The sequence below is a fragment of the Mesorhizobium sp. LNHC232B00 genome (assembly GCF_000502435.1).
In the GTDB taxonomy this organism is placed as follows: Bacteria; Pseudomonadota; Alphaproteobacteria; order Rhizobiales; family Rhizobiaceae; genus Mesorhizobium; species Mesorhizobium opportunistum.
On sequence record NZ_AYWP01000013.1, the window covers coordinates 54,775 to 112,445 of the forward strand.

Annotated in this window: 49 protein-coding genes (2 of these 49 only partly in view); 26 read left to right on the forward strand and 23 right to left on the reverse strand. The window is 63.3% G+C overall.

Features of this window, described 5'->3' with window-relative positions:
- The 5 genes from X743_RS151820 to X743_RS151805 all read right to left on the reverse strand — a co-directional run.
- A protein-coding gene (locus X743_RS151820) for an AraC family transcriptional regulator (protein ID WP_023766457.1) crosses the window boundary here: on the reverse strand, positions 1-163 show its start. It extends 671 nt beyond the left edge of the window; the window shows 163 of its 834 coding nt (coding positions 1-163); it begins with the start codon at positions 161-163; its stop codon lies off the left edge, out of view.
- Between the two features lie 90 nt (positions 164-253).
- Complete coding sequence (locus tag X743_RS151815; RefSeq protein WP_023766458.1) at positions 254-1,144, reverse strand: glycosyltransferase; 891 nt, start codon at positions 1,142-1,144, stop codon at positions 254-256.
- Complete coding sequence (locus X743_RS1000000169835; protein ID WP_023766459.1) at positions 1,141-1,887, reverse strand: glycosyltransferase; 747 nt, start codon at positions 1,885-1,887, stop codon at positions 1,141-1,143. The genes X743_RS151815 and X743_RS1000000169835 overlap by 4 nt, the downstream gene beginning before the upstream one ends.
- Positions 1,878-2,768 carry a glycosyltransferase gene (locus tag X743_RS151810; protein WP_031257851.1) on the reverse strand — a complete coding sequence of 297 codons (891 nt, stop codon included), beginning with the start codon at positions 2,766-2,768 and terminating at the stop codon, positions 1,878-1,880. The genes X743_RS1000000169835 and X743_RS151810 overlap by 10 nt, the downstream gene beginning before the upstream one ends.
- Positions 2,765-4,459, reverse strand: a complete 1,695-nt coding sequence (locus tag X743_RS151805) for a glycosyltransferase (protein ID WP_084555532.1) — start codon at positions 4,457-4,459, stop codon at positions 2,765-2,767. Before X743_RS151805 ends, X743_RS151810 begins: the two co-directional genes overlap by 4 nt.
- A 271-nt stretch (positions 4,460-4,730) precedes the next feature.
- On the opposite strand from X743_RS151805, the gene X743_RS1000000172100 reads away from it, so the two are divergent.
- From X743_RS1000000172100 to X743_RS151785, 5 genes are all read left to right on the forward strand, one after another.
- Positions 4,731-5,033, forward strand: coding sequence for a hypothetical protein (locus X743_RS1000000172100; RefSeq protein WP_156934440.1), 303 nt, complete (start codon positions 4,731-4,733; stop codon positions 5,031-5,033).
- Positions 5,017-6,060 (forward strand): LacI family DNA-binding transcriptional regulator, encoded by a 1,044-nt coding sequence (locus X743_RS151800; protein ID WP_023766462.1) that lies wholly within the window; start codon positions 5,017-5,019, stop codon positions 6,058-6,060. The genes X743_RS1000000172100 and X743_RS151800 overlap by 17 nt, the downstream gene beginning before the upstream one ends.
- Complete coding sequence (locus X743_RS151795; protein ID WP_023766463.1) at positions 6,057-7,574, forward strand: sugar ABC transporter ATP-binding protein; 1,518 nt, start codon at positions 6,057-6,059, stop codon at positions 7,572-7,574. The genes X743_RS151800 and X743_RS151795 overlap by 4 nt, the downstream gene beginning before the upstream one ends.
- Positions 7,574-8,629, forward strand: coding sequence for an ABC transporter permease (locus tag X743_RS151790; RefSeq protein WP_031257852.1), 1,056 nt, complete (start codon positions 7,574-7,576; stop codon positions 8,627-8,629). The genes X743_RS151795 and X743_RS151790 overlap by 1 nt, the downstream gene beginning before the upstream one ends.
- A gap of 67 nt (positions 8,630-8,696) precedes the next feature.
- The gene (locus X743_RS151785; protein ID WP_023766465.1) at positions 8,697-9,680 is read left to right on the forward strand and encodes a substrate-binding domain-containing protein; all 984 of its coding nucleotides are present in this window, start codon (positions 8,697-8,699) and stop codon (positions 9,678-9,680) included.
- A 102-nt stretch (positions 9,681-9,782) separates the two neighbouring features.
- Here X743_RS151785 and X743_RS151780 read toward each other — a convergent pair whose 3' ends face one another.
- Positions 9,783-12,074, reverse strand: a complete 2,292-nt coding sequence (locus X743_RS151780; protein ID WP_023766466.1) for an endonuclease/exonuclease/phosphatase family protein — start codon at positions 12,072-12,074, stop codon at positions 9,783-9,785.
- Between the two features lie 188 nt (positions 12,075-12,262).
- Positions 12,263-13,285 (reverse strand): aminopeptidase, encoded by a 1,023-nt coding sequence (locus X743_RS151775; protein WP_051508554.1) that lies wholly within the window; start codon positions 13,283-13,285, stop codon positions 12,263-12,265.
- A 655-nt stretch (positions 13,286-13,940) separates the two neighbouring features.
- Between X743_RS151775 and X743_RS151770 the strand changes: the two genes are divergently transcribed.
- Positions 13,941-14,846, forward strand: coding sequence for a hypothetical protein (locus X743_RS151770; protein ID WP_156934441.1), 906 nt, complete (start codon positions 13,941-13,943; stop codon positions 14,844-14,846).
- 206 nt (positions 14,847-15,052) lie between these two features.
- On the opposite strand, the gene X743_RS151765 is transcribed toward X743_RS151770, so the two are convergent.
- Entirely contained in the window at positions 15,053-15,472 is a 420-nt protein-coding gene (locus X743_RS151765; protein ID WP_023766469.1) for an SgcJ/EcaC family oxidoreductase, read from the reverse strand.
- Between the two features lie 206 nt (positions 15,473-15,678).
- The gene (locus X743_RS151760) at positions 15,679-19,938 is read right to left on the reverse strand and encodes an autotransporter outer membrane beta-barrel domain-containing protein (protein WP_198028446.1); all 4,260 of its coding nucleotides are present in this window, start codon (positions 19,936-19,938) and stop codon (positions 15,679-15,681) included.
- A 361-nt stretch (positions 19,939-20,299) separates the two neighbouring features.
- On the opposite strand from X743_RS151760, the gene X743_RS151755 reads away from it, so the two are divergent.
- The 3 genes from X743_RS151755 to X743_RS151745 are packed head-to-tail and all read left to right on the forward strand — an operon-like array spanning position 20,300 to position 22,431.
- Positions 20,300-21,529: a pilus assembly protein TadG-related protein gene (locus X743_RS151755; RefSeq protein WP_023766473.1), complete on the forward strand. Its 1,230-nt coding sequence runs from the start codon at positions 20,300-20,302 to the stop codon at positions 21,527-21,529.
- A gap of 22 nt (positions 21,530-21,551) precedes the next feature.
- A complete protein-coding gene (locus X743_RS151750; protein ID WP_084555534.1) occupies positions 21,552-21,977 on the forward strand; it encodes a TadE/TadG family type IV pilus assembly protein in 426 nt (141 codons plus the stop codon).
- A 13-nt stretch (positions 21,978-21,990) separates the two neighbouring features.
- The gene (locus X743_RS151745) at positions 21,991-22,431 is read left to right on the forward strand and encodes a TadE/TadG family type IV pilus assembly protein (RefSeq protein WP_023766475.1); all 441 of its coding nucleotides are present in this window, start codon (positions 21,991-21,993) and stop codon (positions 22,429-22,431) included.
- A gap of 72 nt (positions 22,432-22,503) precedes the next feature.
- On the opposite strand, the gene X743_RS151740 is transcribed toward X743_RS151745, so the two are convergent.
- Genes X743_RS151740 through X743_RS151715 form a run of 6 tightly spaced genes read right to left on the reverse strand, consistent with a single transcriptional unit; the run spans position 22,504 to position 28,320 of the window.
- A complete protein-coding gene (locus X743_RS151740; protein ID WP_023766476.1) occupies positions 22,504-23,439 on the reverse strand; it encodes a phosphatidate cytidylyltransferase in 936 nt (311 codons plus the stop codon).
- A complete protein-coding gene (locus X743_RS151735; protein WP_031257855.1) occupies positions 23,439-24,101 on the reverse strand; it encodes a lysophospholipid acyltransferase family protein in 663 nt (220 codons plus the stop codon). The genes X743_RS151740 and X743_RS151735 overlap by 1 nt, the downstream gene beginning before the upstream one ends.
- On the reverse strand, positions 24,098-24,541 hold the full coding sequence (locus X743_RS151730; RefSeq protein ID WP_023766478.1) for a hypothetical protein: 444 nt from the start codon (positions 24,539-24,541) through the stop codon (positions 24,098-24,100). Before X743_RS151730 ends, X743_RS151735 begins: the two co-directional genes overlap by 4 nt.
- A complete protein-coding gene (locus X743_RS151725; protein ID WP_084555535.1) occupies positions 24,538-25,878 on the reverse strand; it encodes a phosphatase PAP2/dual specificity phosphatase family protein in 1,341 nt (446 codons plus the stop codon). The genes X743_RS151730 and X743_RS151725 overlap by 4 nt, the downstream gene beginning before the upstream one ends.
- Positions 25,879-25,891: 13 nt before the next feature.
- Positions 25,892-27,673 (reverse strand): bifunctional alpha/beta hydrolase/class I SAM-dependent methyltransferase, encoded by a 1,782-nt coding sequence (locus X743_RS151720; protein WP_198028447.1) that lies wholly within the window; start codon positions 27,671-27,673, stop codon positions 25,892-25,894.
- 38 nt (positions 27,674-27,711) lie between these two features.
- Positions 27,712-28,320, reverse strand: coding sequence for a CDP-alcohol phosphatidyltransferase family protein (locus X743_RS151715; protein ID WP_023766481.1), 609 nt, complete (start codon positions 28,318-28,320; stop codon positions 27,712-27,714).
- 257 nt (positions 28,321-28,577) lie between these two features.
- Here X743_RS151715 and X743_RS151710 point away from each other — a divergent pair, with 257 nt between their 5' ends.
- The 4 genes from X743_RS151710 to X743_RS151695 all read left to right on the forward strand — a co-directional run bounded on the left by X743_RS151710 (position 28,578) and on the right by X743_RS151695 (position 33,087).
- Positions 28,578-29,057 carry a MarR family winged helix-turn-helix transcriptional regulator gene (locus X743_RS151710; RefSeq protein WP_023766482.1) on the forward strand — a complete coding sequence of 160 codons (480 nt, stop codon included), beginning with the start codon at positions 28,578-28,580 and terminating at the stop codon, positions 29,055-29,057.
- The gene (locus X743_RS151705) at positions 29,054-30,235 is read left to right on the forward strand and encodes an HlyD family secretion protein (RefSeq protein WP_023766483.1); all 1,182 of its coding nucleotides are present in this window, start codon (positions 29,054-29,056) and stop codon (positions 30,233-30,235) included. Before X743_RS151710 ends, X743_RS151705 begins: the two co-directional genes overlap by 4 nt.
- Positions 30,236-30,540: 305 nt before the next feature.
- Positions 30,541-32,076, forward strand: a complete 1,536-nt coding sequence (locus X743_RS151700; RefSeq protein ID WP_023766484.1) for a DHA2 family efflux MFS transporter permease subunit — start codon at positions 30,541-30,543, stop codon at positions 32,074-32,076.
- Between the two features lie 573 nt (positions 32,077-32,649).
- Complete coding sequence (locus X743_RS151695) at positions 32,650-33,087, forward strand: hypothetical protein (RefSeq protein WP_023766485.1); 438 nt, start codon at positions 32,650-32,652, stop codon at positions 33,085-33,087.
- Positions 33,088-33,350: 263 nt separating this feature from the next.
- On the opposite strand, the gene X743_RS151690 is transcribed toward X743_RS151695, so the two are convergent.
- The 3 genes from X743_RS151690 to X743_RS151680 form a co-directional block, all read right to left on the reverse strand.
- The gene (locus X743_RS151690) at positions 33,351-33,863 is read right to left on the reverse strand and encodes a CAP domain-containing protein (protein WP_023766486.1); all 513 of its coding nucleotides are present in this window, start codon (positions 33,861-33,863) and stop codon (positions 33,351-33,353) included.
- 126 nt (positions 33,864-33,989) lie between these two features.
- Positions 33,990-34,565, reverse strand: coding sequence for a DUF308 domain-containing protein (locus X743_RS151685; RefSeq protein ID WP_023766487.1), 576 nt, complete (start codon positions 34,563-34,565; stop codon positions 33,990-33,992).
- A gap of 76 nt (positions 34,566-34,641) precedes the next feature.
- On the reverse strand, positions 34,642-35,235 hold the full coding sequence (locus X743_RS151680) for a TetR/AcrR family transcriptional regulator (RefSeq protein ID WP_023766488.1): 594 nt from the start codon (positions 35,233-35,235) through the stop codon (positions 34,642-34,644).
- A gap of 198 nt (positions 35,236-35,433) precedes the next feature.
- On the opposite strand from X743_RS151680, the gene X743_RS151675 reads away from it, so the two are divergent.
- Together X743_RS151675 and X743_RS151670 are read left to right on the forward strand one after the other, a co-directional pair.
- Positions 35,434-36,258 carry a DUF2189 domain-containing protein gene (locus tag X743_RS151675; RefSeq protein WP_023766489.1) on the forward strand — a complete coding sequence of 275 codons (825 nt, stop codon included), beginning with the start codon at positions 35,434-35,436 and terminating at the stop codon, positions 36,256-36,258.
- Between the two features lie 70 nt (positions 36,259-36,328).
- Complete coding sequence (locus X743_RS151670; protein ID WP_245264239.1) at positions 36,329-37,138, forward strand: dienelactone hydrolase family protein; 810 nt, start codon at positions 36,329-36,331, stop codon at positions 37,136-37,138.
- A gap of 119 nt (positions 37,139-37,257) precedes the next feature.
- Here the strand turns inward: X743_RS151670 and X743_RS151665 are convergent, their stop codons facing one another.
- The 3 genes from X743_RS151665 to X743_RS151655 all read right to left on the reverse strand — a co-directional run bounded on the left by X743_RS151665 (position 37,258) and on the right by X743_RS151655 (position 42,171).
- Positions 37,258-37,890, reverse strand: a complete 633-nt coding sequence (locus X743_RS151665) for a LysE family translocator (protein ID WP_023766491.1) — start codon at positions 37,888-37,890, stop codon at positions 37,258-37,260.
- Positions 37,891-38,019: 129 nt separating this feature from the next.
- Positions 38,020-40,005 carry a TadE/TadG family type IV pilus assembly protein gene (locus tag X743_RS151660; protein ID WP_023766492.1) on the reverse strand — a complete coding sequence of 662 codons (1,986 nt, stop codon included), beginning with the start codon at positions 40,003-40,005 and terminating at the stop codon, positions 38,020-38,022.
- Between the two features lie 201 nt (positions 40,006-40,206).
- A complete protein-coding gene (locus X743_RS151655) occupies positions 40,207-42,171 on the reverse strand; it encodes a TadE/TadG family type IV pilus assembly protein (RefSeq protein ID WP_023766493.1) in 1,965 nt (654 codons plus the stop codon).
- 297 nt (positions 42,172-42,468) lie between these two features.
- Between X743_RS151655 and X743_RS151650 the strand changes: the two genes are divergently transcribed.
- From X743_RS151650 to X743_RS151640, 3 genes are all read left to right on the forward strand, one after another.
- Positions 42,469-43,329, forward strand: coding sequence for a TIGR01459 family HAD-type hydrolase (locus X743_RS151650; protein ID WP_023766494.1), 861 nt, complete (start codon positions 42,469-42,471; stop codon positions 43,327-43,329).
- A gap of 6 nt (positions 43,330-43,335) precedes the next feature.
- Positions 43,336-44,316 (forward strand): bifunctional riboflavin kinase/FAD synthetase, encoded by a 981-nt coding sequence (locus X743_RS151645; protein WP_023766495.1) that lies wholly within the window; start codon positions 43,336-43,338, stop codon positions 44,314-44,316.
- An 86-nt stretch (positions 44,317-44,402) separates the two neighbouring features.
- A complete protein-coding gene (locus tag X743_RS151640) occupies positions 44,403-44,729 on the forward strand; it encodes a hypothetical protein (RefSeq protein ID WP_051508555.1) in 327 nt (108 codons plus the stop codon).
- Between the two features lie 80 nt (positions 44,730-44,809).
- Here X743_RS151640 and X743_RS151635 read toward each other — a convergent pair whose 3' ends face one another.
- On the reverse strand, positions 44,810-45,364 hold the full coding sequence (locus X743_RS151635) for an HdeD family acid-resistance protein (protein ID WP_023766497.1): 555 nt from the start codon (positions 45,362-45,364) through the stop codon (positions 44,810-44,812).
- A 230-nt stretch (positions 45,365-45,594) separates the two neighbouring features.
- Between X743_RS151635 and X743_RS151630 the strand changes: the two genes are divergently transcribed.
- The 3 genes from X743_RS151630 (at position 45,595) to X743_RS151620 (ending at position 50,557) form a co-directional block, all read left to right on the forward strand.
- Positions 45,595-46,365 (forward strand): MipA/OmpV family protein, encoded by a 771-nt coding sequence (locus X743_RS151630; RefSeq protein WP_245264240.1) that lies wholly within the window; start codon positions 45,595-45,597, stop codon positions 46,363-46,365.
- A 287-nt stretch (positions 46,366-46,652) separates the two neighbouring features.
- Complete coding sequence (gene ileS / locus X743_RS151625) at positions 46,653-49,622, forward strand: isoleucine--tRNA ligase (protein ID WP_023766499.1); 2,970 nt, start codon at positions 46,653-46,655, stop codon at positions 49,620-49,622.
- 257 nt (positions 49,623-49,879) lie between these two features.
- Complete coding sequence (locus X743_RS151620) at positions 49,880-50,557, forward strand: hypothetical protein (protein ID WP_023766500.1); 678 nt, start codon at positions 49,880-49,882, stop codon at positions 50,555-50,557.
- A gap of 40 nt (positions 50,558-50,597) precedes the next feature.
- Here the strand turns inward: X743_RS151620 and X743_RS151615 are convergent, their stop codons facing one another.
- Positions 50,598-51,047: a nucleoside deaminase gene (locus tag X743_RS151615; RefSeq protein WP_023766501.1), complete on the reverse strand. Its 450-nt coding sequence runs from the start codon at positions 51,045-51,047 to the stop codon at positions 50,598-50,600.
- Positions 51,048-51,289: 242 nt separating this feature from the next.
- On the opposite strand from X743_RS151615, the gene X743_RS151610 reads away from it, so the two are divergent.
- The 5 genes from X743_RS151610 to X743_RS151590 all read left to right on the forward strand — a co-directional run.
- Complete coding sequence (locus tag X743_RS151610) at positions 51,290-53,323, forward strand: pseudouridine synthase (RefSeq protein WP_023766502.1); 2,034 nt, start codon at positions 51,290-51,292, stop codon at positions 53,321-53,323.
- A 13-nt stretch (positions 53,324-53,336) separates the two neighbouring features.
- Positions 53,337-53,891, forward strand: a complete 555-nt coding sequence (gene rsmD / locus X743_RS151605) for a 16S rRNA (guanine(966)-N(2))-methyltransferase RsmD (RefSeq protein ID WP_023766503.1) — start codon at positions 53,337-53,339, stop codon at positions 53,889-53,891.
- 168 nt (positions 53,892-54,059) lie between these two features.
- Positions 54,060-55,448, forward strand: coding sequence for a pitrilysin family protein (locus tag X743_RS151600; RefSeq protein WP_023766504.1), 1,389 nt, complete (start codon positions 54,060-54,062; stop codon positions 55,446-55,448).
- 203 nt (positions 55,449-55,651) lie between these two features.
- The gene (locus X743_RS151595; protein ID WP_031257858.1) at positions 55,652-56,974 is read left to right on the forward strand and encodes a pitrilysin family protein; all 1,323 of its coding nucleotides are present in this window, start codon (positions 55,652-55,654) and stop codon (positions 56,972-56,974) included.
- On the forward strand, positions 56,971-57,671 hold the 5' portion of the coding sequence (locus tag X743_RS151590) for a patatin-like phospholipase family protein (protein ID WP_023766506.1). Its footprint extends 169 nt past the window's final position; only the first 701 of its 870 coding nucleotides appear in the window; its start codon is at positions 56,971-56,973; the stop codon falls past the right edge of the window. The genes X743_RS151595 and X743_RS151590 overlap by 4 nt, the downstream gene beginning before the upstream one ends.

The following is a 57,671-nucleotide window of genomic DNA, read 5'->3' on the forward strand; positions in this document are numbered from 1 at the left end:
GGCGCGAGCGCATGTAGCCCATCACCGAGCGGCCGGTGGCGGCGCCGAAAGCCCGAGTCACATGAAAGCGCGACACGCCGCTGCTTTGGGCGACATCGTCGAGTGTAACAGCCTCCGGCAGATGGCTCTCGACGAACCACAGTGCTTTTTCGGTCGGGTTCATCGCTCTCCTTCCCGCATTGGCCAGATCATACTGCCGCCTTTCCGCGCGGCCGGTTTGATCGAAATTGCGCAGCGCGCAAAGTGATGCCAACTAGCGCCGACGCTGGAAGAACCGGCGAAGCCGGCGCCCGATCTCGCGCGGCTGATGGCGCAATCTGCCTTGATGTTTTTGGGCGGTTGGCACGATCGGCAGGGAGAAGGCCGGGTTGAGTGGCTGTTGGCGCCCTAGCCGTTCCCAGTGGATCAGTCCGCGCATGATCCGGTCCCAGGCAAGCACGGTTGCCACTGCGGTGGAAAGTTCACCATCATTGGCGGGCTCATGGCGCCGCTCGAACTCGGCATAGGCCTCGGCGACATAGGTCCCGAAATCGAAATTGTCGGGATTGGGATCGTACGAATCGCTTAGCGCATAGCGCGCCTGCCGGGCAATGAACGAAGCGATGTCGACATAGTTTTCGTGGTGAATGTGGAGGCAGTTCGGTGCCTCCAGCCGACGAAGGCGCTTGGCACCGGTCAGAACCTGCGGCACGCGATGATGGCCTGGTTGCCAGGCGACGGTCCCCTTGCGGAAAAACCGTATCTGGTGATCCGGATAGAAGCCGGAGCCGCGCATGACCTGGCCGGCGACGGAGTTGAATCTTGGCAGCGCAAAGGCGTCAGTGTTGTCACCGTAGTCGCGCACAAGCCCTTGCAGCGCCTCGTATGCGTCGTCAGCGAGGTACTCGTCGGAATCCAGCACAAGCACCCAGTCGTTTTGCGCCTGCGGCAGGTATTGGTTGCGGATTGCGTCGACGGCATCGACGATTGCACAACTCAGCACCCGGCAGCCGGCCGCACGTGCGATCTCGATGGTCGCATCGCCGCTTTGCATATCGATGACGATGCGCTCCGATGCCCAGGCGGTGGTTGCCAGCAGCCGGGGCAAGGTCAGTGCCGAATCCCGCGTATGGACGATCAGCGATATCTCGTTTGCCTGCGTCACCCGCTCTCGTCTCCGTCTATGGTGTAGCGCCCACGCCACCGTTCGAAGAACAGTTTGCGCGAGGCCTTGTGGCGGTCAGGCCGCCGGTCCGAGGTCGATTCCAGATGCAATGAATCCCGGCGCTGGCCACATGCGATGCGGATTCCCAATTGCCGTGCCCGAAGACAGAGATCGACATCCTCATAGCCGAAAGGGAATGTCTCGTCGAAACCGTTCAAGGCGTTGAAGGCCGCATGGTCGATCATCATGGCAGCCGCCGTCACGGCCTGCGGGAAAGTCGTCGCCCGGCTGACGATCGCGCTTCGCCTGCCATGATCCTGGTGATAGGGGCCACGTTCTCCAGCGTCGAACCGCACACCGCAATGCTGGATCGTGTCGTCGGGCAAGACCAGCCTTGTGCCGCAGATGCCAACCTTGTGGTCACGGAAGATCCCAAGCATCTCCACCAGCGCGTCTGGATGCAGAAGCACGTCATTGTTGAGGAAGAGGTACCGTGTGGCGGCAAGCTCGCGAGCGCCGCGATTGCAGGCTGCCGAGAAGGAATGCCTTAGATCCAGCCTGACGATCCGCACTTGCGCCGGTGCGAGATCATCGGCGAGATAGGGTATGGCGGAGCCATTGTCGACGACGACGACACAGGTCTTGCCTAGCTGTGTCCTCGCCAAGGCATGCTCAAGCTGCAGCAAGCAACTTCGCAGCAGCGCCGTCAGGCCCCATGAAGGAACGATGACGCTTAGCTCCATGACAAGGCGTCCTTCAAGCCCGCCTCCATGGCAGATCGCAGTTTCTTTCTCTGAACCGCGATGCGGTAACGGGACGCCATCGCCGCGCCGCCGTCGCGCAGGGCGGCACGCCGGGAGCCCGCGCCTTGCTTGCTGATTTCGGCGAGCGCGGCTGGCAGTTCTGTCGGCTCAGCGATGTACGCGGTGTGCCCATGTTTGAGGTACTCCATCCCGCCGACGACTGGAACCGATACTACAACGCAGCCCGCCGCCATCGCCTCGAGCGCCGGCAGTCCGAAGCCTTCAGAGACTGCCGTGCCCAGGAAGAACCCGGAGCGCTTAAGACTGTTCGCGCAGATATCTTCACCAACGCCGTCAATCGGCAGGAAGCGGAGGGAGAGCACATGCTTCTTCGCCGATTGGGCTATCGCGGCGCCCCTGCGCGGCATGAAGGCTGCGCACCGCTCGTCCTTGGGGGATCCGTCATGGAAGAAAGCGTCGGAGATCGATATGCCGACATCGATCGAAACGCGCCGGGCGACGAACATTGCATAAGTCGTCGCTTGTTCCCAACACGTCAGCACGGTGACATCCCTGTCGTGCAGAATGGGGTTGATGAGGGGATCGGTACCTTGGCAGTGGAAGATCAGCCGCGCCCCAGTTGCCTTCAACTCGGGATAGTCGTGCGGCAATGAGAAGATGAGCGTATCGCTCTTCCCGGCATTCGCGACGACCTGCTGCCTGTCCACCACAGGCTGACTGCATCGGAACCATGAAGGCGCAAGGTTGCCAGGGGTCGCGACCGCCATCGGCACGTCGGCGTCCGTCAGCAACTGCGCGAACTGGAAGCCAACCTTGATGCCGCCATATATACCGACCCCAGGCAGAACATAGTAGTTCATCGGCCTTCCAGCGCACGCCACCATTTTCGGCGTAGCGCGTCCCTGATACCGAGGCGGCGATGGAGAACCCATCGCAGACCGCGCAGCGTAGCCGCAAAGGCACGGCCGAAATGCAGCTCCGCGAACTTGAGCCGAGCATTGTCGATCAACGAGATCCTGACGGAGGTCGGGATATCCGCGCCTCGCTGACCGAGATGCGGCAGCACATGGTCCAGTTCGACGATTTCGAGCCCACGCCGTGCCATTTCAAATCCGACCGCGACATCTTCCATGTAGCAAAAGTAGCTCTCGTCGAAACCGCCGATAGCATGAAAAGTCTCTCGTCGAACGAACAGGGCGGCCGCGAGCGGCCAGCTCCACTTGTGGTCGTGATAGAATGGGAGACGTCTCAGGCGCCGCGCCCATTTCGCCATGCCGTTATTGTCGAGAAGGTCGGCTGTCAGCTTGAGTCGGGAATAGCCGGGCTGGCGACCGGCTGTGACTCCGCCATGCCAGTCGACATAGTCGGGAACGATCATAGCATCGGGTTTTCGACGAAGCGTCGAGAGTGCCGCCTCGACCGCGGCCGATGTCACAAGGCAGTCCGGGTTGAGGAAGCATAGATATTTGGCGCTGGCGGCGGCGGCGCCTTGGTTGGCAGCGGCGGCGAAACCCTCATTGTTTTTGTTCCGGATAGTGGTCACGCCCTCATGCGTCACGTGATCGAGTGTCTCGTCGGTCGAGGCATTGTCGACGACAATGATCTCATGCTGGTCCGGCAGGGCGTCGAGGCAGTAGCCGATTATCTTTGACGAGTTGTAGGTAATGATGATGAACGCCAGGTCGGCAGGTTGCCCTGTCGCTGCGTTGTCTAGCAAGGGGCCGGCGGGACCTTCGGCAAGAAAGTCGGGACCTTCGGCAAGAAGGTTATGCATCGCGAGAACGGTTTCAAATTCGGGGCCGTTGCAGAAGTTGCTGAAGTGGGCGATCAGCGCGTCGCGTCGGGGAAAGCCCGTATCCCAGTGGCCGCAATGGTTCCATTGCCAGGAGAGGGAGGCGCAGCGATCCGGCACCACTGAGTTTGCCCACACCTGGAAATAGTCCTGGTCGGCGATCATATGCGCGCCAACCGAGTGATCGGCAGGCAGAAGCAACCGTCGGGCCGCTACCCACTCCAGCAGAAGCTGCAGTTCGTCCCTGAAGGCCAGCACCACCCCACTGTTGAAGTAGCGAAACGATATCGCGGGTGGCGCCGCCGCTGATCCGTCGATGAACGCTAGCGAGCGCTTGCTGTAATGTTCCTGGAAGTCCCCCGGCGTCATGCCCGAACCAGCGATGCCGGTCTGTTCGACCATTGCCATCCGCTGTTCGCCCAGCGCCGTCGACACCTCTGCCGCCGAAAGGGAGCGCAACAGGATGGTATCGGCATCGACCTGAACAATGATCTCGGCGCTGGACTGCCCGAGACACCAGGCCAATGCGTCGAATTTGGCCAGAAACCCGTCGGCCCGGTATTCCTGCCGTGCGGCGTCGAGCAAGTTGACATGGAGGCGCGGCGAGGACGGCAGCATTGGGGCGGAGAACCGATCCGTGACTATATAGATTTCGAAATCCGTGTTCCGGAGAAAGGACGTAACGGCTTCGCGCGCCGCCAGCGCATAGCCTGGCTTGCCGATCGCGAGCATGCAGATTGCTACCGTCGGCTCGTTCATTCGGCTGGGTCACCACGCATCATGCCGGGCACCTCCGCTGTGCGGACCCGTCGCGCCAGATAACGTCGCCGGCGTCGCGCCGTGCTTGGCATGGAGATAACCGAGGTTTGCCCGGTTTCGTGAATCTCAGGCCGGGAATGCCGGCCAACGACGACCTTGCGTCGATCCGGCGCCCGATGCGGAAAACCAGCCCCTCGCTCGCCCGACGCCTCAACGACCAGCCGGGCTCCGGAAATAGAAAATACCAGCCATTTCAAGCGAGCCTTTCTTCGTGAAGCTGGACCCAGATGCTTCTGCGATCCCGAACGATACCGCAATGTGTTCTCACGAGTATCGGCAGGTCAATCGTGCGCGCACGCTCTATTTTCCGCCAAAGATAAGATTGCGCGATTGCCACGGCACCACAACGAACGGTCTCGGCGAAAAAACGCATCGAAGCGATTGCGCAAACGTTTCGATGACATTATGGTTTCCCAAAATCCGCCGAAATCAATTAGAGCGGGCCAGGAAACGCATCATCAGGGAGGAGCGCTTGCCAGCACTCCGATTGAGCCATCATGCCGACAATGGCTGAGGTCGCGCGCCGCGCCGGCGTGTCGGTTTCGACCGTCTCGCATGTCATCAACCACACCCGCTTCGTCTCGCCTGAGAAGGCGCGGCTCATCAATGATGCGATTGCCGCGATGGGCTATCAGCCCAACGAGCTGGCGCGGTCGTTGAAGGTGGCCTCGACCAATAGTGTCGGCCTGGCGATCTCGGCGATTTCCAATCCCTATTTCACCGACATCATCTGCGCGGTTGAGGCCGAATGCGCGCGGCTCGGCCTCATGGTGTTCCTCTCCGACACGCAGGAAGATCCCGACCGAGAGCTGTCGGTGGTCCGCGCCTTCCACCAGCGCCGGGTCGACGGCGTCATCCTGGCACCGTCGGGTTCGCCGCAGCGCGCCATCGACTACCTGGCCGAGAAGAAACTGCCTTGCGTGCTCATCGACCGCTTCGCCGACCAGCGCTTCGATCAGATCGGCGTCGAGAACGAAACTGCGATGCGGGCGCTCATCGACCACGTCGCTTCCTTCGGCCACAAGCGCATCGGCTATATCGCCGGCCAGCCGGGCCTGGCGACGACGCGCGAACGCATCGAGGCTTTTCGCGCCTCGCTCGTCGCCAATGGACTTGAGTGCCTGCCGCACTATGTCTCGCCCGAGAACGTCGACACGGCGAGCGCCACGGCATCGACCCACGCCATCCTGTCCCTGCCATCGTCGCCCACGGCATTGGTCACCGGCAACAACATGACGACCATCGGAGCGGTGCGGGCAATCCGCGAAAGGGGCCTCTCGATACCGGGGGATCTCTCGCTTGCCGGTTTCGACGATTTCGAATGGGCCGATTGCTTCGAGCCGCGGCTGACGCTCGTCGCGCAGCCCTGCACCGAGATCGGCCGGCAGGCGGCGACCTTGCTGTGCGCCCGCATCGCGTCGAGCGGCCTGGAGCCGCAGGCGGTCCGGCTGCAGGCGACGCTGCAGGTCCGGCAATCCTGTGCGGGGCCGGCTCCCATAATGTCGGCTCCCGTGAGGTCAGCCCCGGTGATGTCAATATGAGCGCGCCGTTGCTTTCCGTTACCGGTGCGGTCAAGCGCTTTGGCGGCGTCCAGGCGCTGCGTGGCGTCGACTTCGATCTCAAGGCCGGCGAGATCCACGCCTTGCTCGGCGAGAACGGCGCCGGCAAGTCGACGCTGATGAACCTGTTGTCGGGCGTCTACACGCCGGACGAGGGCACCATCCTCATCGACGGCAAGCAGGTAACCTTCAACAATCCGCGCGAGGCGCAAGCCGCCGGCATCGCCACCATCTTCCAGGAACTCGACCTGGTGCCGACGCTCGACGTCGCCGCCAACCTGTTCCTTGGCCGCGAGCTGATGCGGCCGGGCGGCTTCCTCGACGTGCCGGCGATGCGCGGCGAGGCCCGCAAGCGGCTGGAAGCCATCGAGCTTGCCATAGATCCGGCGGCTATGGTCGCCGATCTGTCGATCGGCCAGCGCCAGGTCGTGGCGATCGTCAAGGCGCTTTCCTACGCCTCGCGCGTGCTGATCATGGACGAGCCGACGGCGGCGCTGACGGTCGGTGAGGTCGAAAGGCTGTTCGACATCATGCGCAAGCTTGCCGCCACCGGCGTCGGCATCGTCTATATCTCGCATCGCCTGGAAGAGGTGCCGCAGATCGCCGACCGGGTGACGGTGATGCGTGACGGCAGCATTGCCGGCGTCACCGAGCCGCACGCGCCGCAGGCGGAGCTGGTTCGCCTCCTGGTCGGGCGGCCGCTGGACGAGCTTTATCCCGAACGCTCGAGGACCGCCGGCAAGACGCTGCTCAGCCTGCGCGATGCGAGTTTCAGGCTTGCCCATGAAAGTGCCGGATGGCAGCCCCCGACCGGCATCTCGCTCGACGTCAACGCGGGTGAGATCGTCGGGCTGGCCGGCATCATGGGGGCGGGGCGTACGGAATTGCTCAGCGCGCTCTATGGCGCCGGCCTGTCCGGCCGCTGGGAAGGCGAGGTCGCCATCGACGGGCGGCCGGTGAAACTGGATTCGATCAAGGCGGCGCGCGCGGCCGGCATTGCCTTTGTCACCGACGACCGCCGCGGCAGCGGCTTGATGCTCAGGATGGCGGTTGGCCTCAACCTCGTCATGTCGGTGATCCGCCGCATCTCGCCGGCCGGGCTGATGTCGCCGCGCCGCCAGGCCGATGCGGTGCGGCAATCCTTCGGCCAGTTCGACATCCGGCCGAAGAACCCCGACATCGCCGTCGGCGCTTTGTCCGGCGGCAACCAGCAGAAGGTGGTGCTGGCGAAGGAAATCCTCGGCAATCCCCGGCTGCTGCTGCTCGACGAGCCGACGCGCGGCGTCGATGTCGGCGCCAAGGGCGAGATTTACGCGCGGTTGCGGGCGCTCGCCGCACAGGGCCTCGGCATCCTGGTCGCCTCCAGCGAGATGCCGGAACTGATCGGGCTCTGCGATCGCATCGTGGTGCTGCGCCAGGGGCGCAATGTGGCGGAATTCATCGGCGGCGTCGACGAGCACACGGTGCTGGCCGCGGCAAATGGCAGGGAGGCCTGATGACGGACGAAAAGATCTCGGTGGCAGTAGCTCCGGCGGTGCCGGCGACAGCGCCAAAGCATCGCGACCCGCTGGCCCTCATCGTGCGCTTCCAGAGCCTGATCGGCCTGGTGCTGGTGGCGATCGGCGGCATCATCTTCTCGCCGCGCCGGCATGGCGAGATCCTGTTCCTCAACCCCGACAACATCGCCAACATCGTGCGCGCCGTGTCGGAGACCGGCATCATCGCCATCGGCATGACCTTCGTCATCATCACCGCCGGCATCGACCTGTCGGTCGGCGCCGTGCTCGGCCTGTCCAGCGTGGTCACCGCATCGATGATGATTTCCGGCGGTTTCGGCCTCATCCCCACCATCCTTGCCGTGCTGGTCATGGGCATCGTCTTCGGCACCATCCAGGGCACCATCTCAACCCGTTTCCGGCTCGAACCCTTCATCGTCACGCTCGCCGGCCTGCAGGCCGCGCGCGGTCTGGCACTCGTCGTCTCCGGCAACCAGTACATCAACATCTCCTACGGCGACGGACCGGGCCTGGCGCCGCCGGTATTTGCCGTGCTGGGCGAGCGTCTGTTCAACAACACCGTGCCGGTGGCGACGCTGGTCTTCATCGTCTTTGCCGCGATCGCCACGGTGGTGCTCAACACCACGCGCTTCGGCCGCTACGTCTTTGCCGTCGGCGGCAATGAGCGCGCGGCGCGCATTTCCGGCGTGCCCGTATCCATGGTGAAGATCTCGGTCTATGCCATCACCGGCTTTGCCGCGGCGCTTGCCGGCATCGTGCATGCCGGCCAGTTCAATTTCGGCAGCGCCAATGACGGCATGGGCTACGAGCTGACCGCCATCGCCGCCGTGGTCATCGGCGGCACCAGCCTGTTCGGTGGTGCCGGCTCGATGGTCGGCACCGTTGCCGGCACCATCATGCTCGGCGCGTTGGCCAACATTCTTCAGCTCAACAACATCACGCCTGCCATGCAGCTGCTCGCGACCGCCGCGATCATCGTGTTGGCGGCAGTGCTTCAATCCCTCGTTCGCCGTCGCGAGGGTTTGGGTCGTTAGGAGGAAGGCGGCAGCAAGTGGACGTCAACCAAGGTCTGGCCCCCGGCCCGACGAGGAGGAGAGAGTTATGAAAACCACAACACAAAGGCGCGTGCTCAAGGCCGCGCTTCTGGCAGGCGCTGGCCTGTGTATTGCTGGAGCGGCGCAGGCCGCCGACCCGATGGTGAAAGCCTGCGCCAAGGACGGCCAGTTCATCATCGGCTTTTCGCAGGCGAACAATGCCGAACCCTACCGCCAGCACGTCAATGACGAGCTGACCGCGGCGGCCAAGGAAGTGCCGGGCTTCACCCTGCAGATCGCCGACGGCGCCGGCAACGTCAACACGCAGACCTCGCAGGTCGACAACTTCATCACCCAGAAGGTCGACATTCTGCTGATCTCGCCCTTCGAGGCGGCCCCGCTGACGCCGGCGGTCAAGCGCGCCATGGATGCCGGCATCCCGGTCATCGAACTCGACCGCAAGACGGTCGGCGACCCCGGCAAGGACTACACAGCCTTCATCGGCGGCGACAATTACAAGATCGCCATGGAAGCCGGCAAATACACCGCCAAGACCCTGCTGCCGGATGGCGGCGAGGCGGCGGTGCTGGAAGGCCTGCCGAGCTCGACGCCGGCTGTCGAACGGCTGAACGGCTTCAAGGACGGCGTCAAGGAAAACGCCAAGATCCAGGTGGTCGCCGAGCAGGCCGCCGACTGGGTGCCGGACAAAGCCCAGACCGCGTTCGCCGCCATGCTGCAGGCGCACCCCGACATCAAGGTGCTCTATGCCTCCAACGACATGATGGCGGCCGGCGCGCTGCTCGCCGCCAAGGGTGCCGGCAAGGACGTCAAGATCATCGGCACCGATGGCCTGCCGGGACCGGCCGGCGGCATCGAGGCCGTCGCCAAGGGTGACTGGGCGGCGACCTTCACCTATCCGACGGGCGCCAAGGAAGCGATCGAGATGTCGAAGAAGATCCTGCTCGACTGCGCCACTTCTGTGGAGCCGACAGTGACGGTGGAGACGACGGCGATCACGGCTGAGAACGCCAAGGCGCTGGCCGGGAAGTAGGGCAGGGCCCTACAATCGAAGGTGTCGCGACAAGGCCCCGCAAGGGGCCTTGTTTTTTGGGAATCGATCAATCGACAGGGACGCGGCTCGATCTCGGATTTGCTACGGCGCGGCCGCCACGGGTTCGTTCCTGCGCATCGTCAGCTCGTAGTTGAGTCGGTAGCGGCCGCCCTCGAAATTCCAGATCAGCGGGGTGCGCACGCCGTCGATCGAGCTGGCGCCGGCCGGCAGGTCGGGAAAATCCCTGACGTGGCTGGGGTCGTCCCGGATGGTGTCCTGCTCGAACACCTTAAGTCCGGCATGGTCGACGAAGGTAAGGGTCGGGCTGCCGAACCGCGTCGCCCAATCCTTCTGGTCGGCGGAGTCGTCGCAGTCGAACTCCACCTCGCCTGAAGCCGGAAAACGGATGGTGCGGCTGTCGATCGACAGTTGCGTGAAGATGTCGTCGGAGCCGAATTCTGGGTTGGTCTCGTCCTCGCAGATCAGCGCCTTGATCTCGAGATTGCGCACCGTGGTCTGCATGGAGGCGCGCACCCGCACCGGCTGGCTTCCGGCCGCGGCCTGGTGGATGACCAGATACCCATGCGTGCCGTCGCCCATGGCGTCGCTGACGATGCGGCTGCTGCCGGAGATAGCGATTGGGGGTTCGCCGCCATGCGGGTTGTCGAACTCCTCCAGCGTCGCCTTGTAGCCGTTCGGGTCGGGCAAGCCGTCGGCGGTCAGCGTGACGGTCTGGTCGGCGCCGCTGTCGGCCTGGCCGACGACGTCGAAACGGAACCAGGCTTCGTCCTGGCTGCCGAGCAGGCTGCCGGCTTCCGTGAGCGAGGCGAACTGCGGCGGCTCGCCAGGCTGCAGCGGGCAGGCCTCTTCCTTGGTCGCACAGGTATGGCGGCGCACCAGCAGCGCATAATTGCCTCGCCAGTCGCGGTCCTTGCCGGTGACGCGGATGAAGAACTCCTTGGGCAGCGCATAGGTGTGCACGGTGAAGGTCTGCTCGCCGTCATGGACCGTCCTGGTGTCGCCGTAATAGCTGGAGATCGGCGTCGTCATGTTGGACGGCTGGTATATGTCGATGTTGACGCCCGGATTGTCGGCGCCGATCGAATAGCTGCCCGCATCCTGACGCACGACGTGGAACCACTGCATCGAACCCGGAAAGCGGATCTGGGTGACGTCCTGGCCGTTCCTGAAATCGATTACCTCCTCGGCCTGCGGCTTGCCGTCCGGCCCCTTCTTCGGCTTCAGGTCGACCTGGTAGGCGATGCCCGGATGACAGAAATTGTTGCCGAGATTGAGTTCGGCGGTCAAAAGATTGTGGTCGCTCTCGAGGTTGACGAAATCGACCGGGATGGTGACATGCTGGACGCAGATCGGCCCTTCGATGCCGCCGCTCAGATAAGGCTGCGGCGCGGCGAGGATATAATCGTAGCGCTCGCCGTCGATGTAGTTGGAGATGCCGGGGTCGGCGCGGTTGGTCGCTGCCCAGCTGTCATAATGCCTGGATGTCCAGTATTTGCCGGGACTGGCGAAGCGGCGCGCCCATTCGCCCATCGGCTGGTGGAACACCGGCACGTTCAGGTCGCCCATCACCAGCACCCGTTCGCGCTTGCGCTGCGCGGCCGTCAGCGGCGACAGCGTCGTCTCGATCAGCTTCTGGACCTGGTCGAACTGCGCATCGCGGGCGTCGGCGTGAAGCTCGGGCGGGCTCTTGTCGAAATAGTCGGCCTGGGCATGGGTGAAGACGACCGTGTAATTGCTTTGCGAGGGCTGGTGGAGCAGTCGCACGATCGCCGCGCCCTTGCCGGACAGGCAGTCGACGCCGCCGCAATGATCGTAGAGCGTGAAGCCGACCTCGTCGGTCGCGGCATCCAGCGTCTCGCCGTCGTTCTTGCCCCATTTGAAGCTGCCGTCGGGCAGCGGCAGGAACTTGAACTCCTTCTTGGCGAAGAACATCAGGCCGCTGTCCTCGCCGTCGATCTTCTCGATCGGCTCGCCATAGATGGCTATGGCCGCCGCCGGATCGAGGCTGGTGATGGCATCGACGATGGCCTGCGGCCGCACCTTCAAGAGCGCGGCGTCGATCTTGCGCACGAAGTTCGGATAGACCGGCGTCAGCCTATCGATGAGGATCTGCTTGGCGTCCTCGTCCCAGGCCTCGTTGATGGCGATGATGTCGAAGCGGTCGGTGTCCTTGAGAATGGTCTCGGCAAGATGCTTGGCCTGTTTTTCAGTCTGGCCGTGGATCTGGATGAGGCAATCGGCGAAGTTCGGATTGGCGCATTTGAAGATCGGCGACAGCAGATAGGCGTTGAAGGTGGCAACGCGCACCGTTTCCACTTCCTGGCCGCTCGCGCCGATCGGCTCGGCAAGAAGCGTGACAGCAAAGATCGCCAACCCGGCCAGGACTCTGCCCAGCCAGGACCCGCAAGAAACCGCCAGCAACCGACCGCCCATCTTTGCCCCCGCGCTCACGTGACGTAACCCTGCTCACCTAATGAAACTATGACAAAGACAACCGTCCAGACCATGAAGCGCTTCACATTGCCCTGCGGGCCAGGCTTGCGCGGCCTTGCTCGCCAATATCAGTTACAGGCAGCGGCGGACTTCAGAGCCTGGGCTCGGGAAGGTGCGGGCAGATCTCCGATCCGGCGAACGGCGGCATAAAACCTTGGATAGTCGCCGGAACACAAATCGTACAGGCGAAGAAACGCCGGAACCTGTTCGCCGTAGACAGCGGTCGCGGCGAGCTTGGCGTTGTTGATCGGGGCGGCGAACCAGGCATCGTATCCCCGATATCCAGCCCATTGCTTGTCGCGCATCCGCCGGTAGCGCACCCGCAGCCTGTCGATCGTGGCTGCCTTGGCAGCCGCCATCTTTTCCGGGGTACGTGGGCTACCATAGACTTGGCCCAACTCGTCCCGCGTTTTCGCGATCAGCCCAAGAAAATCGGAACTGCGCTTGCGATTCGTTTCATAACGGCGCAACCCGGCGCGATTGCCGGTGGCGCGAAGCCATTTCCGCACGCCGCTGGTTTCGACGGAGACCGCGAAAGCCTCGTTGAACGCGGAGTCGCCGTCGACATAGATTTTCTGATGCGCCAGCTCGTGAAAGACAAGGCTGGCGAGATAGGTGTCGTCCTGGCGCAGCATGGTGCTGAGCAGCGGGTCGCTGAACCAGCCCAGCGTGGAATATGCGGTGACGCCCGAGACGTAGACGTCGAGCCCCCGTCGCTGCAGTTCGACAGCACTTTCAGCCGCGGATTTCCGCGAAAAATAGCCCCGGTACGGAACGCAGCCGAAGACCGGAAAACACCATGTAATTGGCGTGAGCGAGAATTGCGGCGCGGCAAAAACCGCATACGTCACATCGTCCCGGCCGATGTCGACATAACTGCGGTAGCTGCCGTTTTCGGGCAGCGCCAGTTCATCCGTGGCAAAGCGACGTATGGCGCTCGCCGACGTCAGCTTGGCGCGCAACGTCTCCGGCGTCGAAGGGTCGCGGATCAGCCTCCCGACACTTTTCCGCGCCGCCATGATCCGTACATGGCCCTCCACCGACTGCGCGTAATAGGAAATGCTGGTGCACCCGGTGATGGCGGACGCCATGATCACAGCGGCAAGCCATCGAAAAACCCGCTTCCTGCCCACCGCTTGCTTGTCTCCCCATGGAGCAAATGCCCCATTTGCCCCTGTGTCTCACAGGCGTGCCGATTTTCGTCAAGAGGTGGTGGGGCAGGGGCGGGTTTTGGCGGGATTGGCGAGGCGGCCGTTCGCGTATGAAGCGATGGATGGCGACTGTCTGACAAAATCGGCGAAACGCGGACTCTCCGCTGCCCCTAACTCGAGCATCGGCTTCGCCCCCAATGTCAGCCACACGGCCACCCTACAGCCTCCTGAAAGCGGACGCCGGTCTGCGGGCTCGATCTGGGGCATGCCAAGACCGCGCCTCCCGAAGACATATTGGATGGTTGCCGGCTAAAGCACCGGGAGTGCCGGCAACTGTAAATCGAAACTATCCTCGAATTACACAAAATGGTCATAAAAAGAGAGAGATACCCTCAATCGCCTAGGTCTTAAGCTGTTAGATATCGTCATTGCTAGTTGCTCAAGGCGGAGACTGTATTAGAGCTATCTAAACCTTGGGAAATATTTTTGCCTTTACTTACGACAATGTCTTAACTTAATCGCAGCTATGCTACCGAGTCTATTGAGGGATAGCGAAGCGAAGAACGCGTCAAATCTTAAAGCGGCGGAGAGTTGCATGATGTCAAACGCCACGCTTGGCCTTGTCGATTTTGTGCGCGCTGATCTGAAGCAGTCAGCGGTCTGCCATTGGCGATCGATTTTGTTGCGGTCCGCCGTTCGCGCCGACGCGGTTGTTGGTTCTTGGATCGCCAACAACGACTGTCAGCGCGATTTCCGCCGACGCATTCGAGGCAGAGCTTTCCAGATTTCAGTCTTAAGCGTGGTGACCTGGCTTGCCCCCCTCGGCGTCGCAATGTCCGCATCCCTGAACTATCTGCGGGGGTGCGAATTCGTCAAAGGCAGTGCTGACACGAGGCAAGTCGTCATCGCGAGCTCTGACAAGTCCGTCGCCCCGGTACAAATTACCTACCCGGGATCGTATCTGGCGTTTCCTTTTCCCGCCGGACCTAAAGCTCAAACAGTCCAGAGCGGTGAGAACTTCTTGATGCTAATGGACGGACGGCCTCTACCTTGGGTGGATCGCCACACAGCGAAAGGGGCGCCAATCGCACCGTGGAAGTTGCCTCCGAGGGTGAGATTCCTCCTCTATCACCGCTACAGCGTCAAAGATGTCCTGGCGATACGGGTACGAACCGCGATGGGCCTCGGGTGGTCGCGCGAGATGCCGCCGCTACAAACGCAACCCAGCAACATTGACGGCCTAGTCGAGGTCACGAACGAGAAGATTCCAGCGTATCAGAATATGACTCTCTTTACGAACGCTGCGGAAGGCGATCGCCCCGACGAAATCGAATGCATCAGGGGTGGCAGCGTACGATTCCCTCAATGTATTCATGAGTTTGACTACAATAATATAAATATTAAAGCATCTTACTCGTATGATCTGCTTGGTGAGTGGCGCTCAATACGACAAATACTAACTACATTTCTTAGCTGCACTTACTCAGAATATAACCCTTGAAAAAGCTGCAGGCGCGTTAGACGGGACTTTCTCAAAATCAGATTGATGCCTTAGCCCTTTATGCAAATGGTGCATGCCGCCCATCTTCTCGAAATTGCAGACCGTCATACCCTTAATACGCAAGGCCCTGGCAGGGGCCTTGTTTGTTTTGGGGTGGCCTGCTGGAGAATGGCAGCTTCGCGCGCCGTTCTGGTCGGTGCGCGGGCTCAAGCTGCAGGGGCGACGATGGCAGGAACAATATCCGTGTTCTGAGCCACCTTGATGCGCCATCCCGACCGTCCTTCTTGGACGATCAGAAGCAATATGCCCTTCCTGATCCCGATCGGGGTTCCGTCCGGAGCAGATGCTCCCGTTAGGGTCCAACTGTGGTGAATGGAAGCAAGCCCCTGAGCCAATTCCACAACCGACGAGACATCGCCTTCCAGGCGGCTATCCCGAAACATGGTGTCATGAGTGGCTCGGTGCGCTGCTTCGATTCCGGACCGGTTCTTCCACCAAACACCTACGACGTTGACGAAATTAGCATCGGAAGCGAACAGAGATGCGAACTCATCCATGTCGTGCCGGTTCCAAGCGTTCGCTAAAGCGGCAGCGACATGCTCGGGCTTGCTGTTCGTCACGCTCATGACCACGCCTCCTGCATACTTACGCCAGCCATACAGGAGCCGGAAGCCGGATGCGACCACGGCAAAAGTCAAATTTCAACTGAACACGGCATCGGATGCGGGATGGATATCGGCTTTCTCCGTGGTAGCAACGGTCGGGGCGATCATGGCCGCCACGCAGCATGCTGAGCGGCAGGTTCCGCAACGGACTAACGGCCGTGGGCTTTCTACCACTTGACCCGCAAACCGAGCGAACCCGTCAGTGCATGACTGTCACCGAAGTTCTCCAACCCCGTGCGGGCGACAGCTTCGCCAAAGACGGAGAACTTATCGTCGGCCCAGTTGATCGTGCCGCCGATGCCGAGACCGCCCCAGAGCTTGTCGTTCCTGCTCGAGAGGCTGCTGCCGGCCAGGTCGACCGACGAGCCGTCCTCGAAGTCGTAATAGAGGTTGGCGATCGTGTAGACATTCGTGTGCCCGGTCCGGCCGCTGCGGTCCTGCCACTGCGACTGGTGGTCGAGCGACAGGCCGAGACGGCCAAGCAGGCTGTCATTGCTGCCGGGCGTAACCCTTGCGCCAAAGGCGTCGGTGAACGCGTCGAGGTCGACGGACGACCAGGCAAGCTGCGCTTGCGGCGTCAGCGACCAGCTCGGGTCGAGCATGATGCGCTTGCCCGCTTCGACGCCGAGCGCGTAGCCGACGCCATTGCTGCCGTCGACCAGCCGCTGTCCGGCGGTCGCCGAGTCGAGATCGCTGTCATACCAGATCACCTGCGCCTGGCTGTCGAGGTAGAAGCCTTCCGCGCCATACCAGGTCAGCGAGCCGGAAACGCCGGTGCCGGTGCTGTCGATCGACCCGCTGCCGAATAGCGACGAGACGTCGGCTGATACGGTGCCGTACTGGAAAGCGACACCGCCGATGAGCTGACCGGCGGCGCTGTCGGAAAGGAGCATGTCGGCGCCAGTCTGAAGCTTCCAGGTCGAAGTGTCGTAACTCGCTGTGGTCGTCGAATTCCGAGGATCGTAGGAGCCACTGGTGCCCTCGATCCTGCCCCACAGGCCGATGCCTGCCTCGGCCCTCACTTCGTCGGAAACCCCGTCGGCGCCTTGCGCTTCCACGGTCCACGACCGGTTGCCGAGCCGCTGCTGGAGCGTGCCTAGCTGGTTGAATGTCTGCAAAACACCCGCATAGGCCTCGTACAGCGGTGCGCCGGCCTGGTAGAGCGGAGTTCCGGGTCCACTGCCATCGATCAGGGCGGAACGCAGATACCAGTCGCCGTCGCCGGGCGTGCTCGTGCCGCCCTGGTAGAGCCGGTAGGCATAGGCGCCGCCGACCACCGCCTGATCGCCTTCGAAGGAGTAGTTGCCCTTGAGCGAGAAGCTGCCATTCGAGACGCCGCCGACATCGACGATCTTGATGCCTTCGACAGTCTGCGCCCCGCCGCCGCCGAGATTGACGACCTGGAGCGTGCCCACGCCTGACGTGCCCCCGGCGATAACCAGCATGTTGGTCTGTGAGTTGTCGGCACCCAGGGCAGCGCCGATGAGAATATTGCCGCCATTGCCGACATAGTCGCCGCTGACGGTCAGCTTGCTTCCGAGGCTCCCGGCGATGCCTACCGTTCCCGCGTTGGTCAGCCCTGCGATCGTCTGCGAGGTGCCGGCGAGATCGAGCGTCGCGCCCGAGGCGACCGAGAACTGCGAAGCGGAACTGAACGCGTTGGCCGCGCCCGCGGCGAGCGTGCCGCCATTGACCAAAGTGGCGCCGGCGAAAGCCGAGTTGTCCGAGGCCAGAACCACTGTCCCCAAGCCGTCCTTGACGAAATTTCCGGCGCCCGAGAGCACGCCGGCATAGCTCGCATTGGCGGTCTGGTCGAAGGTGAACGAGGCGCCGGCGCCGATCGAGACATCGCCGCCGAAGCGCTCGGCCGCCGCGACGAGGCCGCCTTGGTCGACAGTCCAGTCCAGCAGCGACGTGCCTGAAAGGGTCAGCGTGCCGGCGCCATCCTTCACCATTGCGCCGGTGCCGGAGATATCGCCGGCAAAGCTGGCGTCCGCCGCTTGGTTGAAGACGACGATGCCGGAATTGCCGATGTTGCCTCGGATCGAAGCGGCATTGCCGACCAAGGTGCCAGCCCCCACCAACGTGTTGCCGCCATAGCTGTTGGTTCCGGTCAGCGTCAGCGTGCCGGCGCCGGTCTTGGCAAGGCTGCCGGCGCCCGAGATCGCGCCGGACAAGGTGAGGTCGGCCGCGGTGCCGACGGTGCCGCCGGCCGCCGAAAGTATGACACCGCGCGCGGACTCGAAGGCCGCCGTATTGCGCAGCGTGCCGCCTGACAGGGTGAGGGCGCCAGCGGCGGCGCCGAGATTGTTGTCGGCCGCAACCGAAAGCACGCCGCCCAAGACCGTCGTGCCGCCGGTGTAGGTGTTGGCGCCCGACAGCACCAGCGTACCCGCATCGGTCTTGGTCAGGCTGCTGGCCCCGGTGAGCACCGAGGCGATGGTGGCTGTATAGCCCGCGCCAGCCACCGTCCCGTCGCCGACCCGGATGACGCTCTCGCCGCCGGCGCCGGCCAGTGTGACGGGGTCGCCTTCGATGCGGTAGCCATCGGCGGCGAACTGCATTCCGGTGACCTCCAGCGCGCCGGCACTGTCGTCGGCGACGACGGTGCCGCCGAGCGTCTGGAAGACGGCAAAGCCGGGTTGCGGTTTCATGGCTCCGTTGACCAGGCCGGTGCTGGTCGTCCAATTTGGGCTGGTCGCCGTCCAGGTGCCGTTGCCGCCATCGACCAGATTGTTGTTGGCGTTGCCGGCTGCATCGCCGTCCCAAAACCACAAATCGGTGCCGACGCTGCTGATCAGATTGACCTGCTTGTTGACCGAGGTCTGCACCGTCAGGTCGGCGGCCGTGACGCCGGCCGGCAAATTGCCGAGCTCGAGACCGTGGTCGGTGAGCGCGCCGCCATAATTGATCAGCCGGTACACGCCGGGCCCGAAGCCGCCGACATCGGTGATGTTGAGGCTGCCGTCCAGCGTCAGCGCGCCGGTCACCTCGATCAGGTCGTTGACACCGCCACCGACAATGCCGGCCTGGCCAAGCTCGTAGTCGAGGATCGAGCCGGAGCTCAGGCTGAGCGATCCGACCGTAAGCGTGCCCGGGCTGGAGCCTGGCGCCAGCACGCCGCCATCGGCGACGATCACCGCGCCACCGATCGAGCCGGAACCGCCCAGCGTGCCGCCGCTGTTGACCGTCGTTTCGGTATTGCCGAGCGAGCCCTCGACGACGAGCTTGCCGGCGTTGACCGCCGTGCCGCCGGTGTAGGTATTGGCGCCGGTGAGGATCGTCGTTCCGCTGCCGATCTGGCTGACCGAGCCCGTGCCGCTGATCGTGCCGCCATATGTCGGCGCGTCGCTGCGGTCGAAGGCAAGTGTGCCAGCGTTGGCGACGTCGCCGATGATCGAGCCGCTGGTGCCGTCATTTCCCAGTTGCAGGGTGCCTTGCTGGATATCCCAGTTGGTGGTCGCCGTGTTGTCGGCCGTCAGTGCCCAGGTGCCGCTGCCGGTCTTCTCGAAAATGTCGAAGTTGCGATACTGCCCGGCGGCGCCAATCGAACCATCCAGGATCGAGAAGCCGGTTCCGTTGAGCCGGAGGCGGTCGGTGGTCGCCGTGGCGTTCGCCACCACATTGCCGAAGATCTGCGAGCCGTCCTGGAGCTCGAGGCTGATTACGCCGGTTGTCGGCGTGACACTCGAAATCCAGCCGATCGCGTTGGCGCCGGTTCCAGCGCGGATCGTGCCGCTGTTGACAATATCGATCGAGGCACCAGCGGCATTGGCAGCGATGGCGCCCACACCCGGGCCACCGCTTTCGATGGTGCCGGTGTTGATGATCTGACCGGTGCCACTTCGAACGTAGACGCCAATACCGCCGCTGCCGCTCACTGCGGGACCACCGCGGATGGTTCCGTGGTTGGTCAAGGTCGTGGCAGCACCCGGACCGCCGAAATCGACGCCCGCGCCCCCGGATCCCGAAGCGCCGGTTCCGCCCTGGACCAAGCCCATATTGATCACCGCGGCTCCATTCCGGATTAACAGCCCCGCTGATGAAGTGCCGCCATCCGAGCCCCTGAACGTACCTATCAGCGTCCTCGCGGCGCCCGCGCCGGAGATTGGGACGCCGCTGCCCAGGCCGCCAAACAGGATGAACCCTTGCGTGTCGATCGTCAGCGGCTTAGTGGGCGTCGGCAGGCTCGTGGACGATACGGCGAAGCTGGCGGTCAGCGTGACAGTCGCGTTGGGATCAAGATCGGCATTCGCGGCGGTGATCGCGGCGCGAAGCGTGCCTTCGCTGTTGGCGACGTAGTTACCCGCCACCGCCTGGCGCGGCGCCATCCCGGCGGCGACCAGCGCTGCCAGGGAAGCCCCCGCCCAAAACCGCCCGCGCGCTACGGCCAAAACCCCGCCGCGCACGTGTATCCGTCCCGCCATGCCTTCGTCCCCTGATTCCAGATGCACCGAACGCAGCATGAATGCTACCGCCCGGCAATCCACCTATAGTCCAGAGGACTACCAAAACGCTAAGAATGTTGTGCGACTGCAACTATGTACGGAAGAAGATAAAAGTTATATTTGTGAAGGCTAAATTAGCCAGTAAACTATACCGAGAAGCGCTCGTGCCGTTAACAGCCGGTAAACCATCCGCGGCGCCCGCGCCGAGAATTTATTGTTCACGAGAAATTTACGGGCACGATCAGCCAAGGCCGGCTTTTGAATCAAATCGAAGCCGCGACCAAAATGAACCGAACTTTTTAGCCATTCGTTTACATATGCGTGCTTTCTAATTTACGCTATGGCCTGCGATTGCTTCACCCGAACTTGGCTCATGGCGACCGCTCTATGCCGGAGCAAAAGTGCAAATGTCGCCACGATCTTCGCGCTTACCCTGCCGATCGTCGTCGGTGCGGCGGGTTTTGGCGTGGAAACCTCCTACTGGTATTATAACAGCCTAAGATTGCAGGCCACGGCGGATGCCGCGGCCTATGCCGGCGCGCTGGAGCAAATTTCGGGTTCCGACAAGCCGACAGTCGTCGCGGCGGCGACCCAGTCGGCCGCGACGAACGGGCTCGGCTCGGGCACGATCGTCGTCAATACGCCGCCCGTGTCCGGGCCGAACACGGCCAAGAAAGCGGTAGAGGTCATCGTCGGGCAGAACCTCGACCGCATTTTCACGTCGATTTTCACGCAAGACAAGGTTCCCGAGCACGCGAGGGCCGTGGCGCTCATCACCGATGCCTCGAGCGCCTGCATGCTCGCGCTCGATCCGTCTGCTTCGCAGGCGGTGCTGTTTTCAGGCAATACGACCGTCAAGGTCGTCGGCTGCTCGGTTATGTCGAATTCGATCGCTTCCGACGCCATCAAGCTTCAGGGCTCGGCCGGCCTCCAGGCGGATTGCCTGATAACGGCGGGCGGTGTTTCTCTCAGCAACCCCGTCACCACGGTCTGCGCCGCGCCGATCACCCAGGCGCTGCCCGCCGCCGACCCATATGCCGGCTTGCCGGCACCGGCGGCCTCGAACCCCTGCCAGAACGCCAACAAAACGACGCTAGGGCCGGGTACGTACTGTAATGGACTCAGTCTTAGCGGCAATGTCACGCTTCAGCCCGGCGTCTATGTCATCCAGGGCGGCGATTTCAAAGTGAATGCGAACGCCAATATCTCCGGCGACGGCGTTACCATTTACCTTGCCGGTGCATCGCGTGTTTCGATGAACGGCAACGCCACCGTCACGTTGAGCGCACCGACATCCGGCACCTATTCGGGCGTGCTGATGTATGGTGACAGGACGGGCACCGGTGGACAGAGCACCTTCAACGGCACGGCGTCGTCGCTGCTGACGGGCTCGCTTTATTTCCCCAAGCAACAGGTCAACTACCTCGGCAATTTCTCGGGCAAGAACGGTTGCACCCGGGTTGTTGCGGATCTGATCCAGTGGTCCGGCAACTCAACCATCAATCAGAATTGCAAAAGCCTGGGAATAGACAACATTCCAGCAGCGCCGTCCGTGGCGCTGGTCGAGTAGCCCAGCCATGGAACGACCACCAGTGCCGATCCTGAGTGACGATACGGGTGTTGCCGCGGTCGAGTTCGCGTTGGTGCTCCCCTTGCTGTGCGTAGCGCTGCTTGGGATCCTGGACGGCTGGTCCTATATGACCAGCTCGCTGTCGATGCGCGCCGGCGTGAAGACGGCCGCCAACTTGATCATGGAAGGATCGGCCAGCGATACAGTGACCCAAGCGGTTGCCATTGCGAGCTGGGAGAATCGGCCGGCGGATGGCCAGGTCACGCTAAGCCGGATTTACATGTGCGGAACCACCGTGGTCGACGCCTCCGCCCTCTGCAGCGGGCCGAAGGTGCCGTCGATCTACGTTCAGATCCAGGCATCCGCGACCTGGGTGCCGCCCGTCACCTTCGGCGTCTTTTCCACTTCCAGCACCATTGGCCACCTCGAGGTGATCCGTGTTCGCTAGGGCAATACAGGGAATGCGTGGCGGTTTTCCGTTTGGGGCCGCTTCAAAACAAGGCGCCGAGGCGAACGCATTCAGCCGGGATCGGTCGGGCGGGGCTGGGTTGGAATTCGCGCTCATCGCGCCTTTTCTCATCATGTTGCTGTTCGGCATCTTCGCCTTCGGCTGGTCGATGAACTCCGTCTCCAGTGTTCGATATACGCTCGAGACATCGTCACGCTCGCTACAACTTCAGAACAGTTTGACGCAGGCCGACATCCAATCGATCGCGACGCAGAAGCTACAGGCCCTGGGTTTGAAGGATGTGAACGTCACGATCCTCATCGACCCGGCGAGCGGCGGCTTTCGCATGGCGCATCTGACCGCCACCTATGCCTTCGTCATCGATTTTCCATACTTCAGCGCCTTTCCCATCAATTACGCGACAACCGTTACCGTGCCGCTGGTCGGCAGTTAGCCAGCGATCCAGCCGGTATGCGCTTTTGGCTGGGACGTCCGGAACCAGCTCTGAGGGCCGGCGTTTGTCGGCTCAGAGTGTCCAGAAATAGCGCACGATGTGAAAGAAGATCGGGGCCGCGAAGATCAGGCTGTCGGTGCGGTCCATCATGCCGCCATGGCCTTCGATGAGATGGCCCCAGTCCTTGACGCCCTGGTCGCGCTTGATGGCCGAGGCGACCAGCCCGCCCAGAAACCCCATTGAACAGGCGACGAAGGCCACACACGCCGCCTGCAGCGGCGAGAACGGCGTCACGAAGGACAAGAGCGCGCCGAGCAGGCTCGCCGACACCACTCCGCCGATCAGGCCTTCCCAGGTTTTCGACGGCGAGACGGTCGGCGAGAAACGGTGTTTTCCGAACAGCTTGCCGAAGATGTATTGCAGCACGTCGCTGCCTTGCACGACGATGATGAGAAAGGCGATCAGCAGCAGATTGCGGCCTTCGAAGCCGGGCACATCGAGTGTCAGCAGCGCTGGAACATGGCTGACGCAATAGACCGAGATCATGACAGCCCATTGCTGCGCGGCGATCCGCTCGAGAAAGCGTTCGGTGTCGCCGTGCAGCGCGGTAATGGCCGGCATCAGCAGGAAGCAATAAACCGGAATGAAGATGACGAAGAGCCCGTACCAGGCGGTCCACACCAGCCAGTATTGAACCGGTATGATGATGCCGAACATGCCAAGCAGCACCCAATGGTCGCTGCGGCTTGTGTGCGTCAGCGTGACGAATTCGCGCAGCGACGCGAAGGAAATCAGCGCGAACAGGATGGTCATGCCGTAGCGGCCGAAGAAGAAGGCGACCGTCATCAGCGCCACCATCACCCACCACGCGTTGATGCGTTGGGTCAGATTGATCAGCGTCGAACTGAGCGGCTTCGGCGCTCGCGCCGACAGCATGGCGGCGACGATGCTGGCGGTCGTCAGCACCACCAGCAGGCCGATGATCAAAATCGAGATGTCGTGGCGCATCATTTGTCTCGCTCGGGGCGCGGGTTGAGCGCCAGGAGCGTGGCGTGGGCTCGGTCGAGAAAGGCACGGCGCTCTTCGCCCGGAGCCACCGTCACCGGCGCGCCGAAGACGACGCGGCACAGAAGCGGAACCGGTAGGAACTGGCCCTTGGGCAGCACGCGCGACATGTTCTCGATCCAGCACGGGATCAGCTCGACATCAGGCCGCGCCATCGACAAATTGTAGAGCCCGGAGCGGAAGGCCAGCAGCGGCTCCTCTGTCATGTTGCGGGTGCCTTCGGGAAACAGGATCAGCGAGTGGCCCTGGTCGAGGACCGACAGCATGATCTCGATCGGGTTTTCCTCGGGCTTCGTCCATTGCCGGTTGATGAGCACGGACGACAGCATGTCTTCGGCGATGAAGCGGCGCAGCCGCGATTTTCCCCAATACTCGCCCGCCGCCACGGCATGGGTGATCGCGCGCTCTTTTTCGCTCAGGCACGCGGACAAGAGGATGAAGTCGCCATGGCTGGTGTGATTGGCGAAATAGATGCGCTGCCGGTCCGACGGCAGGCTGCCGCTCCATATCGGGCGCACCCCGGTCACCGCCCAGGCCAGCGCCGAGAGGCCGACGGAGGTTACCGTCTGCAGCAGGGTAAAAGTCTTCAGCGCAAGCCTGCTCATCGCGGCGCCCAGAATCCCGCCGCCAAAAGCATCGCCACGAACAGGCCAAGGGCTGCGCGCTGCCTGGTCAGCAACCGGCGCGTACCGGCCATGCGCTCGTCGAGCGAACGTGTAGAGGGCGGCAGCCGCTTCAGGCGCATGCCTGCAAGGATGTCGTCCACAGCAGCGCCGCCGGAAGTCTCATCGTCATGGCTGGCCATCAGCCGGAACAGCAGCGCGTCGAATGCCAGCAGCGCCGACAGCGCCAGCACGGCAACCGCGCTCGCGGCGGCGAGCGACAGCGCGACGGCCGCGGGCCAGGTCTCGAAGGCGCCGCGCGCTAAAGCGGCCAGGGGCGCCAGCACGTTTGCGGCCACAACGAGTGCGGCCGGCCACGCGGCCTGCCGCATCAGCATGCCGGCGAGGCGGTCGGTGCTTTCCCGATAGGCACTGCCGGTCATGATGCCGCCCGCTGCACGGCCTCGGCAAGATGAACCGGCCGGCCGGCGGCCGTCAGCATCTCGCGAGCCAGGGCCGGCGTCTTGGCCCTGCCGGTCGCGACCAGCCATTCGGCGACAACGCCGGCGCTGCGCTGGAAGCCAAGCGCACAGCAGACAAGCACCGTACCGTTGCGGCGCGCTTTCTCCAGCGCGCCGGCTGCCTGTTGGCGCATCATTGCGTGCGGCTGCAACAGGTCGACCATCGGAAAGCTGATCCAGCGGCAAATCGCTCCCACCGGTTTTTCAAGTTCGGCGGCGAGGTCGATGACCGTGCCGAAGCCGTTGGCCTCGCTTGCGGTGGGAAAGCGTCCGAGAAAGACGCCGTCGGCGACCTCCGCCTGCGCAGCAAGATCACGTGTCCAGGCCCATATGTTTACCCTGGCGCCAAGGCGGTAGGGCAGGAGCAGGATGCGGCTTGCGAGGGCGACGCTGCCATCCGTGGATTTCTGGAACACTTTTGAGCCGGCCCCGGCATAGGCGAGGGCGACGATGACCAGTGCCAAAGCCGGCCAAAGCACGAAGAGCGCGACGGCTGAAACGGACGCACCGAACACGGCGCCCGCCAGCGCAAGGACGGCGCCCAGCGCATAGAACCGCGCCAGCCGGCGGGCTTTCGCATCGCGGGTCAACCGGAAGTCTGAAATCGGCAATTCCCCGCTGCGCGGAAACAGCCAGAGCGCGAAAAATCCGAGCAGCGCGCCGGTCGGGATGTCGATGAAATGATGCTGCCATGTCGTCAGCACCGAGGCGCCGATCAGGAAGCACCAGCCATGCCAGAGCGGCAGGAGAAGGCCGCCGAGCCGGTGGCGCCAATGGTCCCAGATGATCACCAGCAGGGCGATGTGCAACGAGGGCGCCTGGTTGAACGGTTTGTCGAAACCGCCAAGCACGGCAAACATGAAGCCCGGCAGGCCGGTTGTTTGCGGCCGCACGAATGTCGCCGACAGCGGGAACAGGATGAAGCAGGCGACAGCCACGATTTGCGCGGTGAGTAAGCGGCCAGCCAGGCGGTCGACCCCTTGCCTGCTATCGTTGAGCAGCAGCGACAGGCCATAGAACAGGTTGATCGACCAGTAGGGCACTATGGTCCAGGCGACGAACGGGATGTTGTGTTCCCAGGAGAACACGATGCTACCGACATCGTCGCGCCGCGACGCCAGCCAGTTGGCGAAGCCATAGGTCAGGTAGAAGAACGGCGCCAGGAACGCCAGCCACAACGCGGCCCTGACCACCACCCGGCCATAGGGTTCAGCGATTGCATTGGCTACGGATTGCGAAGCTTCGGGGTCAGTGGGCATGCCGCGGCGGGTCCTACAGGCGCCGCGCGACCGAGACGGTGAAGATGCCCCATTGGTCGATGCGCTGGTCGAGCTTCTCGAAACCGGCCGCCTCGACGAGCTGGTCCATTTCGCCTTGCGTGCGCCGGCGCATGACCCAGGCCTGGCCACCGCGATGCGAGGTCAGGCTGCGTGCGATCATCTCAAGCTGCGGATGCCAGGGCTGGTTGGTGTAGAGGAGCAGGCTGCCCGGCTGCATGGCGCCGGCCAGTCCACCGAGCGAGCGGGCGATCATCGCATTGTCGCAGAACAGTTCGTAGAGGCCTGAAACGATGGCGAGGTCCGGCGCCGGATCGGTCGCGGCGAGCATGTCCGCATCGAAAGCGTCGGCGCGCCTGAACGAGACGCTGGCCGGCAAGTGCCGCTCGGCAATAAGCTTGCGGCCGAGCTCGACATTGAGGTCGGAATAATCCTGCAGGCGAACGCTTGCCGGCTGGTCGGGGCTCTTCACGATCGCATCGAGAACATAGCGGCCGTGGCCGGCGGCGATGTCGAGAATATGGGCCGGCCGGCCGGCGGCCTTCAGCGTCGCCAGGCAAGAGCCGATCTGTTCTTCCAGATGCAGCTTGCGCTGGCGGATGCCGCGCCAGCCGATGGCCTCCAGGAAGATGCGGTCGACGAAGCGGCCAAGCGGTGTCAGCCCGCGCGCGTCGTTCTCGTAGACATAGTCCAGCGTCGAGCCGGAATCGAAGCCGGTGGTAACACCGGCCTTCATGCCCGACGAGACCCAGGCGCCCATGCGAATGGAGGCGCGGCTGAACGCCCAATAGAGCCCTTTTGGCGACAGCAGATCGAGCGGCGAGGCAAGCCGGTCGGCTTCGTCGCGCGTGTAGCCGGCAATATCGGCCTGCTTCAGGTCGGCCGCCGCGTCCGGCGCCGTGAACTGCTTGGCCAGGAACGGCCGGATCAGATCGAGGGCCTGCGCCCGGTCGCGCTCGCCCAGCGTGTCGTGGAAGAAACCCGGCAACACATGGCGTTCCTTGGTCCTGCTGCCGAGATTGACGAAGAATTCGTGCTGGGGGCCATGGCGTACCACCCAGTCGCTTCCCGAAAGCAGAAGCTGCGTCGGCACGGTGATGGCGCGGGCGTCTGCAACGATACGGGCGGCGTGCTGGTAGAGTTCGACCAGGATGTTGGAGGCGATCGGCCGCGTGATCAGTGGATCGCTCTCGAAAGAGGCGATGCGCACGGGATCATGGGTCAGGAATTTCGCCTTGACGTAGGAGTTGACGAAGAAACGGCCCTTGAGCCTTTGCCAGAGCGCAATGCCTTCCTTGGCGAAGGGCACGTAGAGCTTGACCGAAAAGGCCGGCGAGGCCAGCACCATGGCGCGCAGTTTCGGCGCATAGTCGTGCACCCAGGCGGCGGCAAGCACAGCGCCGAAGGACTGCGCAATCAGCGCGATATCCTGCGTCGCGAAGCCATCCCTGGCGGCGATCTCGCGCATGAAGCAGTCTATGTCGCGCACCAGCGCCGCGAAGGACGGAGCATAGCCGCGTTCGCCGGACGAACGGCCGTTGCCGCGGGCATCCCAGGCGTAGAAGGCGTGATCCGGCATCTGCAATTCGTCGACGAGATGGGCCATGCGGCCGCCATGTTCATGACCGCGATGGAAGAGCACCACCGCGCCCTTGGCATCCGCGGAAACCGCCGGCCAGAACCGGTAGAAGATTTCGGTTCCGTCGTGGCTAAGGAAGACACGCTCTTGTGCTTGCCGGCCAAGGCTTTCGGCAGCCGCTGCGATCGATCCGTGCATCATGGTCTTCCCCTCTGGCGGCATGGCGAGCCCGGTGCTCAGCTGGCGCTGCCAATAAGGCCGGCGCGTATCCGGTTAATGGCGGTCAGCAGCGAAAGCGTTGCCATGGCCGGAAACACAAGCGGCGCGATGGATGGAGACCACAGATCGGCGGCGCACAGAACGGCCACCACGCCCAGCGCCAGCGCCCTGTCGCTCTTGCCGAACGGCCCGGCATAATTGCGCCCGATGCCGGCCGCGATGCCGAGCACACCGGCGAACTCGGTCAGCACCGCAGTGATGGCAAAGGCGATGACACCCCAGGTATTGAACAGCGCAAAGGCTGCAAAAGGCAGGATCAGCGCCAGGTCTGAAACGACGTCGCAGATCTCGTTCAGATACATGCCGAGCGTCGAAGCCTGGCCATGTTCGCGCGCCAGCATGCCGTCCACCGCATTGAGCGCCATGCGCACGAACAGCACCACGGGAATGAGCAGCAGTGGCCAGCGCCATTCAGGCAGGGTCGCGATGACCGCTCCGGCCGCGATCGACATCAGGGCAGCCAGGATGGTTACGCTGTTGGCGGTGACACCGATGGCCGCCAGCCGGTTGACCAGCGGCCGCAGTCTCCCCTGGAAAGCCGGCTTGAGCGCGTAAAGCGTCGGCATTGCGTTGATCCCCCGATCCTGACTGCGGCTGTACATGAATATGTCGTACGCGACCAGCGGCTGCAGCGCCCAAACGGGTGCTGGCATCTGATATGGCGGATTGGACGCTGCCCGGAGATCGGCAGTCGCTAGCTCGGGCCGCGAGTGTCACCAGTCGCTAACCACGATGACGTTGGGCGGCCGCCATGCGCATTTGCCGGCTTTCAACCGCGATATAGCGGCTTGAATAGTGAGCACGCTTATCATATATACCGCTCATGGTTTCAGATGGCTTGGACAGATTGGGATTTTTGATCCACGACGTGCAGCGCTTGATGCGCAAGCGTTTCGAGACGCGCGCCAGCGGCCTTGGCCTGTCCTCGGCGCAATGGCGGCTGATGGTGCGCGTCGCCAAGGAAGCAGGCATCACACAGGCGCGGCTCGCCGAACTGCTCGAGATCGAACCGATCAGCGTCTCGCGCCTTGTCGACCGGATGGAGGAGGGCGGCTGGATCGAACGCCGCGCCGACGCCGCCGATCGCCGTGTGCGCATGATTTTCCCGACCGCCAAGGCGAGTGCCGCCTATGCGGAGGTCAAGAGCCTGGCTGGCGAAGTCTATGAAGAATCGCTCGTCGGCGTTTCGCCGGAGGATCGTCGCGTCCTGATCAGGGCGCTCGACGCGATGGCACACAATCTCGGCGACGGCGATCCGCCGTCCGACGAAAAGATCAAGAGTACAGAAGGCGCAGCAGCATGAACGCCGTAGCGAAGATAGACGAGAACACCCCGAAGGTTGAGATGGAATCGCCGGCCAAGCCGGCCGACACGCCCGTCGCGGCGGCCCCGGTGGTGCCGGAGCCGGCCCCGACGCCAAAGAAGAAGCGCCGCATCGGCCGCTCGCTTTTGATGTTTGCCTTGCCGGCGGCGCTGGCCATCGGCGGCGGCTATGTCTGGGTCACCGGCGGGCGCTACCAGGAGACGGAGAACGCCAACCTGCAGCAGGCCAAGGTGTCGATCGCCTCGGATACGGCTGGCCGCATCGTCAAGGTCGCCATATCCGACAACCAGCTGGTCAAGCAGGGCGATGTGCTGTTTGCCATCGACCCCGAGCCCTACCGCATCGCATTGGCCCAGGCCGACGCGGCGGTCGCGGTCGCACGCGTCGGCATCGAGCAGTTGCGCGCGGCCTACAGCCAGGCGACGGCGCAGCAAAAGTCGGATGCCAGCGAGGTCGCCTTCGCCCAGTCGCAATACGACCGCGCCGCAGACCTTGCCCAGAAGGGCATCAACGCCAAATCGTCGCTCGACCAAGCCAAGAACGATCTCGACAAGGCCAGGCAGCAACTGGCGGTTGCCGAGCAGGGCATCATCAGCGCCAAGGCGGCACTTGCCGGCAATCCCGACATCGAGACCGACAAGCATCCGACCGTGATGGCGGCGCTCGCCGCGCGCGACAAGGCCGCCTACGACCTGGCGCAGACCACGGTCAGGGCGCCAGCCGATGGCGTGATCAGCCAGGCCTCGTCGTTCAAGGTCGGCCAGTATGTCGGTTCCGGCACGCCCTTGTTTGCGCTGGTAGAGACCGGCGACACCTGGATCGACGCCAATTTCAAGGAAACGCAGCTGACCCACATGAAGCCCGGCCAGAAGGCCGAGATCGTGGTCGACACCTATCCCGGCCGCACCTTCGAGGCGACGGTCAAGGCGATCGGCGCCGGCACCGGGGCGGAGTTTTCGCTGCTCCCGGCGCAGAACGCCACCGGCAATTGGGTCAAGGTCACGCAGCGCATTCCGGTGCGCCTGGAACTGACGGACCCCGACGCCAAGATGGCGCTGCGCACCGGCATGAGCGCCGCCGTCACCGTCGACACCGGTGTGGCGCGTGGCTGGCCGTCGATCTTCGGTCACGCCACGGCCGGCGAGACCGCGCAGTAGAGAGCGAAGCCCGCCGGGACCAGGCGGGTGGAAGCGAACAGCAGGATTGGTCTGATGGGAGGGGTTGGAAGGATCAGCGTTTGGCCGAACCGCGTCGCGGCTTGCCCGAATTTTGAAACCTTCGACACGGACCCGTCGGTCCTCATGTTTCCGGGCGGCAGACATCCGCTCATCAGAGACTTCGGTCGATGTAACCCCCACATCGACAAATCGCGTCCCACCGCGATGAGGATCTCTCAACGGAAGGCATTGCCGCCCGGAAACCCATTGTACACGTTTTTGTTACCGGCTGGAAGTTCAACGCCATGAGCACGCCCGAACCTTTCAAGGAAGTGCCGCATCGCGGCCTGATCACGGTCGCGCTGATGCTGGCGACGATCATGCAGGCGCTCGACACCACGATCGCCAACGTCGCGCTGCCGACCATGACCGGCGATCTCGGTGCCTCGCCCGACAATATCAACTGGGTGCTGACCTCCTACATCGTTGCCGCCGCCATCATGACGCCGGTGACCGGCTGGCTCGCCGACCGCTTCGGCCGCAAGGAACTGTTCCTGGGGGCGGTTGTCGGCTTCACCGTGTTCTCGATGCTGTGCGGTATCGCCTGGAGCCTGGAGAGCATAGTGTTCTTCCGTCTGATGCAGGGCGTGTTCGGCGCGGCCATCGTGCCGCTGTCGCAGACCTTCCTGCTCGACATCAACCCCAGGGAACGCCACGGCCAGGCAATGGCCATCTGGGGCGCCGGCATCATGCTGGGGCCGATCCTGGGCCCGACGCTGGGTGGCTGGCTGACCGAGAATTTCAACTGGCGCTGGGTGTTCTTCATCAATTTGCCGGTCGGCATCATCGCCTTCCTCGGCATGGCGGCCTATCTGCCGGCAGTTGCCCGGCGGGTGCGCAGCTTCGATTTCTTCGGCTTCGCCATGTTGTCGCTGGGCGTCGGTGCGCTGCAGCTGCTGCTCGATCGCGGCGGCGAGGTCGACTGGTTTTCGTCGGTCGAAATCTGGATCGAGCTTGCTCTTTCGATCACCGGCTTCTGGGTGTTCATCATTCACACGGTGACGGCGGAACGTCCTTTCATCGATCCCAAGATCTTCCTCGACCGCAATTTCGTGACCGGGCTCGCCTTCATCTTCGTGATGGGCGTGCTGATTCTCGCCTCGATGTCGTTGCTGCCGCCGATGCTGTCGACCATCTTCGGCTATCCGACCGTCACCATCGGCATCGTCCTGGGGCCGCGCGGTGTCGGCACGATGATTTCGATGCTCGTCGTAGGGCGGCTGATGAACAGGATCGACGCCAGGATCCTGGTCGTCATCGGCTTTCTGTTGACCGCGCAGTCGCTCTACACCATGTCCTCCTTCACGCCCCAGATGGACAACTGGCTGATCCTCAGCTCCGGCGTCATCCAGGGCCTGGGCATGGGGATGGTGTTCGTGCCGTTGTCGACGGTAGCCTTCGCCACGCTCGACGTGCGCTTCCGCACCGATGCCACCGCTTTGTTCAGCCTGGTGCGCAACCTCGGTTCGTCCATCGGCGTGTCGGTGGTGACGGTCTTGATGGTGCGCAACACGCAGGTCAATCACACCGAGCTTTCGGCCTTCATCAACCCGTTCAACCCCAATCTCTGGGCGGTTTCGCCGGCGGCCGCGGGCGGCGATCCGATGGCGCTGTCGGAGGTCGATCGCATGGTCAACATCCAGGCCATGATGATCTCCTACGTCGACGACTTCAAAATACTGATGATGATGACGCTGCTGGCCATCCCGTTCGTCGTCCTGCTGCGCAAGCCGAAGGCCAGTCCGGCCGCCGGCGGCGCGCCTGCCGCGCATATGGATTAGCGAGCCTTGATGTCGAAACCTGAGGGGTTGCGATGACACAGGGCAAAAGTAACGAGATCATCGATTGCGACAATGCAGGCCGTATTGTCATCACGCAACGTTCAAAGACTGTATGGGTCCCAGTCGGAGTCAATCGAGGTCGCGAGTACGAGGTGAAGGGGCGCTCCCCAAAGGCCGCGCTTGCGCTATGGATCGAAGCTGCCAGATACTTGGGGCGCGGTTCACTCGATCCATTCGATAACGCTCAAAAACGGTATGGATTACGGCAGGAAGCTATCGAGGCCGCAATTTTGAAGTTAAGGGCCGTTCGGCAACAATCGCGCTCGCACTGTGGATAGAGGGCTCTCGGTACAAAGGGCCACGGACTTGAGGCCGTTCTTCGCAGCGATGCGGTGGATCCCATGTTCCATATGTTGTTAACGATCGACATTTGGCTCGCCGCCGAGCCGGCAATCCAGTCAACCTGGAGCTGACGGTTGCTCAGCTTCGGAGACAACAGTTGACAGTTTTCGAACTTGAGCGCCGAGTCTCCCGCGCGAATTATCGCACGACTGCTCAAAGGGAGGACCGTACATGGAACACCTTAATCGCAGATCAGCCCTTAAATTTGGTCTCGCTGCGACCGCCGCGACCCCCGTATTTTCATTAGCAGCGCCGGCGGAGGCGGCAGCTCCCAGCTATAGCGCCACTGATGGTATGGACATGGGACACGGACGACGGATGGTGGAAGTCGGGGAGCAGGAGTCACAGATCAGTGCTTACAAGAGCATCAAGATAATCGATGTGATCTATCAACCCGGAGCTTCCGATCCGGACGACCAGCCTATGATGGACATGGACATGATCTGCCACATCATTGCCGGTGAGTTCAAAATCGAGAAGAAAGGTATTCCGGCCTATACCGTCAAAGACGGCGGCCTCTACAGCTGCGGCAAGGGAAAGTCGGATAAAGCCACCAACATCAGCAACGTGGTTGGCATCCATCGAATTGCACTCTTGATCCCAGCTTAAGGTCTGCGACGCATTCGCCACGGTGGCGACTTTGTCGCCGAGCCGTCCGTGTGGCGGTGGCAAGCTGCCACACGGCAGGCGTTATGGGTGTGCAAGATGAGGAAGCGGCTGCTGGAACCTAACGCAGTCGGGATTAAGCGGGATAGAGATCGATGAGGAAGCTGACAGCTTCTACCGCGCCGCGCCATCCTGGATGCCAGTGATGTCGTTCCGGCATGGAGCGCGCTAACACGACGTAAGGAAAGTAGGATAGCCGGGAAGCTCTACCTGCCCAGAACCAGCGCCCAATAGCGCAGGTTAGGGTCACGCCCGTCGCGGACATAGGCGAGCCCGAAGCGGCTGAAATCCGGATCGAGTATGTTACGCCGGTGGCCCTGCGAATGCATCCAGATGTCGAACAGTTTTTGCTGGTCGAAGCGGCCTTCGGCGATGTTCTCGGCCGCGGCCCCCCGTACTCCGTTGTCCTTCATGCGCGAGGCGAAATCCTTGCCCCAGCCCGTGGTGTGGCTCATGCGCTCACGCGACGCCATATAGCCTGCCTGCTGCAGCGCTGACTGCTCCAACTGAGCATCGGGGACGAGCGGCCCGAGCCCCGCGGTGGCGCGCAGGCTTGCCAGCGTGCCGGTCGCGGAGGACGAGACTCCGGCGCCTTGCCCGGTCGGCAGCGAAACGGTGCCGCAGGCGGCAAGGCCGGCCAGGGCCGCGAGACCGATCAGAAGGGCACGCCTGCTTAGGCGCGGTTCGACGGCGGAATGGGAACGAGCAGCAGTGATCATTCCTGCCTGAATAGTCGCGATCGTGGCTTTTGACGGGCAAGCGGCGAAATTTTTGCGCCGCCGCCCTTTGCGCCAATCGGTTTCCTGCCAGTCCTTAAGGACAACGAGGCGGCCTGGGACGGCGGCTTATGCAGCCTTCCGCCGCGATTGGCTCACGCTCAGCCACACCGCCGAAACCAGGAAGTAGAAGGCGCCTACCGCGGCATAGCCGGCCACGTTGGTGATGGAGGGCGGCATCGGCATCCGCGCCTGGATGATGAAAAAGCTGCCCGCCAGCGCTGATTGCCCGCCGCTCAGGATCATCGCCCACTGCGCGCCAAAACGCTTCCAACGGCGGACGGCGGTGCCGAGCTGAAGCAGGCCGGACAGGATCGCCCATACGCCGAACACGCCGAGCACCCAATTCATGCTCATCGTCAGCGCGAGAACCACCGCGAGCGCTGTCGCCAGGCTGGCCAGGACGTTGATGGCCTGCGTGCGATTGCGTCCCAATCCTCCGCTGCGCGATGCGTCGACAAAATTGGCCAGCGCATCCCATGCGGGATAAGCCACGAGTAGAACCGCGGCGACCGCCAAGGAATGCTGTCCCACCGTGAAGGCAGCCGCCACCCAGGCCGCCGAGAATGCCGTCCGGGCGAAGTAGTAGAGTTTGAGCCATTGTTCCTCGCTGGCCCTGGGAAGATCGCCACTGTGAACCGTCATCGGATTGTCCTTTCGACTAGTAGGTAGGGATTTGCGACGAGCGTCGCGGAGCAATTTGCGTTGTGACGTTTGAGACCTAGGACCGTATCTGGAGCGAAGCGAGCCGCTCCAGGAGCGGGCCCGTCACGGCGCCGAATATCTTCGGATCGCCATAAGCCCGCGCCGAAAGCATCGCGCCGTGAACCGTCGCCATGAACGCTTCGGCCTCTGCGCGAGGGGCGGTCATCAGGTGCAGCTGGCCATGCCGCGCCCCGCGCTCCAGCACGGATGTCAGCCACGCTGAGAGGGAGCGGAAATGGGCGCGGACCTCCAGGCCAACTTCCTCGGGCAGGACCGGGAGTTGGCCCGCCAGCAGCGCGCAGACGCAGAACGGAGCGCTGGCGTCCACGATACAGGCTTCCCAGTACCCAACATAGAGCCGAAGCTGTTCGAGCGGGTCGGAGACCTGCAGTTCGAGATTAGCCATCCCCGCTTCGGCTTCTTCCCGATACCGCGCAACCAGCGTGCGGACCAGGTCGACCTTGCTTGGGAAATGGTGATGGATGCTCGCCTTGCGAATCCCGACGACGTCGGCGATGTCGGCATAACTGAAACCGTTGTAGCCGCCAGCGACGATCAGCGAACGCGCGCAAGCCAGGATCTCGTCGGAGGTCGTAGACAGATTGCTCATGGCTCTTACCTACCTTCTGGTAGGATGGTCGTCAAGTGGACTAGCCTGGGTGACGGAGAGCACAATCTTGTGATGGCGTATCCAAGACAATCGATTTGGCGACAAGCCCTGGCAAATCGGCTATGCTGCCACATCTACTACTGGCAGCTGCGGGCGGCCTCACGGCGGTGACCGCCCCCGATTAACGGAGGGAAGGTTATGGCCAGCTTTCATGTCATGGCGGACGCGCGTGGAATGCATGTGCAACCCACGGTGCGCCACATCACCACGTCTGATCTCTGGGACGCGTTGCGGCTCGGCGCCGAGGATTTCTGGGCAAAGCCGTCCCACTATGTGTTCCTGTGCCTGATCTACCCGATCGTCGGCCTGATCCTCACCCAATGGTCGTCGGGCTCCAATGCCATCCAGCTCATCTATCCCTTGATGTCGGGCTTTGCATTGGTCGGCCCATTCGCCGCCATCGGCCTTTACGAGATCAGCCGCCGGCGCGAACTCGGCATGAACACCAACTGGCGGCATGCCCTCGATGTCCGCCACTCCTCGGCACTGCCATCGATTGCGGTCATCGGCATCATGCTGTTCGCGCTGTTCCTGCTGTGGCTGTTCACGGCGCAGTCGATCTACACCAGCCAGTTCGGCGACCAGCCGCCGGCTTCCGTCGGCGCCTTCCTGCGCGACGTGCTGACGACCAGCAGGGGTTGGACGTTGATCCTCGCCGGCAATGCCGCCGGCTTTGTCTTCGCAGTGGTCGTGCTGGCCACCACGGTGATCGCCTTCCCGCTGTTGCTCGACCGCGATGTCGGCGCCGTTTCGGCAATCGAGACCTCGGCGCGCGCGGTCATGGCAAATCCGCTGCAAATGGCGCTGTGGGGCCTGATGGTCGCCGTGCTTCTGGTGATCGGCTCGATCCCGCTCTTTGCCGGCCTGGCCGTGGTCATGCCGATCCTTGGCCATGCCACCTGGCACCTCTACCGCAAGGTGATAGAGCCGGAGCGGACGCAGCAGACAAGGCGGCCGATGTAGGCAAGCCGGCGCCAATCGCGTGCAACGGCCGGGACCGCTTGGGAAGCTTTTCCGGCCGATCTGCCTTGGCATGGCCGGCCACCTCGCTTGCGCGCCCGCAAACGCCGACGAGGCGGTGCGATTTGAAAGCGCGGCGGTCGCACCGACGCCATTTCGGCAGCGCAATGCGCAACAAAACGGGCAAGCGCTCAAAGCTGTTCCCGGCACGCCATTGAACGGCTATCTGACGCGGCCGCCGGGCGAGGGGCCGTTCCCGGCTGTCGTGGTTCTTCACGGATGCACGGGTCTATCCCCGGACGTAGAGAAAACCTGGTCAGCGCGGCTGTCTTCCTGGGGTTACGTCGCCCTCTTTGTCGACAGCTTCAGCACGCGCGGCATTGACGAGACGTGTGATGGCAAGCCGCTTGCCGATCGCGTCTATGACGCCTACGGCGCCCTGGAGTTCCTGTCGAAATACAGTTTTGTCGATCCGCGGCGCATAGCGTTGGCGGGATCCTCCGCTGGCGGAACCACAACGCTCGAGGCCGTGCAATCCGGCGGCGCCGAGCATCTTATGGAGCGCAAGTTCAAGGTGGCGATTGCCTACTATCCGAATTGTTCGGCAACGAATGGCGACATGGCGGTCCCGACCTTGATCCTGATCGGCGAACTCGACGACTGGACACCCGCCAAAAAATGCCAGGACATGATGGCCCATCGCAGCGGCAAGGGAAGCGCGGTGCAGCTCGACGTCTTCAAGGGCGCCCGTCACGCATTTGCCTCGCCAGGATTGAAGACCGGCAGCGAGGACTATGGTCACCGAGTGGAGTACAATGCGGCTGCCGCCGAGCAATCGATAACCGACGTACGCGTCTTTCTGAAAGAAGCGTTCGGCGGCTAGAGCAATTCCAGGAAAAACGTGAAACGGTTTTCCCGGGAAATGCGCGTAGTGCTTTCCCTTGGAAATTGCGTCAAAACAAAGAGTTAGAGCAGTTAACCCTATCCGTTAGGTGAACTGCTCTAGCGCTGCGCGTCGGTCGCCATCTTCAGGGCCAGCGCCGTCAGCACCGTACCCATCATCCAACGCTGGATGACCAGCCACAATGGCCGGCCGGCAAGGAAGGCGGCAATCGAGCCGGCCGTCACGGCGATGATGGCATTGACGCTGAGGCTGATCGATATCTGCGTCGCGCCGAGCACCAGAAGCTGCGACAGCACATGGCCCTTGCCGGGACTGATGAATTGCGGCAGCAGCGACAGATAGAGCACGGCCACCTTGGGGTTGAGGAGATTGGTCATCAGCCCCATGGCGAACAGCTTGCGCGGCCTGTCCTTCGGCAGGTCGCGCACCTGGAACGGCGAGTGTCCGCCAGGCTTGACCGCCTGCCAGGCCAGCCACAAGAGATAGAGCACGCCGGCAAAGCGCAGCGCATCATAGGCGAAAGGTACGGCGAGCAGCAGCGCGGTGATGCCGAACGCAGCCGACAGCACATAGAACAGGAAGCCGACCGCAACCCCGCCAAGCGAGATCAGTCCGGCCTTCGGCCCTTGCGACAGCGAGCGCGAGATCAGGTAGATCATGTTCGGGCCTGGCGTCAGCACCATGCCGAGGCAGACCAGCGCGAAAGCGATATGATTGGCGGTGTCGGGCATTGTTCGTCCCCAAGGCTCGTCGCAGCGTGTCGCGATGGATGCGGGCGATCTCGCGAGCGCGCAATATGTGCCCGTCACGGCAGGCGCCCGCAAGGGCTTGGCGGCGCCACGCGTTGCGCCAGGGAAGCCTTAGCCGACCACCCGCAGGTTCGACAGTTCGTTGCCGATTTCCTTGAAATCGTTCGACAGGCTGGCCCCGGTCGCGTTCCAGAACAGCTTCGCCGGCTTGCTCGGATCGGTGGGGTCCTTTCGGAAGCGCGACTCCGACGAGCAGGATTTCAGCGCATCGATCGCCAGCTTGTCGCTGGCCTTGGTCGTCGACAGGTCGAGCGCCACCGTCATCACCATGATGTTGGCCGCCTTGGCGTTGTTGCAAAGCGTTGCCATCTGCTCGTTGAGAGCGTTCGTGTAGTTTCCGTTCGAATAGTCGAACTGACCGATGGCGGTCGATGTGCCCATGAACATCCGCCCGACCGAGGTGCCGTTGTAACCGGGGTTGAGATAGCCGTAGGACGCATAGGTCGATTTCGAGTCGGCGGGATCTGAATAACTCAGCGAGGACGGCGTATAGTAGGTGTTGGCGCCGTCGGTCAAAACGATCACCACCTTGTCGTTGCCCTTTTCCGTCTCCAGGCGCCCTTGCGTGAACGGCTCTCCGCTCGAAACCACCCGCCAGCCCCACGCCATGCCCTCGGGAACATTGGTGCCGCCATTCGGCTGCATCAGGTCGATCGCGGCCTTGATCGCGGTGGCTCCATCGGTGACGCTGACATCGGTCAAAGGCGTGATCGCGTTGGTGGTGCAGCTGTAGTTCGGGCCGTTGCCGGTGGGCAATGCCGGTGCATTGATCGGCCGCGGCTGGAAATACTTGGCCATGTTGCGCAACCGCGATTGGCCGCTGGTGCTTGAAGGATCGTCATTCCACCAGCTGTTCACCGCGCCGTAGGTCACCGGGGCGGCCTCGTCGGGATCCTGGGTGAGCTTCCAGTGATTGCCGGGTTCGTCCGGCGCGAACATCGGCACGAACATCGTTGCCGGATCGCCGACGCCTATGCCGGTGTTGGCCGAGCCGCCGGACGGCGGGGCGTCGTTGACATTATAGGGGTAGGGCCGGGCTTCGACGCAGCCCTGCCAGCTGGCGAACGGGCCATAGGTATCGACGTAGTCGTACTCGTTGTGGCTGCGTTTGCAGGTGTTGTTCGAATAGTATTCGTCGCACACTACGCGCTTGCTGTTGACGACACGCTCGTGGTTGGTGACCACCTGCATGTCGCGGTAGAGCGAAAACCGGGTCAGCATCTGGCCTTCCTCGCTGCCCCAGCCGGTGCCGCGCTTGTACCAGATGCCGTTGGTCTTCTGGGCGTATTTGTCGGCGGCGTTCAGCGTCGACCAGTCGAAATTCTCGTTCGACAGAGGAGACAGGCCTTCGGTGTCCATCCACGATGCGTTGCCGTTGCCAGGGCCGACATTCACCGAGGCGGCGAATGGCACGAGACCGAATTGCACCGGCTTGTCGACCTGCTTGATCATGACCGCCTGCTGGGCAAGCGTGTCGACCAGCTGCTTGGACGCAGTCTTGAGGAGGTCGATGCGTTTTTGGCCCGAGCCCGTGCCGAGCGTTGTCATCGACCCGGAGTTGTCGAGCACCAGGGCAACTTCCAGAGTGTTCTTCAGCCGCACCTGAGAGGTGACGTCGAAGCTGATGCTCTGGTTCGCATCGGTTGCGGATTTGCCCACCAGCTGGGCGAAGGCAGGATAGAAATAGGGCTTGTAGTTCAGCCGGGCGGTCATCTTGAGCAAGCCGCCGCCGGCGGTGTTGCTGGGCAAGGTGACATTGAGCGTCGCGTTGGCGGGATTGAGATCGTTCAGGTTGGCGTTGAAGAAATCGAGCGCATAGGCTCTCAACTGATCGTCGGTCGCGCCTTCCGTCAGCCGGCGCGCCGTGGCGAAATTGGCGGCGTCGAGCGCGTTCGTCACCATCTGCTTTTCGCGGTTCATTTCCGTGAAGTCGATCGCGAGCGCAAGGCCGCCCATCAGCGGTATCATCGCCACGGCTGTCATGAGAGCATAGTTGCCGCGCCTGTCGCGGCGGAACTGACGCCAGATTTCATGCATGTCTTGCAGCGGCCCCCGCCGGCGGATTCTCGATTGGCGCCAGCTTTTCACAAAACGCTGAAGGACGGGTTTGGGAAACCGCTCTATTGCTTGGTTGGCACTTCACCAACCGCTAACCAATCCAGAGCCTGCGGGTCCCGGATACCCTCCAAAAGCAAAACGCCCTGCCGGGGCAGGGCGTTCATAGGGGAGACCTGCCGGTCAGCTGACGATGCGCAGATTGGAGAGCTCGTTGCCGATCGCCTTGAAATCGTTGGACAGCGTTGCCCCGGTCGAATTCCAGAACAGTTTCATCGGCTTGCTGGGGTCCGTCGGGTCCTTGCTGAAGCGCGAATCCGAAGAGCAGGCCTTCAGCGCATCCATCTGCGTTTTTTCCGCGGTATTGGTCGCATCCAGGTCGAGCGCGATGGTCATGACCATGATGTTGGCGGCCTTGGCGTTGTTGCAGAGCGTGGTGAAATGCTCATTCATCGCCTTGGTGTAGTTGGCGTTGGAGTAGTCGGTCTTGGTGACGTTGCTGCTGGTCCCCAGGAACATGCGCCCATAGCTGTAAGTGACGTTGCTGAACGGCACGATGTAGCCAAGGGCCGAATAGATGGCCTTGCTGCCGGCCATGTCGTTGCCGCCATAGTTCCAGTTGGTCCCGGAGTAGGTCTGGGCCGTCACCGATGTTGGTGTGTAATAGGTGTTCGCTCCATCGGTCAGGACGATCAGCACCTTGTCGTTGCCTCTTTCCGTCTCGGCCCGGCCCTCGGTAAAGGGAGCGGTGCTGGAGAGCGTCCTCCAACCCCAGGCCATTCCTTCGGGCACATTGGTCGCACCGCTGGCCGCCATGGCGTCGATCGCCGCCTTTACCGCGGTTGCCCCCGCTGCAACGGAAACATCGGTGAGCGGCGTGATCGCCGTCGTGGTGCAGCTCGTATTGGGTCCGGCGTTCATGCCGTAGCCCGGCGTCACCGTGGTGCCCGGATCGGCAAAGTATTTGGGCATAAAGCTCTGACGTTGCGCGCTCGTGCTTGCGGCAGGTGTCCCGTCGGCCATCCAATTGTTGTTGGCGGGGCGAGGCGGGTAGTTGCTGTCGGTCAGATCGGTTTCATCAGGTGCGAACATCGGCACGAACAGGGTTGCCGGTGTCGAGCTTGAAGGTGCCGTGTCCAGGATGTTGTCGGGATACGGACGGGATTCCACGCAGCCGCCCCATGCGGCAACGCCTGCATAGGTGTAGTTGTAACCGCTCTGCCACGTCTTGCACGAGCCGTTGGAATAGGTGGCCGTGCACTTGAACTGACTGACATAGGTGGCCGTCGCCACGCGCTTCATCTGGTTGTAGATCGAGAACCGGGTCAGCGGCAGGTCTTTCTGGGTCACATCCCAGCCAGTGCCCTTGGCGTACCAGACGCCGGCGATGTATTGCGCGTATTTGGTTGGATAGGAGGTAGAGTTCATGCCCGCCCAATTGAAATTCTCATGATGGATTGGCGAGATGCCGGTGGTGTCCATCCATGCCGCCGAGGCATTGCCCGAACCGACATTCACCGAGGCGGCGAAGGGGACGAGGCTGAATTGGACCGGCTTGCTGACCTGCTTCATCAACTGGGCCTGGCCGGCCAATTGGTCGACCAGCTGCTTGGCGGCGTCCTTGAGCAGGTCGAACCGCACCTTGTTGGAACCTTTGCCGAGTTCCGTCATCGAGCCGGAATTGTCGAGCACCAGCGACACTTCCAGCGTGTTCTTCAGGCGCACTTCCGAGCATGTGTTGAAGGCCATGGTGGTGGGGTCGCCGCTGCTGCCGCCCACCAATATCTTCGCCGTCGGCAGGAAGTAGGGCTTGTAGGTCAGCGTGCCGCATAGCTTCAGTGTTCCGCCGCCGGCGTTGTTGTTGGGCAGCGTCACGGATAGCGTGGTGTTGGCCGGATCGATATGCGCGAGATTGGCCTCGAAGAAATTCTTGGCATAGGCTTTCGCGTCGGCATCGGTGGCGCCGGCAACGATCTGCTGGGCGGTGGCGATGCCCGCGGCATCCAGTGCGTTCAAGGCGTTTTGGCGCTCGCGCGTCATTTCCGTATAGTCGATGCCGATCGCCAGGGCACCCATGAGCGGCACCATGGCAAGGACGGTCATCAGCGCATAATTACCGCGCCGGTCGTTTGCGAATTTCCGGATCATGCCTTCAACCACCCCCGCCAAATCAAATTGGTGGTGACTGTGTCATAAATCGTTAAATTTCACGTTGCGGGAATATATCCAAGGTCGAGCCGCGCTTTCAAAGCTCGTTAACCAAATATCGGCCGCGGTTTCTATCGCCGGATGGGCACCTATCGGCGGACTGCCACCCTTTGCGCGATCTCCATGCGACACCCGGGCGAAAGCTGGTGACAGCATGGGCCGGTTCGGATAATTCGGACCGGTCGCGGCGAACCGTCGGCCGCGGCGCTCGCAACGGATCATATTGAAGGGAACGACATGGCGGATTCGCCTGAAATCGTCGGCTCGCTCGAAGACGTGTCGAAAGCCTATTCGGCAATTCTTTGCGATGTCTGGGGCGTGGTGCACAACGGCGAATGGCATTTTCCGGCAGCCGCGGCCGCGTTGGCGGCGGCAAGGGCGGCTGGTATTCCCGTTGTCCTCATCACCAATTCGCCCCGCCGCAGCGCCGATGTCGTGGCTCAGATGAGCGCGATCGGCGTTCCGCCGTCAGCCTATGACCGTGTGGTGACCTCCGGCGACGTGACCCGTGACCTGATCGCGGAAGGGCCGCGCAAAGTCTTCCACATCGGCGCCGACCGCGATCTGAACCTCTATGACGACCTCGATGTCGAACTCGTCGAGGAATTCGAGGCCACCGGCGTCGTTTGCACCGGGCTGTTCGACGACGAGGTCGAAAAGCCCGAGGACTATGCCGAACTGCTGCGCCGGTTGCGTGCCAGGAACCTGCCGTTCATCTGCGCCAACCCAGATATCATGGTGGAGCGTGGCGAACGGATCATCTGGTGCGCCGGCGCCTTGGCCCGCGACTATGCGCAGCTCGGCGGCCGCACGCTGATCGCCGGCAAACCCTACGCGCCGATCTACGAGGTCGCGATGAAGGAAGCGGCCGAGGCTCTTGGCCGACCGCTCGAGCGTTCGCAGGTATTGGCCATCGGCGACGGCATGATGACCGATGTGAAGGGCGCGGCCGACAATGGTTTCGACGTTCTCTATGTCTCCGGCGGCATTCACGCCCGCGACTATGGCGATGCCTTGCAGCCGGATCCGGCAAGGCTCGGCCTCTTCCTGGAACGGCACGGCTATCGCCCGGTGGCCGTCATAGCCAGACTGCGGTAGGTGGCAATGGAAGCCTTTCAGCACCTCTCGGCGACCATGCCGCTGCCCGCCGACCTGAGGGGCGGCGTTGTCGCGATCGGCAATTTCGACGGCGTCCACCGTGGCCATCAGGCGGTGCTCGAACGGGCGTTGGCCGAGGCCGTGCGGCGCGGCGTGCCGGCCCTGGTGCTGACCTTCGAGCCGCACCCGCGAACGATCTTCAGGCCCGACATCCCGTTGTTCGTTCTGACGCCGCCGCCGATGAAGGCGCGGCTCCTGTCCTTGCTGGGCTTTGCCGCATTGGTCGAGCAGCCGTTCACGCGCGACTTCGCCTCGCTGTCGGCGGAAGCGTTCGTCACCGACGTGCTGGAAAGGACGCTCGGCATCACGCATGCCGTGACCGGTTTCGATTTCCATTTCGGCAAGGACCGCCAGGGCGGTCCGGCCTATCTCATGGCGGCCGGCGAGCGCCATGGCTTCGGCGTCACGCTTGTCGATGCTTTCCGGGACGAGGGCGCCGAGGTGGTCTCGTCGAGCCGCATCCGCGCTTTGCTCTGCGATGGCGAGGTGGCCGAGGCCGCCGGCCTGCTCGGCTACCGCTTCACGGTGGAAAGCGAGGTCGTCGGTGGCCAGCAGCTCGGGCGAACGCTCGGTTTTCCGACAGCGAACATGCGGCTTCCCGCGGAAGCCGCCCTCAAGCAAGGGATCTATGCCGTCCGCTTTCGGCGCGCCGACGGCACGCTGCACGATGGCGTCGCCAGTTTCGGCCGCCGTCCGACCGTCGACGACAATGGCGCGCCGCTTCTGGAAACCTTCGTCTTCGATTTCTCAGGCGACCTTTATGGCGAGATTTGCCAGGTGTCCTTCTTCGGCTTCCTGCGCAGCGAGATAAAGTTCGACGGGCTCGATGCGCTGGTCGTGCAGATGAAGCGCGATGAAGCCGAGGCGAGAGCGCTGCTGGCCGGCGTCAAACCGCTTTCGGAGCTGGACAGCGCGATCGCCTTCTGACGGTCCCTGGCTGAAATCGCGGGAAAACGCCAACGACTGTGAAACAATTCATCGAAGTCGGTTGGCAGCGCGCCCAACACTCGTTGATGAAAATCGACATGTTCGTCTGGGGCGTGGTGATCGTCTGCGCAGGCCTGTTCATACTTTGCGATGGGCTGAGCGCGCATTGGGGTAAGACCGGCAGCGGCCGCAGCCTGGCCTATGTGATGCTGCTGTCGCCGCTCTCCTACTGGGCCTTTGCCTTCATCAACACGCGACTGGATCTTGCCGTGACCGGGGCTCTGGTCAACACCATCGTGGTCGCCGGCGCCGTGTTGGTCGGTGCTGTCGTCTTCAAGGAAGAGGTATCGTCGCTGCAATATATCGGAATTGCATTCGCACTGATCTCGGTGACGCTGCTCAACCTCGCCTGATCATTTCTTCAACGCCCTACCTCTTCAAGGCCCTACTTCTTCAAGGCCCTACTTCTTCAAGGCCCTACTTCTTCAAGGCCCTACTTCTTCAAGGCAAGCCCGACCGCGATGAAGGTCCAGCCCTGAAAAATCAGGTCGATCGCCAGGAACAGTCCGAGCACCCACAGGCTGTTGACCGGCCAGCCCATGGCGATGATCAGGCCGGCGAGCACGCTGATGACGCCTGCCGCGACGATCCAGCCCCAGCCGCGTTCCGGGCGGTGATTGTAGCCGACCCAGGCCCTGAGCGCGCCGGAAGCGACGAGCGCAACGGCCAGCAGGAAGGTCAGCACCGCCGAGGCGAGCAATGGATTGTCGAAGGCGAAAAATCCGGCAACCGCGTAAAGCAGTCCGCTGAGCAGCCAGTAGAAGAAGCGGCCCCAGGTCTTGACGCCGAACGCATGCATGATCTCGATGATGCCGGCCACCAGCATCAGCCAGCCGACGACATAGACGGAAGCCACAGTGGCGATGAACAGATTGCCGAAGGCAATGCCGCCGAGGATCAGCAGCAGCACGCCCAGACCGACGAACCATCCCCACTTGTCTCGCGTCTGGCCGATCGCGTTCTTCAGTGTATCGCCGTGCAAGGTCATGTCGCCACCTCCATTGAGGGCCGCCAGCATGCAACGAAGTTATCCCTGGCACCGATCCGCGTCCAGCCGATGGCGGGCTGGATGGTGCAGGCAACCAGAGCCGGATGTCTCGTCCTTAAATCAAATTTTACCAAAGCCCCTTCAATGCTGTCGCCGAAGGACAGTTGTATTGTGTTAGTGGAGTGGCCATGAGTCCGGTCGGGAAGATTTCTGCAGCCTTGGCAACCGTCATGCTGGCTACCTCAGGCGCGGCCGAGGCCGGCGAGGGGGCTTTCGGCTGGCTGTCCGGCGACTGGTACCTGACGGTCGGCGCCACCGGCATGGTGGCGCCCAATTTCGAGGGCGGCAGGCAGTACCTGCTCAGTGCCTCGCCGATCATTTCGCTGGGCAAGGCCGGCCCCGCGGCCCGTTTCACCTCCCGCAACGACAACATCTCATTGGCGCTTGTCGACGATGGCAGCGTTCGCGCCGGCCTGACCGGCAAGTTCCTGTTCTCGCGCGACGACAGCAATGCCGACGAACTCGAGGGTCTCGATCCTGTTCGCTGGGGCGGCGAAGTCGGCGGCTTCTTCGAATTCTATCCGACGGACTGGATGCGCGCGCGCGCCGAATTGCGGCATGGCATCCGGGCCCACAACGGCTTTGTCGCCGATATCGCCGTCGATGGTTTCTATGACGTGACGCCGACCGTCAGGATTTCGGGTGGACCGCGCGTCTCTTTTGCCTCGGCCAACTACTTCGACGCCTATTATGGCGTCAATGCGCAGGAGGCCGTGGCATCGGGCCTGAGCCAGTACAATCCCGGCGGCGGCCTGAAGTCTGTCGGCCTCGGCGGCGCGGTGACCTGGAATGTGACCGATCCGATGACCGCCAGCCTGTTCGGCGAATATTCGCGCCTTGAGGGTCCGGCCGCCGATTCCAGCCTGGTGAGGGAACGTGGCGACCGCAACCAGTTCATGGTCGGCGTGTCGACCACCTATCGCTTCGACTTTTCGATGTAGGCGAATCGAACGAGACGCTTTATTCCTGCCGCGGCATCGGCTAAAAGCCCAGCCATGAGCAGCTTTTTGCGCCTATTCGCGATCGCGATACGAATTACAGGCCCGGTGTTCCGGGCGGCCTGAGCGCCGCCGGAACCGCCGGGAGTTTCGCGCGCGCCCTCGCGCTTTTTCCAGAACATCAATGCATATCACCCAAAAGTGGGTCCGGTTTTGGGAAACGGTATGCGTCAACCAAAGACTTCAACGCCCCGGCTTTTGTGCCGACGGGCTATGCAGATGGCAGATCAATGACCGACACTGTTGAAACGATCGACTATTCCAAGACGCTCTACCTGCCGCAAACGGATTTCCCGATGCGCGCCGGCTTGCCCGAGAAAGAGCCGGTGCTGGTCAAGCGCTGGCAGGACATGGACCTCTACCGCAAGCTGCGCGAGGAAGCCGCCGGCCGCACGAAATACGTGCTGCATGACGGCCCGCCCTACGCCAACGGCAACATCCACATCGGCCATGCGCTGAACAAGATCCTCAAGGACGTCATCACCCGTTCGTTCCAGATGCGCGGCTATGATTCCAACTACGTGCCCGGCTGGGATTGCCACGGCCTGCCGATCGAATGGAAGATCGAGGAGCAGTACCGCGCCAAGGGCAAGAACAAGGACGAGGTGCCGGTCAACGAGTTCCGCAAGGAATGCCGTGAATTCGCCGCGCACTGGATCTCCGTGCAGGGCGGCGAGTTCCAGCGCCTCGGCGTCATCGGCGACTTCAAGAACCCCTATACGACGATGGCTTTCCATGCCGAGGCGCGCATCGCCGGCGAATTGTTGAAGTTCGCCATGTCGGGCCAGCTCTATCGCGGCTCGAAGCCGGTGATGTGGAGCGTCGTCGAACGCACCGCCCTGGCTGAGGCCGAGATCGAGTACCAGGACTATGAGAGCGACACGATCTGGGTGAAATTCCCGGTCGTCAGCCTTGCCCGGGAGGTCGCCAATGCCGAAGAGCCGGCGAAGCTGACCGAGACGTCGCTGGACCTGCTGGAAGCTCATGTCGTCATCTGGACGACGACGCCCTGGACCATCCCCGGCAACCGCGCCGTCAGCTATTCGCCGCGTATCGGCTATGGTCTTTACGAGGTTACGGCGGCAGAGAATGCCTTCGGGCCGCAACCGGGCGAGAAGCTGATCTTTGCCGATGCTCTGGCGGAAGATTGCGCGACCAAGGCCAAGGTCACCTTGAATCGCCTTCATAGCGTTTCGGCCGAACAGCTTGGAAGCCTTACGCTTTCGCATCCGTTCAAGGGTTTTGGCGGCGGCTACGAATTTGCCGTTCCGATGCTCGCCGGCGACCATGTCACCGACGATGCGGGCACCGGTTTCGTCCACACCGCGCCCGGCCACGGCCGCGAGGATTTCGACGCCTGGATGGATTCCGCTGCCGACCTGCGCGTGCGCGGTGTCGACACCGCGATCCCGTTCACGGTCGACGATGGCGGCTTCTTCACCAGGGACGCGCCGGGCTTCGGTCCGGATCGCGAGGGCGGGCCGGCGCGCGTCATCGACGACAACGGCAAGAAGGGGAACGCCAACCAGGCGGTCATCGATGAGCTGATCAAGCGCAACGCGCTGTTCGCGCGCGGTCGTCTGAAGCACTCCTATCCGCATTCCTGGAGGTCGAAGAAGCCGATCATCTTCCGCAACACGCCGCAGTGGTTCATCTACATGGACAAGGACCTTGGCGACGGCACGACGCTACGCAGCCGCGCGCTGAAGGCGATCGACGACACCCGTTTCGTGCCGGCGGCAGGCCAGAACCGCATCCGCGCCATGATCGAGGAACGGCCCGACTGGGTGCTGTCGCGTCAGCGTGCCTGGGGCGTGCCGATCGCCGTTTTCGCCGACGAGGACGGCAATGTGCTCAAGGACGAGGCCGTCAACCGGCGCATCATGGACGCCTTCGAGACGGAAGGCGCCGACGCCTGGTTCGCCGCTGGCGCCAAGGAACGCTTCCTCGGCAATCACGACGCCTCCCGGTGGCGGCAGGTGATGGACATCCTCGACGTCTGGTTCGATTCGGGTTCGACGCATGTCTTCACGCTCGAGGACCGTCCCGACCTGAAATGGCCGGCCGATGTCTATCTCGAAGGCTCCGACCAGCATCGCGGCTGGTTCCATTCCTCGTTGCTCGAAAGCTGCGGCACCAGGGGCAGGGCACCCTACGACACGGTCGTCACCCATGGCTTCACCATGGACGAGGACGGGCGCAAGATGTCGAAGTCGCTCGGCAACACCGTCATCCCGCAGGACGTGATCAAGCAGTCCGGCGCCGATATCCTGCGGCTCTGGGTGGTGACGACGGATTATTGGGAAGACCAGCGGCTCGGCAAGAACGTGCTGCAGACCAACATCGACGCCTACCGCAAGCTGCGCAATACGGTCCGCTGGATGCTGGGCACGCTCGCCCATGACGATGGCGAGGATGTGCCGCTGGAAGCGATGCCGGAGCTGGAGCGGCTGATGCTGCACCGGTTGTCCGAACTCCACGAGGTGGTGCGCCAGGGCTACGACGCGTTCGAGTTCAAGCGCATCACCCGCGCGCTCATCGATTTCATGGTGGTCGAGCTGTCGGCCTTCTATTTCGACATCCGCAAGGACGCGCTCTATTGCGACGCGCCATCGAGCGCGAAGCGCAAGGCCTCCGTGCAGGTCGTGCGTCATCTCTTCGACTGCCTGGTGAAATGGCTGGCGCCGATGCTGCCCTTCACAATGGAGGAGGCCTGGCTCGACCGTCATCCCGATGCGGTCTCGGTGCATCTCGACCAGTTCCCGGAAATCCCGGCGGACTGGAAGAACGAGGCCCTGGCGGAAAAATGGCGCAAGGTCAGGCAGGTGCGCCGCGTCGTCACCGGCGCGCTCGAGATCGCGCGTGCCCAGAAGGTGATCGGCTCCTCGCTGGAGGCGGTGCCGGTGGTCACGATCAACGACGCGGCGCTCGAGGCGGCGATATCGGACGTCGACATGGCCGAGATGGCGATCACCAGCGATCTCGTCATTGCTCATGGCCAGGCGCCGCAAAGCGCCTTCACGCTGGACGACGTCAAGGGCGTCGCCGTGGTGGTCGAGAAGGCCGAGGATCGCGGCCTGGTCAAATGCGCGCGCTCCTGGCGCTACACGGCCGATGTCGGGCAGGACGCGGAATTTCCCGATGTCTCGGCGCGCGATGCTGCCGTGCTGCGTGAACTGAAGGCCCTCGGCCGGCTCTGATGCATGTTGCCCAAACGTGCATGGCGGTTTGGGGATCACGGCATGCGCGGCCAGGATGCCCTGCATATCGGTGCACAAATATCACGCCGGGCGGTGCTGATCCGCCCGCGCGTTGCCCTTAATGAGTGGTTGAGGTAAACACGCGAAACTCCGGAAGACAAATTGTCGCCGGATTTCCGTCGCAAGTGCTTGGACGATGGGGACCGGACACAAGGCCGGTGGCAATCGAGAGGCTGTCTAGAGTGGGACTTTTTGGCATGACCGAGAGTTATAACGCGCGCCTTGCGCTTCTGGCGCCGCTTGTCGCATCGGGCCTCGCTTTGTCCGGCTGCATGGGGTCTCCGACCTATGGAACCGACAAGACTGCCGCCGAACAACTGGCCGGCGATCTCACCGGCGCCGTTTCCTTCGCGCCGAAGCGCAGGGATCCGATCGACTACAAGCCGCGCCCGACGCTGGTGAAGCCGGCACCTGGCCAGAAGGAAGCGCTGCCGGCGCCGCAGAACAGCATCCAGACGGCGAGCGCCGAATGGCCTGAATCGCCCGAGCAGCGCCGCGCCCGCCTGCGCGCCGACGCCACGGCCCACCAGGATGATCCGAATTATCAGTCGGAGATCGTTGACGACGTGCAGACCGATCCCGAGGCGATCAAGAAGGCGATGGCCGACTCAGGCTCCAGCCACCCGCCGGCTTGGAAACCCGCGGATTCCGACAAGGGCCGCGCCGCCGAGATCCAGCGCCGCCTTGCCGAAGGCAAGCAGGGCGATCCCAACACCCGCAAATATCTGAGCGAGCCGCCACTGGCCTACCGTGTCGCGTCGGGCGCAGCACCGCAGAATGAACTTGGCGAGGACGAATACAAGAAGGAACGCCGCCTGAAGAAAGAGGCGGAAGGCAAGAAGGGCGGCTGGTTCGACTGGCTGCCGTCCCTGTAACAGCCGGCTGCGTCGATTGTGGACGGGCACGGCGCCCGGTTCAGTCGCGACGTTCCCTGAAAAATCCCTTGAGCAGCAGGCCCGCTTCGGTCTCGGCCATCCCCGCATAGATGTCGGGCGCATGGTGGCAGGTCGGCGAGGCGAAGAAGCGCACGCCGTTGACCACCGCGCCGCCCTTTTCGTCGGCGGCGCCGAAATAGAGACGGCGCAGCCTGGCGAAGGAAATGGCGCCGGCGCACATGGCGCAGGGTTCCAGCGTCACATAGAGATCGTGGCCGGTGAGCCGCTCTGTCGCCAGTTTGCCGCAGGCCTCGCGGATCGCCAGCATCTCGGCATGCGCCGTCGGGTCGGCAAGCTCGCGGGTGCGGTTGCCGGCACTGGCGACGACAGTGCCGCCGCTGGCGATCACGGCGCCGACCGGCACTTCGCCGCGCAAGGCGGCCGCTTCGGCCTCTTTCAGCGCCAGGGCCATGAAATCGGGCCGCTTCACGCGGTTTCCATTCCCATTATCTCCTCGCCGCTCCAGGCTTTTGGTTTTCGTTTGTCTTTCCGGAAAAACCGGTCTCCACTTTTCCCTGACAAACTCTGATGATCCTGTTATTGAGCGCATAACCTCGAAAATCGGACTCGATTTTCGGAAATGATCATGCGCCAAATCAAAAGTGCTACAGCGTTCGTTGCGCGCCCGAAAGGATGCGCCACGCTGTAGCAGCGCAAACGGACAAAGGCCACATGGACGACAACGACAAGAAATCTCCGCGCCAAAAAGGCCCGGGCAAGAAACCCGCGGCCTCGCGTGGCGGTGGCAAGCCGTCCTTCGGCGCCAAGAAACCCTACGCGCCGCGCGGTGAGCGTCCGATGGCCGCCGAAGGCGAGCGGCCGAAGCGCAACTTCAAGAGCGGCGACAAGGCGTTCAGCAAGGGGCCGCGCCCCGAAGGCAAGCCCTATGAGAAGCGCGAAGGTCCGCGCAAGCCTTACGCGCCGCGCGGCGATCGTCCGATGGCCGCCGAAGGCGAGCGTAAGCCCTACGAGAAGCGCGAAGGCCCGCGCAAGCCCTATGCGCCGCGTGGCGACCGCCCGATGGCGGCCGAAGGCGAGCGCAAGCCCTACGAGAAGCGCGAAGGCCCGCGCAAGCCCTACGCGCCGCGCGGTGACCGCCCAATGGCGGCCGAAGGCGAGCGCAAGCCCTATGAGAAGCGCGAAGGACCGCGCAAGCCTTACGCACCACGCGGCGACCGTCCGGCGGCTGCTTCGGCGGAAGGTGGCGAAGGGCGCTTCGACCGTCCCAAGCGCGATTTCGGCGACCGTCCCAAGCGCGATTTCAACGATCGTCCCAAGCGCGACTTCGGCGATCGTCCGCAGGGTGCGTCCGGCGGCTTCAAGCCCCGCCCGCGTCCCGCCGAGGCAGAAGAAGAAGCCGGTGAACGGATCGCAAAGCGCCTGGCGCGCGCCGGTCTTGCCTCGCGTCGCGATGCCGAGGACCTGATCGCCGCCGGCCGCGTCAAGGTCAATGGCCGGGTGCTGGCCTCGCCGGCCTTCAATGTGATGCCCGGTGACATCATCCATCTCGACGGCATGGAAATCCCGCCGATCGAGCGCACGCGCCTGTTCCTGTTCCACAAGCCGGCCGGCGTCGTCACCACCAACCGTGATCCGGAAGGCCGTAAGACCGTCTTCGACGTGCTACCGGCCGAACTGCCGCGGCTGATGACCATCGGCCGGCTCGACATCAACACCGAGGGTCTGCTGCTGCTGACCAATGATGGCGGCCTGTCGCGCGTGCTCGAACTGCCGGCCACCGGCTGGCTGCGCCGCTACCGCGTGCGCGTCCACGGCAAGGTCGAGGAAAGCGCGCTTGCCGGGCTTCGCGAGGGCATCGCCGTCGACGGCGTCTTTTATGGTGCGATCGAAGCCAGCCTCGACCGCGAGCAGGGCTCCAATGCCTGGCTGACGATCGGTCTTCGCGAAGGCAAGAACCGCGAGGTCAAGAACATCCTCGGCGCGCTCGGCCTCGACGTGACGCGGCTGATCCGCATCTCCTACGGGCCTTTCCAGCTCGAGGATCTTCCCGAAGGCCATGTGCTGGAGGTCAAGGGCCGCGTGCTGCGCGACCAGCTTGGCGAGCGCCTCGTCGAGGAATCCGGCGCCAATTTCGACGCCGAGATTTCAAAGCCGTTCTCCAACAAGCCGGTGCGGCGCACCGAACCGCGTCAGGAAGAAGCCGAGCGGCCGAAGGTTATGCGCGAGGGCGACCACCGGCCGATCGGCGAGGGCGGTCTGATCAAGAACCGCAAGCGCCGCGAAGGCAGCCGCGACGAGGCGCTGGGCAAGCTCTCGACCAGTCCCGAACGAAGCGCGCGGCCGGAAAAGAGTTTTGGCGAACGCGGTCCGAAGCCAGAACGCGGCGGCTTTGGCGACAAGCCGCGTGCCAATTTTGGTGACAAGCCGCGCGGTGGCTTCGGTGACAAGCCGCGTGGCGGTTTTGGCGGCAAGAAGCCGGAACGCGAGCAGCGGCCGATCGAGCCGCCCGGCCAGCGCAAGGCCAATGTCTGGATGGCGCCGGGTGCCCGGCCGATCGGCAAGGGCAGGGCGGAAGCCGACGCTGCCAAGGCGGCCGAAGCCAAGGCGCGCAAGGCGTCGTTCAAGCCGTCCTATGGCAAACCGGGCGGCGCAAAACCATTCGGCAAGCCGCGTGGCGAGCGTCCTGGCGGTGCTGGTGGCGGTGAGCGGCCGCGCGGCGGCCCGAAGGGGCCCAGGACTAAATGAGACCCGGACTTAAATGAGAATCGTTGGCGGTGAGTTTCGCGGGCGTCCCCTGGCGACGCCTCGCAGCAGCGCCATCCGTCCGACGACTGACCGCACCCGTGAGGCCGTCTTCAATGTGCTGGCGCATCGCTTTGGCGGGCAACTGGACGGCGCGCGCGTGCTCGACCTGTTTGCCGGCACCGGCGCGCTTGGCCTGGAAGCGCTGTCGCGAGGGGCATCCTATGGCGTGTTCATCGAGGAATCGGCCGAAGGCCGTGGCCTGATCCGCGACAATGTCGAGGCCTTCGGGCTCACCGGCCGCACCAAGATCTTCCGCCGCGACGCAACCACCCTTGGCGAAGCCGGCACGCTGACCCCGTTCGGCCTCGTCTTCGCCGATCCGCCCTATGGCAAGGGCCTTGGCGAGCGCGCCCTGCAGTCGGCCAAGGCCGGCGGCTGGCTGCGGCCCGGCGCACTCTGCGTGGTCGAGGAAACGGCGGCGGTTCCCTTCGAGCCAGGCGCCGGCTTTTCCGTGCTCGACGAGCGCAATTACGGCGAGACCATCATCCGCTTCATCGAGGCTGGCTGACACGCTTGTGTTCAGCGGCCTCTTTGCCGCCGCCTTTGCCGGCAACAACAATTCGCTTTGCTTGTCGCCAGCACCTTGCCTATCGTCCTGTCCAAGCAATTCCAGGAAAAGTGTGAAGCGGTTTTCCCAGGGGAATTGCGTCAAACGAAGAGAAAACCGGAGCCATTGATGACACCCAGGGTTGAATGGCTGCGGGCAACAGTGCTGGCGACGTCGCTGGCTTTTGTCATGACCGGCCCGGTGCCGGCCGCCAGTCCCGTATTGCCCGACACCGTGCCGTCCGAGTTCAAGGTGACGGATTTCCTGCTCGACAACGGCATGGAAGTGGTCGTCATTCCCGATCATCGCGCGCCCATCGTCACCCACATGGTGTGGTACAAGATCGGCAGCGCCGACGAGCCGCCGGGCAAATCCGGCATCGCCCACTTCTTCGAGCATCTGATGTTCAAGGCAACGACCCATCACGCGGCCGGCGAGTTCGACCGTGCCGTCTCCGATATCGGCGGCTCCAACAACGCCTTCACCTCCTATGACTACACCGCTTTCCACGAGACGGTGGCGCCCTCGGCGCTCGAACAGATGATGAGCTTCGAGGCCGACCGCATGCGCAACCTCATCCTCACCGACGATGTCATCAAGACCGAGCGCGATGTCATCCTCGAGGAGCGACGCTCGCGCATCGACAACAATCCGCAGGCCGTGCTCGACGAGGAAGTCGATGCCACGCTCTGGCAGAACCAACCCTACCGCATTCCGGTGATCGGCTGGATGCAAGAGATGGAGCAGCTCAACCGCACCGACGCCACCGCCTTCTATGACAAGTATTACAGGCCCAACAACGCCGTGCTGATCGTCGCCGGCGATGTCCAGCCCGACGCGGTGCGGGCGCTGGCCGAAAAGACCTATGGCAAGGTGGCGCGTGGGCCGGACCTGCCGCCGCGCGTGCGCCCGGTCGAACCGGAGCAGAACACCAAGCGCACCGTCACGCTTTCCGACGCCCGCGTCAGCGTGCCCAGCTTTTCGACGCAATGGGTGGTGCCGTCCTACCACACCGCCAAGCCGGGCGAGGCCGAGGCGCTCGATCTGCTTGCCGAGATCCTCGGCGGCGGTAACCGCAGCCGGCTCTACCAGGCGCTGGTGGTCAAGCAGGGCATCGCCTCCAACGCCGGCGCGTATTTCCAGGGCACCATGCTCGACGACACCAATTTCACCGTCTACGGCTCGCCGCGCGGCGACGCCAGGCTCGCCGACATCGAAGCCGCTGTCGATGCGGAGGTGGCGCGCATAGCCAGCGGCGGGGTCACGCCGGGAGAGCTCGAAAAGGCCAAGGATCGCTATGTCAGGTCGATGGTCTTTGCCCGCGACAAGCAGGATTCCATGGCCGAAATCTATGGCTCGACACTGGCCACCGGCGGCAATGTGCAGGATGTCCAGCAATGGCCTGACCGCATCCGCGAGGTCACCGCGGACGAGGTCAAGGCCGTCGCCGCGCGCTATCTGGTGCTGGCCCATTCGACCACCGGCTATCTCTTGCCGCAGCAACAGGCGGGGAATTGATGATGAAGCGGTCGATGCACATACACGAGGCCGTGAATGCGCCTTCCCTTCTCCCCTTGTGGGAGAAGGTGGATCGGCGCGCAGCGCCGAGACGGATGAGAGGTGCGCGCCGGAGTGCCGTCCTTGCCAAGCTGGAACACCCCTCATCCGACCTCGCTTTGCGAGGCCACCTTCTCCCGCAAGGGGAGAAGGGAAGACCGCGCGTGGCCACCACACTCGCAACCCTCGTCCTCGCCATCCTCTTCCTGGTCCTGCCGGCACTTGCCGCCCGCGCCATGGAGATCCAGTCCGTCACCTCCTCGAAGGGCGTCACCGCCTGGCTGGTGGAGGACTATTCCGTGCCGGTGGTCGCCGTTCGTTTCGTCTTCGGCGGCGGCTCGACGCAGGATCCGCCGGGCAAGGAAGGACTGGCCAATTTGATGACCGGCCTGTTCGACGAGGGCGCCGGCCCGCTCGATTCGGAAGCCTTCCAGATCAGGCTCGACGATGCCGGTGCCGAAATGGGCTTCGAGGAGAACCGCGACGGCATCTACGGCTCGATGCGCATGCTGGCCGAACAGCGCGACGAGGCTTTCGACCTGCTGCGGCTGGCGGTCAACGAGCCGCGCTTCGACCAGGCGCCGATCGACCGCATCCGCGCGCAGATCCTGTCCGGCATCATCGCCAACGAGAATGACCCCGACACGGTCGCGCAGAACCGATGGGCTCGCGCCATCTATGGCGACCATCCCTATTCACGCTCCGACCAGGGCACCAGGCAGAGCATCGCCACCATCACGCAGAATGATCTCAACGCGCTGCACAAGGCGGTGTTCGCACGCGGCGGCCTGCATGTCGCCGTGGTCGGCGCCATCGATGCCGGGACGCTTAAGAAGAAGCTGGACATGGTGTTCGGCAACCTGCCTGATAAACAGGCGCTCGCCCCCGTCGCCGATATCGAGCCGAAGCTGGCGCAGCATCTGGAGGTCAATTACGACCTGCCGCAAACCTCGCTGCAGCTCGCCTGGCCCGGCGTGAAGCGCAAGGCGGCGGATTTCTTCCCGGCCGTGCTGATGAACGAGATCCTCGGCGGCGGCACCTTCACCTCGCGCCTGTTCCAGGAGGTGCGTGAAAAGCGCGGGCTGGCCTACAGCGTCGATTCCTCGCTGGTCAACCAGGACCACGCCAACGCGCTGATCGTCACCACCGGCACGCGATCGGATCGCGCGGCCGAGACGCTCGGCATCGTGCGCGACGTCGCCAAGCGGTTGGCTGAGGACGGCCCGACCGAGGCTGAGCTCGCCGCAACCAAGAAATATCTGATCGGCGCCTACGCCATCAGCAATCTGAACTCCTCGAGTTCCATCGCCGCGACGCTGGTCGAGTTGCAGCTCGACGATCTCGGAATCGACTACATGCAGCGGCGCGCCGGCTACATCAACGCGGTGACGCTCGACCAGGTCAAGGCGGCGGCGAAGAAGCTGCTGTCGGCCGAGCCGACCATCATGGTCGTCGGGCCCCCGCTGGCCGGGGCCGGCAAGGGATGAGCCCGACTTTTGGAATAGCGTTCGGCGGTGGCGGAGCACGAGGCCTTGCGCACATCCATGTCATCGAGGCACTGGACGAGCTCGGCATCCGGCCGGTGGCGATCGCCGGCTCGTCGATCGGCGCCATCATGGGCGCCGGCATGGCCGCCGGCATGACCGGCAAGGACATCCACGACTACGCCCGCTCGGTCCTCGGCCGGCGCGCCGAGGTGGCAAGCCGCATGTGGCGAGCCCGGCCGGGCACGATCGCCGAAGCCATGCAGAACGGCATCCGCGTCAGCCAGTTCAATGTCGAGCGCATCCTCAAGGCCTTCCTGCCCGAGGCCATTCCCGAAACCTTCGCCGAGCTGAAGATCCCGCTGAAGGTGACGGCGACCGACTATTTCGGCCACAAGCTGGCCGTGTTCGACGACGGCGAGCTGCATTCGGCACTTGCCGCCTCGGCCGCCATCCCCGCCGTGTTCCGCCCGGTGATACGCGACGGCCGCCTGCTGATCGACGGCGGCATCTACAACCCCGTGCCATTCGACCTGATCGAGAACGATGCCGATATCATCATCGGCGTTGACGTGGTCGGCGCGCCGGAAGAAGCCGACCGCAAGCACCCCACCTCCGTCGATCTGATGTTCGGCGCCACGCAGCTGATGATGCAATCGATCACCGCCAACAAGCTGAGACAAACCCAGCCCGATATCCT

What these genes read in the sequence shown, in the direction of transcription:
- X743_RS1000000169835 (WP_023766459.1), bottom strand. Translation starts at nt 1,887, where the DNA reads ATGGAGCTAAGCGTCATCGTTCCTTCATGGGGCCTGACGGCGCTGCTG.
- X743_RS151810 (WP_031257851.1), bottom strand. Translation starts at nt 2,768, where the DNA reads ATGAACTACTATGTTCTGCCTGGGGTCGGTATATATGGCGGCATCAAG.
- X743_RS151805 (WP_084555532.1), bottom strand. Translation starts at nt 4,459, where the DNA reads ATGAACGAGCCGACGGTAGCAATCTGCATGCTCGCGATCGGCAAGCCA.
- X743_RS151800 (WP_023766462.1), top strand. Translation starts at nt 5,017, where the DNA reads ATGCCGACAATGGCTGAGGTCGCGCGCCGCGCCGGCGTGTCGGTTTCG.
- X743_RS151795 (WP_023766463.1), top strand. Translation starts at nt 6,057, where the DNA reads ATGAGCGCGCCGTTGCTTTCCGTTACCGGTGCGGTCAAGCGCTTTGGC.
- X743_RS151790 (WP_031257852.1), top strand. Translation starts at nt 7,574, where the DNA reads ATGACGGACGAAAAGATCTCGGTGGCAGTAGCTCCGGCGGTGCCGGCG.
- X743_RS151785 (WP_023766465.1), top strand. Translation starts at nt 8,697, where the DNA reads ATGAAAACCACAACACAAAGGCGCGTGCTCAAGGCCGCGCTTCTGGCA.
- X743_RS151775 (WP_051508554.1), bottom strand. Translation starts at nt 13,285, where the DNA reads ATGGCGTCCGCCATCACCGGGTGCACCAGCATTTCCTATTACGCGCAG.
- X743_RS151770 (WP_156934441.1), top strand. Translation starts at nt 13,941, where the DNA reads ATGATGTCAAACGCCACGCTTGGCCTTGTCGATTTTGTGCGCGCTGAT.
- X743_RS151765 (WP_023766469.1), bottom strand. Translation starts at nt 15,472, where the DNA reads ATGAGCGTGACGAACAGCAAGCCCGAGCATGTCGCTGCCGCTTTAGCG.
- X743_RS151760 (WP_198028446.1), bottom strand. Translation starts at nt 19,938, where the DNA reads ATGGCGGGACGGATACACGTGCGCGGCGGGGTTTTGGCCGTAGCGCGC.
- X743_RS151755 (WP_023766473.1), top strand. Translation starts at nt 20,300, where the DNA reads ATGGCCTGCGATTGCTTCACCCGAACTTGGCTCATGGCGACCGCTCTA.
- X743_RS151745 (WP_023766475.1), top strand. Translation starts at nt 21,991, where the DNA reads ATGCGTGGCGGTTTTCCGTTTGGGGCCGCTTCAAAACAAGGCGCCGAG.
- X743_RS151740 (WP_023766476.1), bottom strand. Translation starts at nt 23,439, where the DNA reads ATGCGCCACGACATCTCGATTTTGATCATCGGCCTGCTGGTGGTGCTG.
- X743_RS151735 (WP_031257855.1), bottom strand. Translation starts at nt 24,101, where the DNA reads ATGAGCAGGCTTGCGCTGAAGACTTTTACCCTGCTGCAGACGGTAACC.
- X743_RS151730 (WP_023766478.1), bottom strand. Translation starts at nt 24,541, where the DNA reads ATGACCGGCAGTGCCTATCGGGAAAGCACCGACCGCCTCGCCGGCATG.
- X743_RS151725 (WP_084555535.1), bottom strand. Translation starts at nt 25,878, where the DNA reads ATGCCCACTGACCCCGAAGCTTCGCAATCCGTAGCCAATGCAATCGCT.
- X743_RS151720 (WP_198028447.1), bottom strand. Translation starts at nt 27,673, where the DNA reads ATGCACGGATCGATCGCAGCGGCTGCCGAAAGCCTTGGCCGGCAAGCA.
- X743_RS151715 (WP_023766481.1), bottom strand. Translation starts at nt 28,320, where the DNA reads ATGCCGACGCTTTACGCGCTCAAGCCGGCTTTCCAGGGGAGACTGCGG.
- X743_RS151710 (WP_023766482.1), top strand. Translation starts at nt 28,578, where the DNA reads ATGGTTTCAGATGGCTTGGACAGATTGGGATTTTTGATCCACGACGTG.
- X743_RS151705 (WP_023766483.1), top strand. Translation starts at nt 29,054, where the DNA reads ATGAACGCCGTAGCGAAGATAGACGAGAACACCCCGAAGGTTGAGATG.
- X743_RS151700 (WP_023766484.1), top strand. Translation starts at nt 30,541, where the DNA reads ATGAGCACGCCCGAACCTTTCAAGGAAGTGCCGCATCGCGGCCTGATC.
- X743_RS151695 (WP_023766485.1), top strand. Translation starts at nt 32,650, where the DNA reads ATGGAACACCTTAATCGCAGATCAGCCCTTAAATTTGGTCTCGCTGCG.
- X743_RS151690 (WP_023766486.1), bottom strand. Translation starts at nt 33,863, where the DNA reads ATGATCACTGCTGCTCGTTCCCATTCCGCCGTCGAACCGCGCCTAAGC.
- X743_RS151685 (WP_023766487.1), bottom strand. Translation starts at nt 34,565, where the DNA reads ATGACGGTTCACAGTGGCGATCTTCCCAGGGCCAGCGAGGAACAATGG.
- X743_RS151680 (WP_023766488.1), bottom strand. Translation starts at nt 35,235, where the DNA reads ATGAGCAATCTGTCTACGACCTCCGACGAGATCCTGGCTTGCGCGCGT.
- X743_RS151675 (WP_023766489.1), top strand. Translation starts at nt 35,434, where the DNA reads ATGGCCAGCTTTCATGTCATGGCGGACGCGCGTGGAATGCATGTGCAA.
- X743_RS151670 (WP_245264239.1), top strand. Translation starts at nt 36,329, where the DNA reads ATGGCCGGCCACCTCGCTTGCGCGCCCGCAAACGCCGACGAGGCGGTG.
- X743_RS151665 (WP_023766491.1), bottom strand. Translation starts at nt 37,890, where the DNA reads ATGCCCGACACCGCCAATCATATCGCTTTCGCGCTGGTCTGCCTCGGC.
- X743_RS151660 (WP_023766492.1), bottom strand. Translation starts at nt 40,005, where the DNA reads ATGCATGAAATCTGGCGTCAGTTCCGCCGCGACAGGCGCGGCAACTAT.
- X743_RS151655 (WP_023766493.1), bottom strand. Translation starts at nt 42,171, where the DNA reads ATGATCCGGAAATTCGCAAACGACCGGCGCGGTAATTATGCGCTGATG.
- X743_RS151650 (WP_023766494.1), top strand. Translation starts at nt 42,469, where the DNA reads ATGGCGGATTCGCCTGAAATCGTCGGCTCGCTCGAAGACGTGTCGAAA.
- X743_RS151645 (WP_023766495.1), top strand. Translation starts at nt 43,336, where the DNA reads ATGGAAGCCTTTCAGCACCTCTCGGCGACCATGCCGCTGCCCGCCGAC.
- X743_RS151640 (WP_051508555.1), top strand. Translation starts at nt 44,403, where the DNA reads ATGAAAATCGACATGTTCGTCTGGGGCGTGGTGATCGTCTGCGCAGGC.
- X743_RS151635 (WP_023766497.1), bottom strand. Translation starts at nt 45,364, where the DNA reads ATGACCTTGCACGGCGATACACTGAAGAACGCGATCGGCCAGACGCGA.
- X743_RS151630 (WP_245264240.1), top strand. Translation starts at nt 45,595, where the DNA reads ATGCTGGCTACCTCAGGCGCGGCCGAGGCCGGCGAGGGGGCTTTCGGC.
- ileS (WP_023766499.1), top strand. Translation starts at nt 46,653, where the DNA reads ATGACCGACACTGTTGAAACGATCGACTATTCCAAGACGCTCTACCTG.
- X743_RS151620 (WP_023766500.1), top strand. Translation starts at nt 49,880, where the DNA reads ATGACCGAGAGTTATAACGCGCGCCTTGCGCTTCTGGCGCCGCTTGTC.
- X743_RS151610 (WP_023766502.1), top strand. Translation starts at nt 51,290, where the DNA reads ATGGACGACAACGACAAGAAATCTCCGCGCCAAAAAGGCCCGGGCAAG.
- rsmD (WP_023766503.1), top strand. Translation starts at nt 53,337, where the DNA reads ATGAGAATCGTTGGCGGTGAGTTTCGCGGGCGTCCCCTGGCGACGCCT.
- X743_RS151600 (WP_023766504.1), top strand. Translation starts at nt 54,060, where the DNA reads ATGACACCCAGGGTTGAATGGCTGCGGGCAACAGTGCTGGCGACGTCG.